Annotated in this window: 45 protein-coding genes and 2 pseudogenes (1 of these 47 cut by a window edge); 29 read left to right on the plus strand and 18 right to left on the minus strand. The window is 61.1% G+C overall.

What is annotated here, in order from left to right; genetic code table 11:
• The 5 genes in view from hisB to hisF are tightly spaced (at most 27 nt apart) and all read left to right on the plus strand, a layout consistent with a single transcriptional unit that may run on beyond the window.
• Positions 1-306 carry the 3' portion of an imidazoleglycerol-phosphate dehydratase HisB gene (gene hisB / locus WM94_RS06140; RefSeq protein ID WP_003255736.1) on the plus strand. The gene continues 288 nt to the left of window position 1, outside the view, so 306 of the gene's 594 nt are visible here — the last part of the coding sequence; its start codon lies off the left edge, out of view; it ends in the stop codon at positions 304-306.
• Positions 307-945, plus strand: a complete 639-nt coding sequence (hisH, locus tag WM94_RS06145; RefSeq protein WP_013970493.1) for an imidazole glycerol phosphate synthase subunit HisH — start codon at positions 307-309, stop codon at positions 943-945.
• Entirely contained in the window at positions 946-1,206 is a 261-nt protein-coding gene (locus tag WM94_RS06150; RefSeq protein WP_003257483.1) for a DUF2164 domain-containing protein, read from the plus strand.
• A 27-nt stretch (positions 1,207-1,233) separates the two neighbouring features.
• Positions 1,234-1,971 (plus strand): 1-(5-phosphoribosyl)-5-[(5-phosphoribosylamino)methylideneamino]imidazole-4-carboxamide isomerase, encoded by a 738-nt coding sequence (gene hisA, locus WM94_RS06155; RefSeq protein WP_061550704.1) that lies wholly within the window; start codon positions 1,234-1,236, stop codon positions 1,969-1,971.
• Between the two features lie 10 nt (positions 1,972-1,981).
• Positions 1,982-2,752 carry an imidazole glycerol phosphate synthase subunit HisF gene (gene hisF, locus WM94_RS06160; protein ID WP_013970495.1) on the plus strand — a complete coding sequence of 257 codons (771 nt, stop codon included), beginning with the start codon at positions 1,982-1,984 and terminating at the stop codon, positions 2,750-2,752.
• Between the two features lie 120 nt (positions 2,753-2,872).
• Here the strand turns inward: hisF and choV are convergent, their stop codons facing one another.
• The 3 genes from choV to WM94_RS06175 all read right to left on the minus strand — a co-directional run bounded on the left by choV (position 2,873) and on the right by WM94_RS06175 (position 5,925).
• The gene (gene choV, locus WM94_RS06165) at positions 2,873-4,051 is read right to left on the minus strand and encodes a choline ABC transporter ATP-binding protein (protein WP_003257485.1); all 1,179 of its coding nucleotides are present in this window, start codon (positions 4,049-4,051) and stop codon (positions 2,873-2,875) included.
• Positions 4,048-4,896: a choline ABC transporter permease subunit gene (gene choW / locus WM94_RS06170; protein WP_169774667.1), complete on the minus strand. Its 849-nt coding sequence runs from the start codon at positions 4,894-4,896 to the stop codon at positions 4,048-4,050. The genes choV and choW overlap by 4 nt, the downstream gene beginning before the upstream one ends.
• 81 nt (positions 4,897-4,977) lie before the next feature.
• On the minus strand, positions 4,978-5,925 hold the full coding sequence (locus tag WM94_RS06175; RefSeq protein WP_003257486.1) for a choline ABC transporter substrate-binding protein: 948 nt from the start codon (positions 5,923-5,925) through the stop codon (positions 4,978-4,980).
• Between the two features lie 453 nt (positions 5,926-6,378).
• On the opposite strand from WM94_RS06175, the gene WM94_RS06180 reads away from it, so the two are divergent.
• Both WM94_RS06180 and WM94_RS06185 read left to right on the plus strand, forming a co-directional pair.
• Entirely contained in the window at positions 6,379-7,755 is a 1,377-nt protein-coding gene (locus WM94_RS06180) for an L-serine ammonia-lyase (RefSeq protein ID WP_061550705.1), read from the plus strand.
• A 457-nt stretch (positions 7,756-8,212) separates the two neighbouring features.
• Positions 8,213-9,319 (plus strand): GlxA family transcriptional regulator, encoded by a 1,107-nt coding sequence (locus WM94_RS06185; RefSeq protein WP_015268639.1) that lies wholly within the window; start codon positions 8,213-8,215, stop codon positions 9,317-9,319.
• A 119-nt stretch (positions 9,320-9,438) separates the two neighbouring features.
• Here WM94_RS06185 and WM94_RS06190 read toward each other — a convergent pair whose 3' ends face one another.
• The 5 genes from WM94_RS06190 to choX all read right to left on the minus strand — a co-directional run bounded on the left by WM94_RS06190 (position 9,439) and on the right by choX (position 13,534).
• Positions 9,439-9,696, minus strand: a complete 258-nt coding sequence (locus WM94_RS06190) for a hypothetical protein (RefSeq protein ID WP_003257487.1) — start codon at positions 9,694-9,696, stop codon at positions 9,439-9,441.
• A 416-nt stretch (positions 9,697-10,112) separates the two neighbouring features.
• The gene (locus WM94_RS06195; protein ID WP_061550706.1) at positions 10,113-10,589 is read right to left on the minus strand and encodes a thioesterase family protein; all 477 of its coding nucleotides are present in this window, start codon (positions 10,587-10,589) and stop codon (positions 10,113-10,115) included.
• Positions 10,590-10,599: 10 nt separating this feature from the next.
• A complete protein-coding gene (locus WM94_RS06200; protein WP_015268641.1) occupies positions 10,600-11,565 on the minus strand; it encodes an L-carnitine dehydrogenase in 966 nt (321 codons plus the stop codon).
• An 18-nt stretch (positions 11,566-11,583) separates the two neighbouring features.
• Positions 11,584-12,468 (minus strand): 3-keto-5-aminohexanoate cleavage protein, encoded by an 885-nt coding sequence (locus WM94_RS06205; RefSeq protein ID WP_024088001.1) that lies wholly within the window; start codon positions 12,466-12,468, stop codon positions 11,584-11,586.
• A 121-nt stretch (positions 12,469-12,589) separates the two neighbouring features.
• Complete coding sequence (gene choX / locus WM94_RS06210; RefSeq protein ID WP_015268643.1) at positions 12,590-13,534, minus strand: choline ABC transporter substrate-binding protein; 945 nt, start codon at positions 13,532-13,534, stop codon at positions 12,590-12,592.
• Positions 13,535-13,681: 147 nt separating this feature from the next.
• Here choX and WM94_RS06215 point away from each other — a divergent pair, with 147 nt between their 5' ends.
• Entirely contained in the window at positions 13,682-14,626 is a 945-nt protein-coding gene (locus tag WM94_RS06215) for a GlxA family transcriptional regulator (RefSeq protein WP_061550707.1), read from the plus strand.
• Positions 14,627-14,729: 103 nt separating this feature from the next.
• Here WM94_RS06215 and WM94_RS06220 read toward each other — a convergent pair whose 3' ends face one another.
• The 4 genes from WM94_RS06220 to WM94_RS06235 all read right to left on the minus strand — a co-directional run bounded on the left by WM94_RS06220 (position 14,730) and on the right by WM94_RS06235 (position 17,084).
• On the minus strand, positions 14,730-14,981 hold the full coding sequence (locus WM94_RS06220) for a bacteriocin immunity protein (RefSeq protein WP_061550708.1): 252 nt from the start codon (positions 14,979-14,981) through the stop codon (positions 14,730-14,732).
• A 251-nt stretch (positions 14,982-15,232) separates the two neighbouring features.
• Complete coding sequence (locus WM94_RS06225) at positions 15,233-15,784, minus strand: hypothetical protein (RefSeq protein ID WP_061550709.1); 552 nt, start codon at positions 15,782-15,784, stop codon at positions 15,233-15,235.
• A 66-nt stretch (positions 15,785-15,850) separates the two neighbouring features.
• A complete protein-coding gene (locus WM94_RS06230; RefSeq protein WP_080958440.1) occupies positions 15,851-16,567 on the minus strand; it encodes a hypothetical protein in 717 nt (238 codons plus the stop codon).
• A gap of 115 nt (positions 16,568-16,682) precedes the next feature.
• On the minus strand, positions 16,683-17,084 hold the full coding sequence (locus tag WM94_RS06235) for a lysozyme inhibitor LprI family protein (RefSeq protein WP_061550710.1): 402 nt from the start codon (positions 17,082-17,084) through the stop codon (positions 16,683-16,685).
• A gap of 287 nt (positions 17,085-17,371) precedes the next feature.
• Here WM94_RS06235 and WM94_RS06240 point away from each other — a divergent pair, with 287 nt between their 5' ends.
• From WM94_RS06240 to WM94_RS28770, 7 genes are all read left to right on the plus strand, one after another.
• A complete protein-coding gene (locus WM94_RS06240; protein WP_003257506.1) occupies positions 17,372-18,349 on the plus strand; it encodes a dipeptidase in 978 nt (325 codons plus the stop codon).
• A 77-nt stretch (positions 18,350-18,426) separates the two neighbouring features.
• On the plus strand, positions 18,427-18,957 hold the full coding sequence (locus WM94_RS06245) for a DUF5943 domain-containing protein (protein ID WP_013970507.1): 531 nt from the start codon (positions 18,427-18,429) through the stop codon (positions 18,955-18,957).
• Positions 18,958-18,972: 15 nt separating this feature from the next.
• Positions 18,973-21,033, plus strand: coding sequence for a dimethylglycine demethylation protein DgcA (gene dgcA / locus WM94_RS06250; RefSeq protein WP_013970508.1), 2,061 nt, complete (start codon positions 18,973-18,975; stop codon positions 21,031-21,033).
• A 177-nt stretch (positions 21,034-21,210) separates the two neighbouring features.
• Positions 21,211-23,163 carry a dimethylglycine demethylation protein DgcB gene (gene dgcB / locus WM94_RS06255; RefSeq protein ID WP_061550711.1) on the plus strand — a complete coding sequence of 651 codons (1,953 nt, stop codon included), beginning with the start codon at positions 21,211-21,213 and terminating at the stop codon, positions 23,161-23,163.
• Positions 23,163-24,395 carry an electron transfer flavoprotein subunit alpha/FixB family protein gene (locus WM94_RS06260; protein ID WP_061550712.1) on the plus strand — a complete coding sequence of 411 codons (1,233 nt, stop codon included), beginning with the start codon at positions 23,163-23,165 and terminating at the stop codon, positions 24,393-24,395. Before dgcB ends, WM94_RS06260 begins: the two co-directional genes overlap by 1 nt.
• A 10-nt stretch (positions 24,396-24,405) precedes the next feature.
• A complete protein-coding gene (locus WM94_RS06265) occupies positions 24,406-25,176 on the plus strand; it encodes an electron transfer flavoprotein subunit beta (protein ID WP_003257512.1) in 771 nt (256 codons plus the stop codon).
• A gap of 678 nt (positions 25,177-25,854) precedes the next feature.
• On the plus strand, positions 25,855-26,733 hold the full coding sequence (locus WM94_RS28770) for an RHS repeat-associated core domain-containing protein (protein WP_082810505.1): 879 nt from the start codon (positions 25,855-25,857) through the stop codon (positions 26,731-26,733).
• A 43-nt stretch (positions 26,734-26,776) separates the two neighbouring features.
• On the opposite strand, the gene gbcA is transcribed toward WM94_RS28770, so the two are convergent.
• On the minus strand, positions 26,777-28,069 hold the full coding sequence (gene gbcA, locus WM94_RS06275) for a glycine-betaine demethylase subunit GbcA (RefSeq protein ID WP_061550714.1): 1,293 nt from the start codon (positions 28,067-28,069) through the stop codon (positions 26,777-26,779).
• A 294-nt stretch (positions 28,070-28,363) separates the two neighbouring features.
• On the opposite strand from gbcA, the gene gbcB reads away from it, so the two are divergent.
• From gbcB to WM94_RS31080, 6 genes and pseudogenes are all read left to right on the plus strand, one after another.
• Entirely contained in the window at positions 28,364-29,464 is a 1,101-nt protein-coding gene (gene gbcB / locus WM94_RS06280; RefSeq protein ID WP_015268654.1) for a glycine-betaine demethylase subunit GbcB, read from the plus strand.
• 118 nt (positions 29,465-29,582) lie between these two features.
• Entirely contained in the window at positions 29,583-30,332 is a 750-nt protein-coding gene (locus WM94_RS31070) for an RHS repeat-associated core domain-containing protein (protein WP_206605078.1), read from the plus strand.
• A 301-nt stretch (positions 30,333-30,633) separates the two neighbouring features.
• Positions 30,634-30,864, plus strand: coding sequence for a hypothetical protein (locus WM94_RS06285; RefSeq protein WP_003257514.1), 231 nt, complete (start codon positions 30,634-30,636; stop codon positions 30,862-30,864).
• On the plus strand, positions 30,861-31,163 hold the full coding sequence (locus WM94_RS06290) for a cell division protein ZapA (protein WP_003257516.1): 303 nt from the start codon (positions 30,861-30,863) through the stop codon (positions 31,161-31,163). The genes WM94_RS06285 and WM94_RS06290 overlap by 4 nt, the downstream gene beginning before the upstream one ends.
• A 223-nt stretch (positions 31,164-31,386) precedes the next feature.
• Positions 31,387-32,415 (plus strand): annotated as a pseudogene (locus tag WM94_RS31075) (cache domain-containing protein); the annotation flags it as partial.
• A gap of 135 nt (positions 32,416-32,550) precedes the next feature.
• A complete protein-coding gene (locus WM94_RS31080) occupies positions 32,551-33,279 on the plus strand; it encodes a methyl-accepting chemotaxis protein (RefSeq protein ID WP_371264017.1) in 729 nt (242 codons plus the stop codon).
• Between the two features lie 153 nt (positions 33,280-33,432).
• Here the strand turns inward: WM94_RS31080 and WM94_RS06300 are convergent, their stop codons facing one another.
• The gene (locus WM94_RS06300) at positions 33,433-34,473 is read right to left on the minus strand and encodes a low specificity L-threonine aldolase (RefSeq protein WP_061550715.1); all 1,041 of its coding nucleotides are present in this window, start codon (positions 34,471-34,473) and stop codon (positions 33,433-33,435) included.
• Between the two features lie 174 nt (positions 34,474-34,647).
• Positions 34,648-35,163, minus strand: a complete 516-nt coding sequence (locus WM94_RS06305; protein WP_137138433.1) for a hypothetical protein — start codon at positions 35,161-35,163, stop codon at positions 34,648-34,650.
• A gap of 276 nt (positions 35,164-35,439) precedes the next feature.
• On the opposite strand from WM94_RS06305, the gene WM94_RS06310 reads away from it, so the two are divergent.
• The 6 genes from WM94_RS06310 (at position 35,440) to purU (ending at position 43,008) form a co-directional block, all read left to right on the plus strand.
• Positions 35,440-36,693 (plus strand): serine hydroxymethyltransferase, encoded by a 1,254-nt coding sequence (locus tag WM94_RS06310; protein ID WP_013970518.1) that lies wholly within the window; start codon positions 35,440-35,442, stop codon positions 36,691-36,693.
• 15 nt (positions 36,694-36,708) lie between these two features.
• On the plus strand, positions 36,709-37,959 hold the full coding sequence (locus WM94_RS06315) for a sarcosine oxidase subunit beta family protein (protein WP_003255680.1): 1,251 nt from the start codon (positions 36,709-36,711) through the stop codon (positions 37,957-37,959).
• 14 nt (positions 37,960-37,973) lie between these two features.
• On the plus strand, positions 37,974-38,309 hold the full coding sequence (locus tag WM94_RS06320) for a sarcosine oxidase subunit delta (protein ID WP_013970519.1): 336 nt from the start codon (positions 37,974-37,976) through the stop codon (positions 38,307-38,309).
• Positions 38,306-41,323: a sarcosine oxidase subunit alpha gene (locus tag WM94_RS06325; protein WP_061550717.1), complete on the plus strand. Its 3,018-nt coding sequence runs from the start codon at positions 38,306-38,308 to the stop codon at positions 41,321-41,323. Before WM94_RS06320 ends, WM94_RS06325 begins: the two co-directional genes overlap by 4 nt.
• A gap of 182 nt (positions 41,324-41,505) precedes the next feature.
• A complete protein-coding gene (locus WM94_RS06330; RefSeq protein ID WP_013970521.1) occupies positions 41,506-42,138 on the plus strand; it encodes a sarcosine oxidase subunit gamma in 633 nt (210 codons plus the stop codon).
• 12 nt (positions 42,139-42,150) lie between these two features.
• Complete coding sequence (gene purU / locus WM94_RS06335; RefSeq protein WP_013970522.1) at positions 42,151-43,008, plus strand: formyltetrahydrofolate deformylase; 858 nt, start codon at positions 42,151-42,153, stop codon at positions 43,006-43,008.
• 6 nt (positions 43,009-43,014) lie between these two features.
• On the opposite strand, the gene WM94_RS06340 is transcribed toward purU, so the two are convergent.
• Entirely contained in the window at positions 43,015-43,347 is a 333-nt protein-coding gene (locus WM94_RS06340) for a hypothetical protein (RefSeq protein WP_061550718.1), read from the minus strand.
• Positions 43,348-43,618: 271 nt separating this feature from the next.
• On the opposite strand from WM94_RS06340, the gene fdhA reads away from it, so the two are divergent.
• Positions 43,619-44,818 carry a formaldehyde dehydrogenase, glutathione-independent gene (gene fdhA, locus WM94_RS06345; RefSeq protein ID WP_015268662.1) on the plus strand — a complete coding sequence of 400 codons (1,200 nt, stop codon included), beginning with the start codon at positions 43,619-43,621 and terminating at the stop codon, positions 44,816-44,818.
• 230 nt (positions 44,819-45,048) lie between these two features.
• Here fdhA and WM94_RS06350 read toward each other — a convergent pair whose 3' ends face one another.
• Positions 45,049-45,318: a DUF3077 domain-containing protein gene (locus WM94_RS06350; RefSeq protein ID WP_061550719.1), complete on the minus strand. Its 270-nt coding sequence runs from the start codon at positions 45,316-45,318 to the stop codon at positions 45,049-45,051.
• Positions 45,319-45,565, minus strand: a pseudogene (locus WM94_RS30700) (hypothetical protein). It lies immediately after the preceding gene.
• Between the two features lie 926 nt (positions 45,566-46,491).
• On the opposite strand from WM94_RS30700, the gene WM94_RS28785 reads away from it, so the two are divergent.
• On the plus strand, positions 46,492-47,367 hold the full coding sequence (locus WM94_RS28785) for an RHS repeat-associated core domain-containing protein (protein WP_082810509.1): 876 nt from the start codon (positions 46,492-46,494) through the stop codon (positions 47,365-47,367).
• The last annotated feature ends 609 nt before the right edge of the window (positions 47,368-47,976 follow it).

A 47,976-nucleotide genomic window follows, 5' to 3' on the forward strand; every position in this document is an offset into this window, starting at 1 on the left:
TATGTGCCGCTGGACGAAGCGCTGTCGCGCGTGGTCATCGACTTCTCCGGTCGCCCGGGCCTGCAGATGCATGTGCCGTACACCCGCGCCAGCGTCGGCGGCTTCGATGTCGACCTGTTCCAGGAGTTCTTCCAGGGCTTCGTCAACCACGCCCTGGTCACCCTGCACATCGACAACCTGCGTGGCCACAACACCCACCACCAGATCGAGACCGTGTTCAAGGCTTTCGGCCGCGCCCTGCGCATGGCCATTACCCTCGACGAGCGCATGGCCGGGCAGATGCCTTCCACCAAAGGGTGCCTGTAAATGCAGACGGTAGCCGTAATCGACTATGGCATGGGCAACCTGCACTCGGTGGCCAAGGCGCTCGAGCATGTAGGTGCCGGCAAGGTGCTGGTCACCAGTGATGCCACGGTCATCCGCGAAGCCGACCGCGTGGTATTCCCGGGCGTGGGCGCAATTCGCGACTGCATGGCAGAAATCCGCCGCCTGGGCTTCGACAGCCTGGTGCGTGAAGTCAGCCAGGACCGCCCGTTCCTCGGCATCTGCGTGGGTATGCAGGCACTGCTCGACCACAGCGAAGAAAACGACGGTGTCGACTGTATCGGCCTGTTCCCCGGCCAGGTTCGCTTCTTCGGCAAAGACCTGCAGGAAGACGGCGAGCACCTGAAGGTGCCGCACATGGGCTGGAACGAAGTCGGCCAGACCAACGACCACCCGCTGTGGCACGACATCCCCGATCGTGCGCGGTTCTACTTCGTGCACAGCTATTACATCAATGCCGGCAAGCCGGCTCAGGTGGTCGGTCGCGGCCATTACGGTGTCGATTTCGCCGCTGCACTGGCCGATGGCTCGCGCTTTGCCGTGCAGTTCCACCCGGAGAAGAGCCATACCCATGGCCTGCAGCTGCTGCAGAACTTCGTCGCCTGGGACGGGCGCTGGTAAATGAGCAGGTCGAAGACCAAGGCCCCGGTCATCACCCTGGCCCCTGAGCAGGAGCGCGAAGCGCTGCACACGCTCAAGCGCTTCCTCGAAGACCGTTTCGAGCTGGAGCTGGGGTCGTTCGAAGTGGCCGAAGTCCTCGAACTGTTCAGCAAAGAAATTGCACCCCTTTACTACAACAGGGCGATTGCCGATGTTCAGCTGCACCTCAAGGAGCGGTTCGAGAGCATCGAAAGCGATCTGTGGGCGCTCGAGAAGCCCTGAAACCCCAAGAACAGACAGGTTCCCAAGATGCTGATTATCCCCGCTATCGATCTGAAGGACGGTGCCTGCGTGCGCCTGCGCCAGGGCCGCATGGAAGACTCCACGGTATTTTCCGACGACCCGGTGAGCATGGCCGCCAAGTGGGTCGAGGGTGGCTGCCGCCGCCTGCACCTGGTCGACCTCAACGGTGCCTTCGAAGGCCAGCCGGTCAATGGTGAAGTGGTCACTGCCATTGCCAAGCGCTACCCGACTTTGCCGATCCAGATCGGCGGCGGTATTCGCTCGCTGGAAACCATCGAGCACTACGTCAAGGCCGGCGTCGGCTACGTGATCATCGGCACCAAGGCGGTCAAGCAGCCGGAGTTCGTTGCCGAAGCGTGCAAGGCCTTCCCAGGCAAGGTCATCGTCGGCCTGGACGCCAAGGACGGCTTTGTCGCCACCGACGGCTGGGCTGAAGTGAGCTCGGTTCAGGTCATCGACCTGGCCAAGCGTTTCGAGGCCGATGGCGTCTCGGCGATCGTCTACACCGACATCGCCAAGGACGGCATGATGCAGGGCTGCAACGTGCCGTTCACCAAGGCGCTGGCAGAAGCCACTTCGATCCCGGTGATCGCCTCGGGCGGCATCCACAACCTGGGCGACATCAAGGCCCTGCTGGACGCCAAGGCCCCGGGCATCATCGGCGCCATCACCGGCCGTGCCATCTACGAAGGCACCCTCGATGTCGCCGAGGCCCAGGCCTTCTGCGACAACTACCAAGGCTGAGGACTGAACCATGGCACTGGCCAAGCGCATCATCCCTTGCCTGGACGTGGACAACGGCCGGGTGGTCAAGGGCGTCAAGTTCGAGAACATCCGTGATGCCGGCGACCCGGTGGAAATCGCCCGTCGCTACGACGAGCAAGGTGCCGACGAAATCACCTTCCTCGACATCACTGCCAGCGTCGACGGCCGCGACACTACCCTGCATACCGTCGAGCGCATGGCCAGCCAGGTGTTCATCCCGCTGACCGTGGGCGGTGGCGTGCGCACCGTGCAGGACATCCGCAACCTGCTCAATGCCGGTGCCGACAAGGTCTCGATCAACACGGCCGCGGTGTTCAACCCAGAGTTCGTCGGCGAGGCAGCGGACCGTTTCGGTTCGCAGTGCATCGTCGTCGCCATTGATGCCAAGAAGGTGTCCGGGCCGGGCGAAGAACCACGCTGGGAAATCTTCACCCACGGCGGGCGTAAGCCGACCGGGCTGGATGCCGTTGAATGGGCGAAGAAGATGGAAGGCCTGGGTGCTGGCGAGATCCTGCTGACCAGCATGGATCAGGACGGCATGAAGAACGGCTTCGACCTGGGTGTTACCCGTGCGATCAGTGATGCGCTGGGTATTCCGGTGATTGCCTCGGGCGGTGTGGGTAACCTGCAGCACTTGGCTGACGGCATTCTGGAAGGGCATGCCAGTGCGGTGCTGGCTGCCAGTATCTTCCACTTTGGTGAGTACACGGTGCCGGAAGCCAAGGCCTACATGGCTTCGCGCGGGATCGTCGTTCGCTGACCCATTGTTGGGAGGGCTTTGCCCTCCTTTCGCGACACAAGGCCGCTCCTACAGGGATATGCGTTCCCCTGTAGGAGCGGCCTTGTGTCGCGAAAGGGCCGCAAAGCGGCCCCAATGGCATCAGCCGTGGTTCTTGCCGAGCAATGCGTGATAAAGCTCGGTATCCCCAAGTATCCCCACCACCTTGTCGTTATCCTGCAACACCAGCTTGTTGCCGGTCTGATAACGAATCTGCAGCGCCTCGCGCATGCCGATATCGGCATTTACCAACGTTGGGCGGCGGCCCAGCAGCTCCACATCCTGCCCTGGTGCCCAGTTTTGCAGGTCAAGCCCGTTCTGCCCCTGGCGTGCGCGCTTGATCGAGCCGCCTTCGCCAAGGTCCAGCCACGAGTCGATGCCGGGGTCCAGGCACACCGAACCGTTCACCCGCTTGCAGTTGTCCAGGCTGCGCATCAGGCTGCGCCCGCACAGCACGTTCAGTGGGTTGGTATGGGCGACAAAGGTACGCACATACTCGTCGGCCGGGTTGAGCACGATCTCTTCCGGCTTGCTGTACTGGATGATCCGCCCGTCCTTCATGATGGCGATGCGGCTACCCAGTTTCAGTGCCTCGTCCAGGTCGTGGCTGACGAACACGATGGTCTTGCTAAGCTTGGCCTGCAGGCCAAGCAACTCGTCCTGCAGGCCCTGGCGGATCAGCGGGTCCAGTGCCGAGAACGGTTCGTCCATCAGCAGGATGTCGGCATCCATCGCCAGCGCCCGGGCCAGGCCCACGCGCTGCTGCATGCCGCCAGACAGTTCGTCCGGCTTCTTGTTGCGCCACTGGGTCAGGCCCACCAGTTCGAGCTTCTCGTCTACCAGCTTGCGCCGTTCCTTCTCGGGGCGGCCCTGCATTTCCAGGCCAAAGCTGATGTTCTCGCGCACCGTCAGCCAGGGCATCAGGGCGAATTTCTGGAACACCATGGCAATGCGCTTGGTGCGCATCATCTTCAGTTCGGCCGGGGTGCAGTGGGCAATATCGATGTGCTTGCCTTCGTGCTCGACGAACAGCTTGCCGCGGCTGACGGTGTTCAGGCCGTTGATGCAGCGCAGCAAACTCGACTTGCCCGAGCCGGACAGGCCCATCAGCACGCAGATCTCGCCCTTCTGGATATCCAGGTTGGCCTTCTCGACACCCACAACCAGGCCGGTCTGCTTGAGAATCTGCTCGCGGGTCTGGCCTTGGTCGAGCAGCGCCAGCGCTTCGCGCGGCTTGTTGGAGAAGATGACGTCGACGTCTTCGAAACGAATGATGCTCATGCTTCACCCCTTACCGGCAGGTCCGGTTGCTTGCAGATACGGTCGAGCATGATCGCCAGCAGCACGATCGCCAGGCCCGCTTCGAAGCCCAGGGAAATATCGGCGGTGTTCAGTGCGTTGACCACAGGTTTGCCCAGGCCGTCAGCGCCGACCAGGGCGGCGATCACCACCATCGATAGCGACAGCATGATGCACTGGGTAACGCCGGCGGCGATGCTTGGCATCGCGTGCGGCAGTTCGATACGGGTGAGCAGCTGGCGCCGTGAGCAGCCAAAGGCCTTGCCGGCATCCATCAGCTCCTGCGGGACGTCGCAGATGCCCAGATAGGTGAGACGGATCGGCGCGGCGATGGCGAACACCACTGTCGAGATCAGCCCCGGCACCACACCCAGGCCGAACAGGGTCAGGGTGGGGATCAGGTAGACGAAGGTAGGTACCGTCTGCATCAGGTCGAGTACCGGGCGCATGGCGGTATAGAACATCGGTTTGTGCGCGGCGACGATGCCCAGTGGCACGCCGATGGCCACGCAAACCACCGTGGCGAAGGTGACTTGCGCCAGGGTTTCCATGGTTTCCTGCCAGTAACCCAGGTTGAGGATCAGCAGGAACGACAGGGCGACGAATGCGGTCAGCGCCCACTTGCGCTGGATGAAATGCGCCAGGGCGGCGAACAGAGCGATGAGCACGAACGGATTGAAGAAAGTCAGGGCACTGGTTACGCCATGGATCATGAACTCCAGGCCTTGCGCGATGGCGTCGAAGTAATTCGCGCCGTTCTGGGTCAGCCACTCGACGAACGATGCGATGTACTGGCCCAGGGGTATTTTCTGATCGATAAGCATGATAGCGAGCTTCCACCTGCATAGATTGAACTCAACCCGGGGCAGGCACGGTCCTGCCCCGAGGTAGCGCTATTGCGTATTTCGTTATTGCGTCAGCTTGGCCTTGGCCGCCTCAAGGCCGGGTTTGCCATCCACGGTGGTTACGCCGGCCAGCCAGGCATCCAGTTTGCCAGGGTTGTCCTTGAGCCACTTCTTGGCAGCCGCCTCGGGTTTCATCTTGTCGTCCAGGACATAGCCCATCATGGTGCTTTCATCCTTGAGCTCGAACGACAGGTTCTTCAACAGCTGGCCAACGTTGCTGCATTCCTGCACATAGCCCTTGCGGGTGTTGGTCAATACGGTCGCCTTGCCGAAGTCGGGGCCGAAGAATTCGTCTCCGCCGGTCAGGTACTGCATCTTGAAGCGGGTGTTCATCGGGTGCGGTTCCCAGCCGAGGAACACGATGGCCTCGCCGCGTTTCTGCGCGCGGTCGACCTGCGACAGCATGCCGGCCTCGCTGGACTGAACGATCTTGAATCCGGCGTCCTTCAGGCCGAAGGCGTTCTTGTCGATCATGCTCTGGATGGTGCGGTTGCCATCGTTGCCGGGCTCGATGCCGTAGATCTTGCCGTCCAGTTCCTGCTTGAACTTGGGAATGTCGCTGAAATCCTTCAGGCCCTTGTCATACAGCGCCTGGGGCACTGCCAGGGTGTACTTGGCGTTTTCCAGGTTGGCGCGCACGGTTTCCACGGTGCCGGCGTCGCGATACTGCTTGATGTCGTTCTCCATGGTCGGCATCCAGTTGCCGAGAAACACGTCCAGGTCCTTGCCGGTGGCCAGCGACTTGTAGGTCACCGGTACCGAGATCATGGTGGTGTGGGTCTTGTAACCCAGTGCTTCGAGCACAACGCTGGTGGTCGCGGTAGTGACCGTGATGTCGGTCCAGCCGACATCCGAGAACCGTACCGTCTGGCATTGCTCGGGTTCGGCGGCCTGGGCCAGCAAAGGCGCGGACAGCAACGCAACCAGCAACAGCGAGGGTGAACCTTTCATGGATGGACTCCTGTGATTTTGTCTTCGGGTTCGCGTGGGTCGCCGGGCTTTCTCAGGGTCCGGTCGACCAGGCCTGCAGAGGGCAGGATGCGTGGCCGTGCTTTACGAGTCGCTTTCGATAATCCTCCAGCGCCGGGCAATCGCCTACTGGTGGGGTCGTAACCAGTACGGAACGGGTCGTATCCAGTATGGGCGATGTCGTTTATGGATTTTTCCACCCCCTCAGCCGCATTTTTACGTCACCAGGCCGCCGTAAAGCGGCGTGGCAACGGCAGCTCCCCGGTTGAAAACAGCGCGGCGCTGCTGGACAAAAGTACGTCGGTTGCAGACGGCGAGGGGGTTGGTAAAAGCCCGATGATGCGTGCATTCAAGGCGGCCCGCTGCTTCAGCCTAGCAGTTGCCCCGCCCTGCGCATGGCGCGCAGAGACAAGCCCAGCAAGAGGTGATTCGACAATGGCCATCAGCGTGTTCGACCTGTTCAAGATCGGTGTCGGGCCCTCCAGCTCCCACACCGTAGGCCCCATGCGTGCTGGCGCCCTGTTCGTCCAGGGCCTGCGCGAACGCGGCGAGCTGGAACATGTGAAGCGGATCGAAGTGCGCCTGTATGGCTCGCTGTCGGCCACAGGTGTGGGGCACGGCACCGACAATGCCACCATCATGGGCTTGATGGGTGAATGGCCTGACGCCATCGACCCGACCCAGATCGTGCCGCGTATAGCCGACCTGCGCGAAACCAACACCCTGCAGCTGGACAGCCGCCTGCCCATCGAATTCGTCTGGGCCCGCGACATGCTGTTGCTGGACGAGAATTTGCCGTACCACCCCAACGCCATGACCCTGGTTGCCGAAGGCGAACAGGGCGAGCTGCACCGCGACACCTACTACTCGGTGGGTGGCGGCTTCGTGGTCGATGCCGCCCAGGCCGCCAGCGGCGTGCTGGATGCTGACCAGACGGTGCTGCCTTACGATTTCAATAGCGCTGCCGAACTGCTGCGCCTGTGCAAGCAAAACGACCTCAGCGTGTCGCAATTGATGATGGCCAACGAGAAGGTCTGGCGCAGCGAGGAAGAGATCCGCTCCGGCCTGCACAAGCTCTGGGAAGCCATGCAGGAATGCGTCAACAACGGCCTCAAGTACGAAGGCACGCTGCCCGGCGGATTGAACGTGCGCCGCCGCGCCGCCAAGCTGCACCGCAGCCTGCAGGAAATCGGCAAACCCAACGTGATCGGCTCGACCATGAGCGCCATGGAGTGGGTCAACCTGTTCGCCTTGGCGGTCAATGAAGAAAACGCTGCCGGCGGGCGTATGGTTACCGCACCGACCAACGGTGCGGCGGGCATCATCCCGGCGGTGTTGCACTACTACATGCGCTTCAGCGATGCGGTGGACGAGTCCAGCGTGGTCGACTTCTTCCTCGGTGCTGCCGCGGTGGGCATCCTGTGCAAGAAGAACGCCTCGATCTCTGGTGCCGAAGTGGGTTGCCAAGGGGAAGTCGGTTCGGCTTGCGCCATGGCAGCGGCGGGTCTTGCCGAAGTGCTGGGCGCGACCCCGCCACAGGTGGAGAACGCTGCCGAGATCGCCCTGGAGCACAACCTGGGCCTGACCTGCGACCCGGTTGGCGGATTGGTGCAGGTGCCGTGCATCGAGCGCAACGCGATTGCTGCGGTCAAGGCCATCAACGCAGTGCAGATGGCCCTGCGTGGTGACGGCGAGCACTTCATTTCCCTCGACCAGGTGATCCGCACCATGCGCGATACCGGGGCCGACATGCACGACAAGTATAAAGAGACTTCGCGCGGTGGTTTGGCGGTCAGCGCGATCGAGTGCTGATAGCTTGACCGGACCTCAAGGGCCTCTTCGCGGGTGAAACCGTGAAGAGGCCCTTGAGTTTGACGCAGGTGCAGCACAGCCCCCCCAATGCATCCTTATGGTGCAGTGCGACGCATACCAATCGTCGGGTGTCGTAATCAGTTCGGGCATTGTCGGTGACACTCAAGAGTGTCGTTTCTGGGCATCCTACACTGCGCGTGTCACCAAATTGCTCAGCCATTCCACGCGCACCGCCTAGCACGCCCGTTCTACGATGATTGACCAACTCGATCAAAGCACCTGATTTGCCTAACAAAGGCGTCGTTTTCAGGTTTTTTTGGATGGCCGTTCAACTTCAGGCACGGCGTTTGCGTAGAGATTGGTACCAAGGCCCCCACACATGAAACCGGGGCCATACATAACAAGAAATCAGTGCTCGCCTGAGGCACCCCCTGCATTTGTGTGAGGAGAAATCGCGATGACGTCGTACACCTCCGGGAACCCAACCCAGAACCGCACAGCCCCCCAGTCCATCGGGTTTCTCCTATTGGACAATTTCACCCTGATTTCCCTGGCGTCGGCCGTCGAGCCGCTGCGCATGGCCAACCAGCTGTCCGGCCGCGAGCTGTACCGCTGGCACACCCTCACCGCCGATGGTGGACAGGTGTGGGCCAGCGATGGCTTGCAGATAACCCCTGACGCCGCGATGCACAGTGCGCCTCCCATCGATACCGTGATTGTTTGCGGCGGCGTGGGCATCCAGCGCAGTGTCACCCGCGAGCATGTCACCTGGTTGCAAACCCAGGCCCGCCAGTCGCGCCGCCTGGGCGCGGTATGCACCGGCAGCTGGGCCTTGGCCTGTGCCGGGTTGCTGGATGGTTTCGATTGCAGTGTGCACTGGGAGTGCCTGGCCGCGATGCAAGAGGCTTTCCCGCGCGTCAACATGAGCACCCGCCTGTTCACCCTCGACCGTAACCGCTTCACCAGCTCCGGTGGTACTGCGCCGCTGGACATGATGCTGCACCTGATCAGCCGCGACCACGGCCGTGAACTGTCGGCGGCGATCTCCGAAATGTTCGTCTACGAGCGCATCCGCAACGAGCAGGATCACCAGCGCGTGCCGCTCAAGCACATGCTTGGCACCAACCAGCCGAAGCTGCAGGAAATCGTTGCGCTGATGGAGGCCAACCTCGAAGAGCCGATCGACCTGGACGAACTGGCGGTATACGTGTCGGTATCGCGCCGGCAGCTCGAGCGCCTGTTCCAGAAGTACTTGCACTGTTCGCCGTCGCGTTACTACCTGAAGCTGCGCCTGATCCGCGCCCGGCAGCTGCTGAAGCAGACGCCGATGTCGATCATCGAAGTGGCGTCGGTGTGCGGCTTCGTGTCTACCCCGCACTTCTCCAAATGCTACCGCGAGTATTTCGGCATTCCGCCGCGTGACGAGCGCGTGGGCTCCAACACCGCGCAGCAGGTGGCGATGATGCCGATCCCACAGGCCATGACCCTGTCGCCGCACAGCGGGCCGATGGCGGCCCTGAGCCAGGCGCGCAACGAGTCGACCTTTGCCAGTGTAAGGCTCTGAAACAGCACTGGCCTCTTCGCGGGTAAACCCGCTCCCACAGGTACTGCACTGCTTTTGAATTCAGTGCAGTACCTGTGGGAGCGGGTTTACCCGCGAAGAGGCCAGTACAGGAAAACGAATCAGCCGCGCTTGTTGAACTGCGCCAACGCCGGCAACAGCTGTTTGTCGATGGCCTGGCGCACCGCCGGCAGGATCGTCGCACTACCGGTATACATCTGCTCCACCATCCCCTTCAGCGCCCGTGCATTGGGCTCGGTCAGCCCACGCACCACCGCTTCGCACGCCTGCTCGGCAGTAGCGCCGGCCGGAATCTCGAACCCGCGCGCGCGCAGGTGGCCTGCCAGATCGTCCTGGTCAATCAAATCCGCATGCATCATGGCTGTTGTCCCTTTTATCGCTAAGAGAGTGCTGCTGTGATTTACGACCGATTCTGTGACGCCAGCGACATGCCCGCAACAACAGAATGGCGCCATGGCTGCTTTGGCTAAGAACAGGTCGTTTACGGCTAAATCCAGTGTTCGGGAAGTGCGCAAACTCAAGCCATCTGCCGCAACGGAGGGTTTGGTCACCCTCGTTCGTGTACAGTGGATGTTGCTCGCTCTTGGCCCCGGATGCTCACGGCTTTCCGGGGTTATTTTTTTGCCCGGAGCAACACCGCCACCGCTGTTGGCTCACTATCTTGCTCAATACTTGCAGGCATGCCTCTGTGGGAGCGGGTTCACCCGCGAATGCGTCGGTAGCTTCACCATCGCATTCGCGGGTGAACCCGCTCCCACAGGGTACGCAGTTTTGTTCAGGATCGGGTGTTCAAACCAATCACCCGGCCGACGAACTCAGCCGGGGGCACATCCTGCTGCTCATCCACCAACCCTTGCAGCAACTCGACACTACGCTCACTGAACGGCGCCGACTTCGGCCCCGCCAGGTCGACATGCAGCAGCATCTGCTCACTGGCCGCCAGCGCTTCGGCGAACCCTGCCCGGTGCAGGCTGTGGTAGACATGCAGGCGCTTGCGATCAAAGCCGATGATCTGCGTCTGCACCCATACCTCGGTGCCCAGCTTTACTTCGTGCAGGTAGTTGATGTGCGCCTCCAGGGTGAACAGCGAGTTACCGCTCTGGCCGCGGCTGTCGGCATCCAGGCCGATGCGCTCCATCAGCGCGTCGGTGGCGTAGCTGAAGATCAGCAGGTAGTAGGCATCGCGCAGGTGCCCGTTGTAGTCGACCCAGTCCTCCTGGACCGGGGTGCGGTAGGTGATCAGTGCGGGCATCGCGGTCTCCTCAGTCGCCGAAAGCCATACCGTGGCTGGCTTTGCTGGTCTTTACCGCTTCCAGCACTGCCAACAGGGTGTCATCACGATAGCGCTCCAGCGCGGCGATGCTGCGATCCGCCAGTTGCTCGGAGGTCCCTTCGACCACATCGTCGATCAACTTGTCGGTGAGTTCCGGCGCCGGCAGGTAGGTCCAGGGCAGTTTCAACGCCGGGCCGAACTGGGCCATGAAGTGACGCATGCCCGCATCACCACCGGCCAGCGTGTAGGTGAGGAACGTGCCCATGAACGACCAGCGCAAGCCGGCACCGAAACGGATGGCATCGTCTATCTCGCCGGTACTGGCCACGCCGTCGTTGACCAAGTGCAGTGCTTCGCGCCACAGCGCTTCGAGCAGGCGGTCGGCGATGAACCCGGGCACTTCCTTGCGTACGTGTAGCGGGCGCATGCCCAGGGCGGTGTAGATGGTCCGGGCCGCTTCGATGGCCTCGGGGGCGGTGCGGTTGCCACCGACGATTTCCACCAGCGGCAGCAGGTACACCGGATTGAACGGGTGGCCGACCACGCAGCGCTCGGGGTGGGTGGCCGACTCGTAGAACTCGCTGGGCAGCAGGCCCGAGGTGCTGGAACCGATGATCGCGTCGGGTTTGGCGGCGGCGCTGATCTTTGCGTGCAGGTCGAGCTTCAGGTCCAGGCGCTCAGGGGCGCTTTCCTGGATGAAATCGGCGTCGCGGACACATTCCTCGATGGTGGCGACGAACTTCAGTCGGTCTTGTGATGCGCCTGGTGCCAGGCCTTGTTTTTCCAGTGCCGGCCAGGCGTTGGCGATGCGCTTGCGCAAGGCCTGCTCGGCGCCTGGCGCCGGGTCCCAGGCGACCACGTCCAGCCCGTGGGCCAGGGCGCGCGCGACCCAGCCGCTGCCGATCACGCCACTACCCAGCGCGGCGAAGGTCTTGATCTCGGTGATGAAGGTCATGTTGAGCTCCTGAAGGTGTCAGCGGCGTTTGAGGTTCATCTTTTCCCGGCCTTCGGCCGGGGTCAGCACACGGGCGCCAAGGCGCGAAATGATTTCCACCGCGCGCTCGACCAACTGGCCGTTGCTGGCCAGCACGCCACGGTCCAGGTAAAGGTTGTCCTCCAGGCCCACCCGCACGTTGCCGCCCAGCAGCACCGCCTGTGCGGCCATCGGCATCTGCATGCGACCGATACCGAACCCGGCCCAGGTGACGTTTGGCGGCAAGTTGTCGACCATCGCCTTCATGGTGGTGGTATCGGCCGGAGCGCCCCACGGGATACCCAGGCACAGCTGGAACAGCGGGTCTTCGAGCAGGCCTTCCTTCATCATCTGCTTGGCGAACCACAGGTGGCCGGTGTCGAAGATTTCCAGTTCGGCTTTTACCCCCAGCTCGGTAATTCGCTTGGCACCGGCGCGCAGTTGTGCCGGGGTGGAGACGTAGATCGAGTTGCCGTCGCCGAAGTTGAGGGTGCCGCAGTCGAGGGTGCAGATTTCCGGCAGCAGCGCTTCGACATGGGCCAGACGCTCCAGTGGGCCGATCAGGTCGGTACCCGCGCCGAACTCCAGTGGTGTTTCACCCGGGCCGATTTCCAGGTCACCACCCATGCCCGCGGTAAGGTTGACGATGATGTCCACGTCGGCTTCGCGGATGCGCTCCATGACTTCGCGATACAGCGCCACGTCACGGCTGAAGCGGCCGGTTTGCGGGTCGCGCACATGGCAGTGGACCACGGTGGCGCCGGCTTTGGCGGCCTCTACGGCAGACTCGGCGATCTGCTTGGGGGTGACTGGAACAAGGTGGCTTTTAGAGGCGGTGTCGCCGGCGCCGGTGAGGGCGCAGGTGATGATGACGTCGTGGTTCATGGCGGGGTTCCTTGTGGTGTCTGGTGGCCTTTTCGCGGGTAAACCCGCTCCCACAGGGGACGATGTTGCCCCTGGCATGTGCATGACTTGTGGGAGCGGGTTTACCCGCGAATGGGCCGGATCAGTTGGCAGTGAGCTTGAGGTTGTCAGCAGCCGGCTTGCCATCGAAGGTGGTCACACCCTCCAGCCAGCGGGCCTTGTCCTCGGGGTGGTCCTTGAGCCACTGGCGGGCCGACTCCAGCGCATCCTTGTGGTCGAGCAGCGGCTGCATCATGCGGCTCTCGTCCTCGGCACTGAAATTCAGGTTGGCCAGCAGGCGGTGGGCGTTGGGGCAGCGTTCGGCGTAGTCCGGCGCGGTCACCGTCCACACTGTCGCGCGGCCTTCGTCAGGGCCCAGGGCGTCCTGGCTGTCGCCCAGGTAGACCATGTCGATATTCACGTTCATCGGGTGCGGTGCCCAGCCAAAGAACACCACGGCTTCGTTGCGCCGCACCGCGCGGTCGACGGCGGCGAGCATGCCGGCCTCGCTGGACTCGACCAGCTGGAACTTGCCCAGGCCGAACTGGTTCTTGGCGATCATCGCTTTGATCTGGGTGTTGGCGCCGGAACCCGGTTCGATGCCGTAGATTTTCCCGCCCAGTTCCTTTTCGAACTTGTGGATGTCGGCGAAGGTCTTCAGGCCCTTGTCGGCCAGGTACTTGGGCACCGCCAGGGTGGCGCGGGCGTCTTCCAGGCTCGGCTTGTCGAGCACCTTGACCTGTTTGGCGTCGACGAACGGTGTGATGGTCTGGGTCATGATAGGGTTCCAGTAACCCAGGAACATGTCCAGGCGCTTGTCGCGGATGCCGGCGAAGATGATCTGCTGTGAAGCGCTGGTCTGCTTGGTCTGGTAGCCAAGGCCATCGAGCAGCACCTGCGCCATGGCGCTGGTGGCGATGACGTCGGTCCAGTTGACCACGCCCAGACGGACGTTCTTGCAAGCCGCGGGCTCGGCGGCGAATAGTGGGGAAGTGGCGATGCTGCTCAGGGCAAGGGTCAACAGGCTGCGGCGGATCAAGCTGTGCATGGTGGCTCTCCATCGGCAGTGCATATTGTTATTGGGGTTCGACCTCTCTGGGTCGTATGAAGAAGCTACGCTGCTGTCAGGGTGGAAAATCGCACCCTGGCGACCAACATTTGCACGGAGGCGACCACCTTTGCCGTGGAGCATGCAATGCCGCAAATCATTCACTTCCTGTTGTTGCCCGGGTTCTCGGCCATCGGTTTCATCAGTGCCCTGGAACCACTGCGGGTGGCCAACCGCTTCAAGGGCCCGTTGTATCGCTGGCAGGTATTGAGCCTGGACGGCGGGGCGGTGCTGGCCAGCAATGGCATGTCGGTGAACGCCGATGCAGCGCTGGCGGCGGACGAGCCTGGTGGCATCCTGCTGATCGTCGCCGGTTTCGAGCCATTGGCTTGTTATGGGCCGGCGCTGCAGCAGGCGCTACGCCGCCTGGACCATGAGGGGGTGGTTCTGGGTGGCATCGATACCGGCGCGGTGGTGCTGGCCGAGGCCGGCCTGCTCGACGGCCACCGCGCCACCGTGCACTGGGAGGCGCTGGAGGCGTTCAAGGAGCGCTATCCACGCTTGCAGGTGACCCAGGAGCTGTTCGAGATCGATCGGCGTCGCATCACCTGCGCAGGCGGTACCGCGTCGATCGACCTGATGCTCGACCTGATCGGCCAGGCCCATGGCAGCGAGCTGGCGGTGCAGGTGTCCGAGCAGTTCGTGCTCGGGCGCATTCGCCAGCGCCAGGACCACCAGCGCATGCAGATCGCGAGCCGTTACGGCATCAGCAACAAGAAGCTCGTGAAGGTGATCGGAGAAATGGAGCGAAATATCGAGCAGCCGCTCAACACCCAGGTGCTGGCCGATGCAGTGCAGGTGACCCGGCGGCAACTGGAGCGCCTGTTCCGCTTGCATCTGGACGACACGCCCAGTGGCTTCTATCTGCGATTGCGACTGGACAAGGCTCGGCAGCTATTGCGCCAGACCGACATGAGTGTGCTGGAGGTGGCGGTGGCGTGCGGGTTCGAGTCGGCGTCGTATTTCACACGCAGCTACCGGGCACGGTTCGAGCGGTGTCCGCGGGAGGATCGGTTGGCCCGGGTGGTGTGACTGGTCCTCGTGAGCCATCGAGGTTCAACTCTCGCCTCCTTGGAAACTTGTTTGGTTAGACGAGGTGGGAGCCCCGATCAGTTTTTTGATCGGGGGACACATATTAAGGTTGAGCAAACCCTGGTTTGCCGTTTGCAGCACGCCAAGCCTTCACCTCGGCCACAGTTTGCTCAGGGCTATCTTTCCCTTCCTCTGGGTAAAAAAGAAGATCTGATCCAGCGGGGTGCTCTGACAGTTTCTCAAACTTCTCCACAGCGCTACGGTGAGCTTCGTCGCTAGGGTAGTCAACTAGGTAAATTTTGTTCACAAACTCCAAAAATTCTATTTCTTTAATATTGTTAATCGAATCATTCATCTTTGATCACCTTGGTGATTCAACGTCCCAGACATGTATCAGGAGCATCCGCTGCCTAAGGGGCTGAGCATGGCGCAATCGGTAGGAGGTATCGAGCGAATCGGCCAAGTTGTCTACCGAGCAGAAGCCAAACAGGGTGAAAAAGTAACTGAAATCCTTTGCGCGGCCCATGCTCTGGGCCATGCGTTCTGGCGACCAATATTTGCACGGTGGCGACCACCCTCGGCCGTGGAGCGTGCAATGCCGCCTGGTTAGAACTGATCGAGGTCAGAAAGCGCCTGGAGGCGGTTTTCGACCTGTACTCGTCGGGCCTCGAAAGCCCGGGCGTCGAGTTTCGCGCCCATGTGGTCCAGTTGCAGGGTAAGGCGCGTACGTGGGGCATCCGGGTCGGTCGAACAGCACAGGTTGAAGACGATCGCCAGCGGGCTGCCGCTGTCATCCAGGTCAAACTCGATGCGCAGGTGGGAGCTGGCCGAGGTGCTGCGCAGCAGGGCGAGGTCTGGCTGTTTCAAGCCATTAAGTATGTCGTTGGCAACCCGCTCGAACTTGAGGTTGCGACGTTGGGGCGCTGGAATCCAGCCGTTGAAGACGTCTTGAAACACAGCATCCGTGGGTACGCAGTTGATGCTTTTCGTTGTCCGCTCGATCAGTTCGACACCGCTGTTTTCCAGGCCCTGCAGAAAACGGTTGAACCAGCGCTGGCCATCCTGTTGGCGATCGTGAACCTGGTTGGCTTCCAGTTGCGCCAGGCGCAAGCAGGCATGAAGGTCTTCCCAGGGTTGGGTGGCAGGTTTGGTGGGCATGCTTCTGGCCCTCGCCGTAGGCGTAGGAAGGGGAACCTGGCGCCGCATGGCGGCGCCAGGCGCAGGTCAGATGTCCAGCGCCAGGATGTCGAACGCCTGGCTGGCCAGCTTCATCCTGACGGCTTCGCGCATGGCGTCGAAGTGGCGAACACTGAACGAGCCCTGCTGCGAGGCCCGGTATACCCTGGTGTTCGACTTGTCGATGATGCGGCCAGCGGAACCTGCGGTTTTCTCGGCCTTGTCATAGCTCAGCTGAACGCTGGTCATGTGCATGATCGGCAGGCCTTGCGGTGTCATCTCGCAAGCCGAAATCTGAATGGTGCTGGATTTGCCCGAAACGCTCACGCTGCTTTCTTCGAGCAGTTGCTGCGCCTTGGGTGTTTGCACGATCACTTCGAAGGAACGTTTTACACAGCGGCTCAGGCGGTGGCTGGCGCCGATCTGGACGGTGACGATCTGCGGCACCAGGGTGGCCAGCGTGTGGGTGTCCTTGTCGATTGCTTCCTCGACATGGGCGGCGCCGGTCAGCGTCCAGCCGAACTTGCCCAGGCCGTCGTTGTAGAAGTTGTACCACTCGCGCTGCTGGGTTTCCTTGTCGAACTTCTTGTTTGCCGACAGGTTCATCAAGCGCATGCCATCGAGCACGTCTTCGGCAACGCTGGCAGGTACATCCGGGGCAAAGATGCAGACGGTGTTGGCAACCATGACGGCGCGTTCTTCGCCTTCTTTCTTCAGGGCGGCAATGGCGCTGTTCATGTCGGTCTTGCTGATAGTAGAGGTCATGTCTTGGTTTCCGATCGAGTTCATCATCGGCACCTCGGGTGAGGCGCCGGGGACGCACTTTGGTTCGGATCGTCAAGACAGATAAGCCGAAAGCCTTTCCTGCCGAGGAACTCCCTTACTGCTGGCCGATGGACTGCAGGTACTCCGAGCGGTCATCGCTGCGTTGTGCCACGCAGGTGTTCCACGCTGCTTCGAACGCCTTGCTGCCCGGTTTCTCGGCATAGGTTTCGACCTTGCAGTCGGCATCGCGCAGTTGCGTCCACAGTTTCTCGGCCGCCTCCATACGCCCGGCCAAGGCGTCTGCCTTGTCGTCTTCGTCGGCGTACTGGTCGCGAATGCGCTGTATCAGGTCGTCATAGGCCGACTTAAGTTCACGTTCGGCCGTCTGCTTGTTGAACGCCGCGCAAGCGAATGTCTGCTGGTCGGTCTCGACGTTGTCGCACGGGGTGCTTTCTTCCTCGCCGGCCTGGGCGCCCGATACGACAGCCAGCAGTACCAGCCATGCCATTGATTTCATCCGTTTTCTCCTCAACAAGGCTGACGAATCGGCTGGATTCTCGCTCAGCCGCCGACAAGACGATAGCTCCCTGAAGAAATGTTCATGAAACGGCCGGAAATGTCGTTATCGAGACTGTCTCTCATCGCCAGACGGCGCGCCAGAGGGCGCGATGTCGCGCATTGACGCTTTCGGCAAACCCCCTGTCGTTTTTGCATCGGGGCGCCTTTGGGCACAGGCATATGCTGGCCCCAAAGCGCCGGCAATAAGGTTTGGCGCAAACCCATTCAATAAAAGGGGACAGCCTGATGAGCCCAGCCGAACTTCACGCCGACAGCATCGTCATCGACGGCCTGATCATTGCCAAGTGGAACCGCGAGCTGTTCGAAGACATGCGCAAAGGCGGGCTGACTGCGGCCAACTGCACGGTGTCGGTCTGGGAAGGCTTCAAGGCTACCGTCGACAACATCGCCGCCAGCCAGAAGCTGATCCGCGATAACAGCGACCTGGTGATGCCGGTACGCACCACCGCCGACATCCGCAAGGCCAAGGAACTGGGCAAGACCGGCATTCTCTTCGGCTTCCAGAACGCCCACGCCTTCGAAGACCAGATCGCCTACGTCGACGTGTTCAAGCAGCTGGGCGTGGGTATCGTGCAGATGTGCTACAACACCCAGAACCTGGTCGGTACCGGTTGCTACGAGCGTGATGGCGGCCTGTCGGGCTTCGGCCGCGAGATCGTTGCCGAAATGAACCGCGTCGGCATCATGTGCGACCTGTCCCACGTGGGCTCCAAGACCTCCGAAGAAGTCATCCTCGAGTCGAAAAAGCCGGTCTGCTATTCGCACTGCCTGCCTTCGGGCCTGAAAGAGCACCCGCGCAACAAGTCGGACGAAGAGCTGAAGTTCATCGCCGACCACGGCGGTTTCGTCGGCGTGACCATGTTCGCGCCGTTCCTGGCCAAGGGCATCGACTCGACCATCGACGACTACGCCGAAGCCATCGAGTACACCATGAACATCGTCGGTGAAGACGCCATCGGTATCGGTACCGACTTCACCCAGGGCCACGGCCAGGACTTCTTCGAATACCTGACCCACGACAAGGGTTACGCCCGTCGCCTGACCAACTTCGGCAAGATCATCAACCCACTGGGCATCCGCACTGTGGGCGAATTCCCCAACCTCACCGAAACCTTGCTCAAGCGCGGCCACTCCGAGCGCGTGGTGCGCAAGATCATGGGTGAGAACTGGGTCAACGTCCTCAAGGACGTGTGGGGCGAATAAGCCGCTCTCCAAGCCTGAAAGCCCCTGCCAGCAACGCCGGGGCATCCCGATAAAAAATTTTATGGAGTTGAGTTTCCATGGCCAAGATCGCCCCGCAATTGCCAATCGAAGTAGACAGCGAGACCGGTGTCTGGACCAGCGACGCCTTGCCGATGCTGTATGTGCCGCGCCATTTCTTCGTCAACAACCACATGGGCATCGAAGAAGTCCTGGGCGCCGACAAGTACGCCGAGATTCTCTACAAGGCCGGCTACAAGTCCGCCTGGCACTGGTGTGAAAAAGAGGCCGAGTGCCATGGCCTGGAAGGCGTGGCGGTGTTCGAGCACTACATGAAGCGTCTGAGCCAGCGTGGCTGGGGCCTGTTCGAAATCCAGGACATCGACCTCGACAAAGGCACCTGCAGCGTCAAGCTCAAGCACTCCGCATTCGTGTACGTCTATGGCAAGTGCGGCCGCAAGGTCGATTACATGTTCACCGGCTGGTTCGCCGGCGCCATGGACCAGATTCTCGCTGCCCGCGGCAGCTCGATCCGCACCGTGGCCGAACAGGTCTATGGCGGGTCGGAAGAAGGCCACGAAGATGGCCTGTTCGTTACAAAGCCGTTGTAAGCCGGAGATAGCGTCATGGCATTCGAAGCAATGTTCCAGCCGATCCAGATCGGCAAACTGACCATCCGCAACCGTGTGCTCAGCACCGCGCACGCTGAGGTCTACGCCACTGACGGCGGCATGACTACCGACCGCTACGTGAAGTACTACGAAGAAAAGGCCAAGGGCGGTATCGGCCTGGCGATCTGCGGCGGCTCGTCGGTAGTGGCAATCGACAGCCCGCAGGAGTGGTGGTCGTCGGTCAACCTGTCGACCGACCGCATCATTCCGCACTTCCAGAACCTGGCCGACGCCATGCACAAGCATGGCGCCAAGATCATGATCCAGATTACCCACATGGGCCGTCGCTCGCGCTGGGACGGCTTCAACTGGCCGACCCTGATGTCGCCGTCGGGTATCCGTGAACCCGTGCACCGCGCCACCTGCAAGACCATCGAGGTGGAAGAGATCTGGCGCGTGATCGGCAACTATGCGCAAGCTGCCCGCCGTGCGAAGGAAGGCGGCCTGGACGGCGTGGAACTGTCGGCCGTGCACCAGCACATGATCGACCAGTTCTGGAGCCCACGGGTCAACAAGCGTACTGACGAATGGGGCGGCACCTTCGAAGGGCGCATGAAGTTCGGCCTGGAAGTACTGAAGGCCGTGCGCGCCGAAGTCGGTGACGACTTCTGCGTGGGCATGCGTATCTGTGGCGACGAATTCCACCCCGATGGCCTCAGCCACGAGGACATGAAGCAGATCGCTGCCTACTACGACGCCACCGGCATGCTCGACTTCATCGGCGTGGTCGGCTCGGGTTGCGACACCCACAACACCCTGGCCAACGTCATCCCGAACATGAGCTACCCGCCGGAGCCGTTCCTGCACCTGGCGGCCGGCATCAAGGAAGTGGTCAAGGTACCGGTGCTGCACGCGCAGAACATCAAGGACCCGAACCAGGCTACCCGTATCCTCGAAGGTGGCTACGTGGACATGGTCGGCATGACCCGTGCGCACATGGCCGACCCGCACCTGATCGCCAAGATCAAGATGGGCCAGATCGACCAGATCAAGCAGTGCGTCGGTGCCAACTACTGCATCGACCGCCAGTACCAGGGCCTGGATGTGCTGTGCATCCAGAACGCCGCGACCTCCCGTGAATACATGGGCGTGCCGCACATCATCGAGAAGACCACCGGCGCCAAGCGCAAGGTGGTGGTGGTTGGTGCCGGCCCGGCCGGCATGGAAGCGGCCCGTGTGGCTGCCGAACGTGGCCACGATGTGACCCTGTTCGAGAAGAAGGAGCAGATTGGCGGGCAGATCACCATCGCCGCCAAGGCCCCGCAGCGTGACCAGATCGCCGGTATCACCCGTTGGTACCAGCTGGAGCTGGCACGCCTGAAGGTCGACCTGCGCCTGGGCACCGCCGCCGACGTGGCTGCCATCCAGGACCTGCGCCCGGACATCATCGTGCTGGCGGTAGGTGGGCATTCCTTCCTGGAGCAGAACGAGCACTGGGGCGCCGCCGAAGGGCTGGTAGTCAGCAGCTGGGACGTGCTCGACGGCAAGGTTGCGCCGGGCAAGAACGTGCTGGTGTACGACACCATCTGCGAGTTCACTGGCATGTCGGTGGCAGACTTCATCGCCGACAAGGGCAGCCAGGTCGAGATCGTCACCGACGATATCAAGCCAGGCGTGGCCATGGGCGGTACTACCTTCCCGACCTACTACCGCAGCATGTATCCGAAAGAAGTGATCATGACCGGCGACATGATGCTGGAAAAGGTCTACCGCGAAGGCGACAAGCTGGTGGCGGTGCTGGAAAACGAATACACCGGCGCCAAGGAAGAGCGCGTGGTCGACCAGGTGGTGGTGGAGAACGGCGTGCGTCCTGACGAGCAGCTGTACTACGCACTGAAGGAAGGTTCGCGCAACAAAGGCCAGATCGACGTGGAGGCGCTGTTCGCCATCAAGCCACAGCCGATCCTCAGCCAGCCGGGCGAAGGCTACCTGCTGTACCGCATCGGCGACTGCGTGGCCCAGCGCAACGTGCATGCGGCGATCTACGACGCCTTGCGCCTGTGCAAGGACTTCTGATCGAGAAAAATCGTCGCCACCGGGCGCGGTCCCTGTGGGAGCGGGTTCACCCGCGAAAGCGTCAGCACAAGCAACAGAGTTGTCTGATCTGACGCATTCGCGGGTAAACCCGCTCCTACAAGGGGCCAATCCCATCTTCAGAGTGGCGCAAGAATCCAGCTGTTGTGGGAGCCTCCCATGTTGAACACCCTTCTACCAATCCTGCTGTTCGCTGCCCTTGGCCTGGCAGTGCTCGGCGCCCTGCGCCGGGTGCGCATGTGGCGGCGTGGCCGGCCGTCCAAGGTCAACCTGATCGGCGGCCTGCTGGCCATGCCGCGCCGCTACCTGGTGGACCTGCACCATGTGGTCGAGCGCGACAAGTACATGTCCAAGACCCACGTGGCCACCGCTGGCGGCTTCGTGCTGTCGGCCGTACTGGCGATCCTGGTGCACGGCTTCGGCCTGCAGAGCAAGATCCTCGGCTACGCGTTGCTGGTGGCCACGGTGATCATGTTCAGCGGCGCCATCTTCGTCTTCAAGCGCCGCCTCAACCCGCCTCCGCGCCTGTCCAAGGGCCCGTGGATGCGCCTGCCGAAGAGCTTGCTGGCGTTTGCCGTTAGCTTCTTCATCGCCACCTTGCCGGTTGCCGGCATCCTGCCGGCCAACACCGGTGGCTGGGTGATGGTGGGCATTCTCGGTCTGGGCGTGCTGTGGGGCGTGTCGGAGCTGTTCTTCGGCATGACCTGGGGCGGCCCGATGAAACACGCCTTCGCCGGTGCCCTGCACCTGGCCTGGCACCGCCGCGCCGAACGCTTTGGCGGCGGCCGTTCCACCGGCCTCAAGCCGCTGGACCTGGAAGACCCGAACGCGCCGCTGGGCGTGGAAAAGCCGGTGGACTTCACCTGGAACCAGCTGCTGGGCTTCGACGCCTGCGTGCAATGTGGTAAATGCGAAGCCATGTGCCCGGCCTTTGCCGCCGGCCAGCCGCTGAACCCGAAAAAGCTCATCCAGGACATGGTCATCGGCCTGGCCGGTGGCACCGACGCGCAGTTCGCCGGCAGCCCATACCCGGGCAAACCGATCGGTGAGCATGGCGGCCACCCGCACCAGCCGATCGTCAATGGCCTGGTCGACGCCGAAACGCTATGGTCGTGCACCACTTGCCGTGCCTGCGTCGAGGAGTGCCCGATGATGATCGAGCACGTCGATGCCATCGTCGACATGCGTCGTCACCTCACCCTGGAAAAAGGCGCCACCCCGAACAAGGGCGCCGAAGTGCTGGACAACCTGATCGCTACCGACAACCCGGGCGGCTTCGCCCCTGGCGGGCGCATGAACTGGGCCGCCGACCTCAACCTGCAACTGCTGTCGGAGGTGAAAACCACCGAGGTGCTGTTCTGGGTCGGTGACGGTGCCTTCGACATGCGCAACCAGCGCACCCTGCGCTCGTTCGTCAAAGTGCTCAAGGCGTCGGGTGTGGACTTTGCCGTGCTCGGCCTGGAAGAGCGCGACAGCGGCGACGTGGCGCGCCGTCTGGGCGATGAAGCGACCTTCCAGCAACTGGCCAAACGCAATATCCAGACCCTGGCCAAGTACAAGTTCCAGCGCATCGTCACCTGCGACCCGCACAGCTTCCATGTGCTGAAGAACGAGTACGGCGCCCTGGGCGGCGACTACCAGGTGCAGCACCACAGCACCTACATCGCCGAACTGATCGCGGCCAACAAGCTCAACCTCGGCCAGCACAAGGGCGGCAGCGTCACCTACCACGACCCGTGCTACCTGGGCCGTTACAACGGTGAGTACGAAGCTCCGCGTGCCGTGCTCAAGGCCCTGGGTATCGAAGTGCGCGAGATGCAGCGCTCGGGCTTCCGTTCCCGTTGCTGCGGCGGTGGTGGCGGTGCGCCGATCACCGACATCCCTGGCAAGCAGCGTATCCCGGACATGCGCATGGACGACATCCGCGAGACCGAGGCCGAGCTGGTAGCTGTGGGTTGCCCACAGTGCACCGCCATGCTCGAAGGTGTGGTCGAACCGCGCCCGCAGATCAAGGACCTGGCCGAACTGGTTGCCGACGTGCTGATCGAAGAGGACGCGCCCTCTGCCCCAAAGCCGCAAACGGCCAAACGTGAACCTGCGGAGGTGCACTGATGAGCGACATTATCCGCCGCGACCCACGCGCCGAGTGGATCGCCCGTAACCGTCTGCACCCGCTGCATGCAGCGATGCAGACGCAGCAGACCAGCTGGATGGGGCCCAACGGCCTCATCCGCAAGAACCCCCACGCGATTGCCGCAGGCTTCATCGGCCCGGCCGGCATCAAGCGCATCGACCGCAGCGGCGCCCAGCAGGGCACCGCCGTGGGCGGGCGACGCACGGCGGCGGCCGAGGTCAAGCTGCCGCTGCACCAGGTGCCGGCGCCGGCGTTCTACATCGCCGTGGTGCCGGACATGGTCGGTGGCCGCCTGAGCAGCCACGACCGCGACCTGCTCGGCCTGGCCCACAGCCTGGCCGGCAGCGACGGTGCGGTGCTGGCAGTGGTGTTTGGCGAGCACAAGGAAAGCAACTTTTCCACAGCCGGGGTCGACCGCCTGCTGGTCATCGAAGGCGAGGCTTTCGAAGGTTATGCTCCGGAGCAACTGGTACAAGGCCTGCGGGCTGTGGATAACCAGTTCACCCCGCGCCACTGGCTGCTGCCCGACAGCCGCACCGGTGGTGGCGAACTGGGCCGGCGCCTGGGCGCGGCACTGGGCGAGCGCCCGGCAACGCGGGTATGGCAGGTCAAGGACGGCCATTGCATCGGCCGTGCCGGTGCCGGCCAGCAAGACCTGCAGCGCGCCGTACCACGCTTGATCCTGGCGGCGGCCGAGTGCGCCGAGCCGGTCAGCGAAACCCGTCACGAAGCGCTGCCGGTGGAGTTGTCCACAAGCGTGGCGCGCAGCCTGTCGCGCATCGAAGACCTCGGCTCGGTGGCCGTGGACCCGGCCACCATTGCCATGGCTGAAGCCGAGTTCATCGTCTCGGGCGGCAACGGGGTCAAAGACTGGGACCTGTATCACAAGGCCACCGCGGCCCTTGGCGCCACTGAAGGCGCCTCGCGGGTGGCGGTGGACGACGGCTTCATGCCGCGCAACCGCCAGGTGGGTGCCACCGGTACCTGGGTTACCGCGCGGGTATACGTGGCTGTGGGTATCTCGGGCGCGATCCAGCACCTTCAGGGCATCGGCGCCTGCGACAAGGTGGTGGCGATCAACATGGACCCGGGCTGCGACATGATCAAACGGGCCGACCTGTCGGTAATTGGCGACAGTTCGGCGATTCTCCAGGCACTGATCGAGGCTGTGGACAACTACCGCAGCGGCGGCCAGCGCGACGCGGCATAAGGGCACAAGCATGAGTACGAAAGTGATCAGCCTGGTTTCCATCGGTGCCCACCCCAGCTCCGGCCGCGCTCGCCGCGCCGAGCAGGATGCGCGCGCCGTGGAGCTGGGTTTGCAGCTGGCTGGGGATAACTTGCAGGTGGTGCATGCCGGCGACCCACGGGAGGAGGCGCTGCGCGCCTACCTGGGGATGGGCCTGGACCATCTGGATGTACTGGAGCAGCCGGCCGGTGCCGACGTGCTGGGCGTGCTCGGGGATTACCTGCGCGATGCCGGGGCACAGCTGGTGCTGACCGGCAGCCAGGCCGAGACCGGAGAAGGGTCGGGCATGTTGCCGTTCCTGTTGGCCGAAAAGCTCGGCTGGCCGCTGATCGTGGGGTTGGCTGAAGTGGAGTCGATCGACAACGGCACCGCCCAGGTATTGCAGGCGCTGCCTCGTGGTCAGCGGCGTCGGTTGAAGGTGCGCCTGCCGTTGCTGGCGACTGTGGATAACGCTGCGCCCAAGCCGCGCCAGAGCGCTTTCGGGCCGGCGCGTCGGGGTGTGTTGGCGGCACGCAACGTGGCTATCGTCGAGGACGAACTGCTGGCCGAAGCCGAACTGCAGCCAGCCCGCCCACGGCCCAAGCGGCTTAAGGTGATCAAGGCCAAGAGCGGTGCCGACCGGATGAAGGCAGCGACGGCCAAGGCCAGTGGCGGCGGTGGCAAGGTGTTGAAGGACGTTTCTCCACAGGAAGGCGCCGAGGCCATTCTCAAGCTGCTGGTGGAAGAGGGCGTGCTGCGCTAGAGCCTCACGCGGTCCCGGTGTAGGAGCGGCCTTGTGTCGCGATGGGCTGCGCAGCAGCCCCAGCAATCTTGACTCGTAGTCGAGATCCTGGGGCCGCGCTGCGGCCCATCGCGACACAAGGCCGCTCCTACATTCCATACACAGCCTCGATCGGTCGCTTTTGCCCACCAAATCTGTTCGCCAAGGTGTGGATAAAGTGTTGGCGCATGGCCGCAGCCCTTGTATGACGTGGCCTCCAAGCTTTTGATCAAAAAGCGATCAATCTTATCCCTGCCTTCGCATGCCAAGCACGGCAGCACCCTCCTGATTTTGCCCACAATCGCTGTTAGCCGGTCTGTGGATAATCTGTTCGGTATCTCCTGTAAGCGGCGTAGTAAAAGGCTTTGACAGATTTGTTCAAAAATTGATCAACCCCGCCTGAATCCTACGCGATGCCTGAAAATCAAGCCTTTAAGGCACTTATCAACAGGGCGATTGCAGAAAATTCATCGGTTGCCCACAAACTCTGTTGGTGTCTCTGTGGACAAGGTGTATGAAGTCCGCTGTAGCCCAATAGAAATGCGGCTTTGGCTGATGTGATCAAATAATGACCAGGTGCCTGACTGACATTTTTGTCAGTACACAGACACACGATTAATAGTTACCGTGCCCGCAAGAGCGCAAAATTGTGGATAAGTCATGGCGACATTCTTGTTGAATACTGATCAGCAGCATTCTGTATTGGGTCGGTCTCCCTTCGACCCGCAGGCCTATTCACCCTACGGTTTCATGCAAGCTGGCTTAGAACCAGTTCTGGGTTTTTGTGGCCTACCTCGGAGTTCTTTGACAGGTCAATACTTGTGCGGAAATGGACATCGCTCCTATAGCCCGGTCCTTATGCGTTTTTTGAGCGCTGACAGATGCAGCCCGTTCGACGAAGGTGGATTGAATACCTACGCCTACTGCAGCGGTGATCCAATCAACAGGATCGATCTGGACGGACAGAGTTGGCGGACTTTCTTTGGGGCGGGGTCAAGTGCAGTTACCGCCATCGGCGCGATTGTGAGAACTGCAAGAAACGAGGCATTACGGCTTCAACACCGGCACCGCACTTCTCGAGGCCTGCCCTCCACCTACGCCGAACCGTCGCTGTCGAGCCGCATTGGCAACACTGCGTTTGCTGCAACTGGTGCAGCAGGAGTTGTAGCCAACGTGCTGTCGAGTGCCGAGAGCGGTTGGGCAGAAGGTTCATTGATACCACTCAGCACTAAATTCGGCTTGGCCAATACCGGAGGTAACATTGCGGGGGGCGTTACGTCCAATTTTAATGCTGCGCGGGAGACCTGGGCATTGATGGGACAGCCAGGCATACCGTCGAGCAGCGTCGTATTTGGTACGTTCGTGGAGGTGATTGGCCTCAGGATGGCGGGCGAGGCGGTGAGATTCGTTGGTCGCAAGAGCTGGGAGCTGGCAGACAGAATCGCCCATACGGCTCAGGGCGCTTATCAAGCTTGGCGACAGTGGGGGAGGGGCACGACTCGGTCTGAAACCGAAATGCGTGATGTGCGCAGGCCCTGACGCCTCCTGGCACGTGTGATAACGCGCCAGGAGGTGGGGCGAGTTACTGCTCCTGAACCTCTTTCAGATACGGCGCCGGCTCCGCTCCCAGGTTGTTCAGCAGCCGCTGGCTGTACCAGTCAATGAAGTTGACCACGCCAAACTCGTAGGTCTTCGAGTATGGCCCAGGCTGGTACGCAGTGGAGTTGATACCACGCTGGTTCTCTTCGGCCAGGCGGCGGTCCTGATCGTTGGTCGCGTCCCAGACCTTGCGCATCTGCTCAGGGTCGTAGTCCACGCCTTCCACGGCATCCTTGTGCACCAGCCACTTGGTGGTGACCATGGTTTCCTGAGCGCTGATCGGCCACACGGTGAACACGATCATGTGGTCGCCCATGCAGTGGTTCCAGGAGTGTGGCAGGTGCAGGATGCGCATCGAGCCCAGGTCCGGGTTCTTGATGCGGCCCATCAGCTTCTTGCACGCCTGCTTGCCATCCATGGTCATCGACACGGTCCCCTTGAGCAGCGGCATGCGCACGATACGGTTACGCAGGCCATGGCTCTTGTGCAGGTACGGGATCTTCTCGGCTTCCCAGGCAGCGGCGGAGGCGGCTACGTGGTCCTTGAAGGCCTGGTCGGCGCGAGGGTCGTTGGTGTCATCCCACTCCAGCAGGGTTTTCAGCAGCTCAGGGTGCGACCCATTGCAGTGGTAGCACTCGCGGTTGTTTTCCAGCACCAGTTTCCAGTTGGCCTTTTCCATCAAGGTGGTTTGTACCGCCACCTTGGTGTTCTCCATGTCGTACGGTTCCATGTAGTGGTCCAGGGTGGCCAGGAACTCGTCGATGGCGGGCGGGTTTTCCGCCAGGCTGATGAAGATGTAGCCGCCAGCGACCTTCACGTTCACCGGCTTCAGGCCATACTGGTTCATGTCGAAGTCGGCGCCCATTTCAGTGCCGGCGAACAGCAAGCGGCCGTCCAGCTCGTAGGTCCACTGGTGGTAAGGGCAGACCAGCTTGGCCACCTTGCCTTTTTCGCTGGTGCACAGACGCGAGCCGCGGTGGCGGCAGACGTTATGGAAGGCATGCACCTTACCCTCGGCACCACGGATCACGATGATCGGGTTCTTGCCGATCTGCAGGGTCAGGAAGTTGCCCTTTGTCGGGATCTCGCTTACCAGCCCCGCGATCAGCCACTCCTTGTGGAAGATCTCCTGCATGTCGATCTGGAACAGACGCTCGTCGGTGTAAAAAGGCTGGGGCAGCGAGTAGGTGCGCTCGCGGGTCTGCAGCATCTCGGCGGTGGCCTTGCGTGCAGGTTCCAGTGGATCGCCCAGGCTCAGGGTTGCGGTGACGTCCATCGTGTATTCCTCGGGGCCGTGTGCGGCCGGCAAAAGGTGGCTAATCGTTGTTGTGGTGCCGCAAGGCTGCTCATCAGAAACAGCTAGTTGTTTTGCCGTGGAGTGTGCGTCCGAAGGCGTCATGAACCGTATCCATGGGCGACATGGCCGATTTGAATTACGACGCGCCAGCCCTTGCAGTGCGGGGCTGGTCGCGATAAGCACGCCGATGTCGCTGGCAGGAATGTACGTCGTCTTCAGCTTGCGCATTATCCAAGCCATAAAACGGCCAATAGTCGGCTGCTGGAGATGAACATGTCCGATACCTTCCTCAATCCGGTCACTACCCAGACCTGGGCCAACGGCCGCCACATCGTGCGCTGCGTCAAGGTCATCCAGGAGACCTGGGACGTGCGCACCTTCTGCTTCATGGCCGATCAACCGATCATGTTCTTCTTCAAGCCGGGGCAGTTCGTCACCCTGGAGCTGGAGATCGAAGGGAAGCCGGTGATGCGCTCCTACACCATCTCCAGTTCACCCTCGGTGCCGTACAGCTTCTCGATCACGGTCAAGCGCGTACCGGGCGGCCTGGTGTCCAACTTCCTCCACGACACCATGCACGAAGGCGCCGAGCTGCCGGTGCACGGCCCGGTGGGGCTGTTCAACGCCATCGATTTCCCGGCGCAGAAGGTGCTGTACCTCTCGGGCGGTGTCGGGATCACCCCGGTCATGTCGATGGCGCGCTGGTTCTACGACACCAACGGCAATGTCGACATGGTGTTCGTGCACAGCGCCCGTTCGCCGAAGGACATCATCTACCACCGCGAGTTGGAGCAGATGGCCTCGCGCATCCCCAATTTCAGCCTGCACATCATTTGTGAAAAGCATGGCCTGGGTGAGCCGTGGGCGGGTTATCGCGGTTACCTCAACCAGCGCCTGATGGAGCTGATCGCGCCGGACTACATGGACCGTGTGGTGTTCTGCTGCGGCCCGACGCCATACATGACTGCGGTCAAGCGCATGCTCGAAGCGGTCGGCTTCGACATGAAGAACTATCACGAGGAATCGTTCGGTGCGACGCCGCCTGAGGCCAAGGCCGATGCGGTGGAGCATGCCGAGCAGGCTGCCGACGCGCCGGAACTGGATGCGGCCGACCTCAACCTGGTGGAGTTCATCGGCAGCGAGAAGAGCATCCGCATCGCCCCGGGCGAGACCGTGCACGCGGCGGCGGCCAAGGTTGGCCTGATGATCCCGAAAGCCTGCGGTATGGGCATTTGCGGCACCTGCAAGGTGCTCAAGCTGGGCGGCGAAGTGGAGATGGAGCACAACGGCGGCATTACCGAAGAGGACGAAGCCGAGGGCTACATCCTGTCGTGCTGCAGTGTGCCGAAAGGAGATGTGCGGATCGATTACTGATCCGGTGTTCCCAGGGCCGCAAAGCGGCCCTGTTGTGTTTCACAACTGGTATTTCCGACAGTTCCAGATTACCCGAGGTACCAAATAGAATTGCCTCAGTCCTCTTTGAGTATTGAGCATGAACCGTTGCCATTTGCTAGTTGTGGATATGAGCGGTTCAGTGTTTTACGGCAGCCACTGCAGAACACACGGCGCATATGACCCCTATGGTGCACATCCAGGCAATGCTGCTTGGGTACTCGCATTTAATGGCGAGCGCCGAGATAACCTCACAGGCTTTTATCTGCTCGGCAATGGCAGAAGAGCATATAGCTCCGCATCAAGGCGATTCTTGTCTGCAGACCAGCTAAGCCCATTTTCCAAGGGGGGTATCAATGCTTATGCCTATTGCTTGGGAGATCCGGTTAACAGGCAAGATCCGAGCGGAGCATTCAGCATTCTCTCGTTTCTCAAAAGCGCGATATGGCTAGGCTCGCGGATTAAAGCAGCTTGGGCTCGTCCAGCTAGATTGAAGGTGTTGGCTGAAGCGGCTAAGTGGACGGCCGGTATCGGAGGCAGCCTGGCTTTTTACGGAGTACCTGGTGGTAAAGAGTTGGCGACTGCTGGGAGTATTGTGAAGGTCGGGTTAAAAGGACTTTCGGTCGGCAGGTCGCTGAAGAAACAGGTTGAGAATAGTTCTGGGCCTCTCATGATGGATTTGGCTGGGGCTGATTTTTCGCCCTTCGTTGGCCCTACCACCGCCAGCGAGTCTCCAAGCCCCTTGGAGCTTGCTGAACAGATCAGGGCTGTATCTCGTCCAACCCATTCAAGTCCAAGGCAAGGCGTGACAATTCTGCAATCACCGCACGGGCCTGTCGCGCCCCGGTAGCACTCTGCACCGACAGGTCAATGATGTTCGCCAGGTTGCGTCCACTTTCCGCGCCACTTCTTCCACAGCGCTGATCATCTCTATGAGGGTGCTGGCCGCCTGTTCGATTTCGTTGTTCTGCTGCTGGCCGCGGGCGCTTTCGTCTGTCCTTTTCCTGACCGGCGGTTGACCCAGGTCGGAACAAGGGGCCGGCTACCCTGTCAATCTGCGGGTTAGACACTTTGTGAATCCGATATTTAATGGCGATGGGCCGCACTTTTCTTTATCGTGTGCGCCCCTCGCAACAACCTGAGATAGACCCATGCTGGAAGCTTCCCTGAATCAAATCGAGCAACTGGTCAGCGACCTGATGCAGAAGAACGCTCAACTCACCGAGCAGAACGCCGCCCTCGGTCAGGAACTGGCCCAGGCCAAGGAAGAGAACGAAACCCTGCAGCTGTCGCTGATGGAGCAGGAAGAGAAGAACGGCAGCACTGCTGCACGCCTGCAGGCCCTGCTCGAGCGCGCCAACGCCGGCGTCGTAGGCGCATGACACTTCGAGCGCAGCCGATCAATGTCGTGTCGATCCTCGGCAACGACTATTCGATCAAGGCGCCTGAAGGCCAGGAAGCGACCCTGGCCCAGGCGGTGCAGATGCTCAACACCGCCCTGGCCCAGACCAAGCGTCAGTACCCGACCCTGATCGGCGACAAGCTGCTGGTGCTGGCCGCGCTGAACCTGTGTTCGCGGCAGATCGAGCTGCAGGATGAGCACCGCAAGACGCTGGAGCGTACCCAGGCGCAGATCGATGCCACGGTGGATGCCATCGTGCGGACCATAGCCGAACAATAAGGCCTTACATCGTCCTCTGTGGGAGCGGATTCACCCGCGAATGCGTCAGTGTATTCAGCATCGCATTCGCGGGTAAACCCGCTCCCACAGGGTATCTGATTGCTTCAGGTCACTGGATTAACTGGATACGCAAGTGTATACACTTTCCGCAAAACAATAATTATGCGGGGAGTAGGGCATGCGTATCTGGCGTAAAAGCATCCAGTGGCAGTTGATCTCCAGCATGGGCGCAGCCCTGCTGGCGAGCATCCTGGTGGTGGTCATCATTTTCACGGTGGCGCTAAACCGTCTCACCGAACGCTATCTGGTCGATACCGCGCTGCCCGCCAGCATCGAGGCCATCCGCAACGACATCGAGCGCATGCTCGGACAGCCGCTGGTGGCGGCGGCGGATATTGCCGGCAACACCCTGCTGCGCGACTGGCTTGCCGCCGGTGAAGACCCCGCCCATGCCGCTCCATTCATCGAATACCTGACCGCCGCCAAGCAGCGCAACCAGGCCTTCACCACCTTGTTCGTCTCGACCGACACCGGCCACTACTACAACGAGAATGGCCTGGACCGTACCCTCAGCCGAAGCAATCCCAAGGACAAATGGTTCTACGGCTACATCGACAGCGGTGCCGAACGCCTGATCAACATCGACATCGACGGTGCCACCGGCGAGCTCGCGCTGTTCATCGATTATCGCGTGGAAAAGAATGGCCAACTGGTCGGTGTGGCCGGTATGGGCCTGCGCATGACCGAACTGTCGAAGCTGATCCATGACTTCAAATTTGGCGAGCACGGCAAGGTGTTCCTGGTGCGTAACGATGGCCTGATCCAGGTTCATCCGGACGCTGCCTTCAGCGGCAAACGCCAGCTCACCGAACAGCTCGGCGCGGATGCCGCCAAGGTGCTGATGACCGGCGGCGAAGGCCTGCGCAGCAGCCGCTTCAGCCGTGACGGCGAAAGCTACCTGGCGCTCGGCCTGCCCCTGCGCGACCTCAACTGGACCCTGGTGGCCGAGGTGCCGGAGGAGGAAATCTACGCGCCAATGCACCAGGCGGTATGGCTGACCAGCCTGATCGGTGGTGCCGTGGCCCTGGTGTCGCTGTTGCTGGTGGTGCTGCTGGCGCGTGGCCTGGTGCGGCCGATCCGCCGCGTCACAGCGGCGTTGGTGCAGATTGGCAGTGGCGCGGGTGACCTGAGCCATCGGCTGGACGATTCACGCCAGGACGAACTGGGTGACCTGGCGCGTGGCTTCAACCGCTTCCTCGACAGCCAGCGCCGGTTGATCGGCGAGGTATTGCACACTTCCGAGCGGCTGCACCTGGCGGTCGAGCAGGTGACACAGGTGGTGGACAACACCGCCGAGCGTTCCGGGCGCCAGCAGGAAATGACCGAAATGGTCGCTACCGCCGTGCACGAAATGGGTTTGACCGTGCAGGACATTGCCCGCAATGCCGGTGATGCTGCCCAGGCCTCGCAATCGGCGAGGGACGAAGCCCTGCAGGCGCGTGAAGTGGTGCAGCGCTCGATCCGTGGTATCGAGGGGATGTCGGGTGATATCGGCAAGGCTGCCGAGGCAGTCAGCCAACTTGCCGATGAAGTAGCCTCGATCGACGAAGTTCTTGCGGTTATTCGTAGTATTTCCGAGCAAACCAACCTGCTGGCGCTGAATGCCGCCATCGAGGCGGCCAGGGCAGGGGAGATGGGCCGTGGATTTGCCGTGGTGGCCGATGAGGTGCGTACCTTGGCCCGGCGCACGCAGCTGTCCACCGACGAAGTGCAGCAGATGATCCAGCGCTTGAAGCAGGGCGCGGGTTCGGCTGTGAGTTCGATGCAGGCTGGGCAGCAGGCGACGGGTAGCGGGGTGGAGTCTAGCCAGCGCACCGGAGCGTCATTGGGGGCGATCACTGACCAGGTCGAGCACATCAGCGACATGAACCATCAGGTAGCTACTGCGACCGAAGAGCAGTCGGCGGTGACCGAGGAGATCAATCGTACGGTGCAGGGGATTTCCGACCTGGCGCGGGAGACCGCGGCGGAGGTGCAGGGCTGTCGCGAAGAGTGCCAGGCGCTGCGTGGCTTGGCGGATGACCTAGCGCGGCAGATGGGTGGGTTCAGGCTTTAGATCAGTGTTGGCTTCTTCGCGGGTAAACCCGCTCCCACAGGTTCATCATTGCTCTTGAGGGCAGAGCTGTACCTGTAGCTCCCACAGGCTCACCTCAGGCCTTGAAACCTGCGCGATCCCTGTGGGAGCGGGTTTACCCGCGAATGCGGCCTGTCAGGCGCTGATGATGGCGCGGATATCCGCCGCCAGCTCGCGCACCCGCTCTTCCTCGGTATCCCACGAGCACATGAACCGCGCCCCGCCACTGCCAATGAAGGTATAGAACCGCCACCCCTTGGCGCGCAGTGCCTCGATCGCGTGCTCCGGCATCTGCAGGAACACCCCGTTGGCCTCAACCGGGAACATCAGATCCACTCCCGGCAAGTCACTCACCAGCGAGGCGAGCAACTGCGCGCAATGGTTGGCATGCGCGCCATGGCGCAACCAGGCGCCATCTTCCAGCAGGCCCACCCAAGGCGCCGACAGGAAGCGCATCTTCGATGCCAGTTGCCCGGCCTGCTTGCAGCGGTAGTCGAAGTCCTCGGCCAGCTGACGGTTGAAGAACAGGATCGCCTCGCCCACTGCCATGCCGTTCTTGGTGCCGCCAAAACACAGCACATCGACGCCGGCCTTCCAGGTCAGCTCTGCCGGGGTGCAGCCCAGGAACGAGCAGGCATTGCTGAAGCGGGCACCGTCCATGTGCAGGTTCAGTCCCAGCTCCTTGCAGGTGGCGCTGATCGCCTTCAGCTCATCGGGGCGATAGACGGTGCCCACCTCGGTGGCCTGGGTAATGGTCACCACCCGTGGCTTGGGGTAGTGGATGTCCTGGCGCTTCAGCGCCACTTCGCGGATCGACTGTGGTGTCAGCTTGCCGTTGACGCTGGGCGCGGTCAGCAGCTTGGAGCCGTTGGAGAAGAACTCCGGCGCACCGCACTCGTCGGTTTCGACGTGGGCGGTCTCGGAGCAGATCACGCTGTGGTAGCTCTGGCACAGCGAGGCCAGGGCCAGGGAGTTGGCGGCGGTGCCGTTGAAGGCGAAGAACACCTCGCAGTCGGTTTCGAACAGCTTGCGGAAGTATTCCGCGGCGCGTTCGGTCCACTGGTCGTCGCCGTAGGCGCGGTCGTGGCCATGGTTGGCCTTTTCCATCGCTGCCCAGGCTTCGGGGCAGATGCCGGAATAGTTGTCGCTGGCGAATTGTTGGCTCTTATCTGTCATGACACTGTCCTGTGAACGACGCAGAACAGCACTCTAAACCATCATTTGGTCGGTTGCCTATACAAGCTCGGTGGTTCGAATGGGCGGCCTGAGCATGCGCCAAGCAGAGTGGTGCATGCCAGTAAGGGAGCGGGGCGGTGGCATAGCGTAGCCCCACTTCTCTACAACTTAACCTCAACGCTCAATCAAGTGGATTTCCCAGTAGATGTCTTCAATGATGCCGGCGACTTCATAGTAAGTAGCATCAATATAGCGAAAATCAATTTTGTAGTTCTTGCCATTGAATTTTAAGTTTCCATTGTTGGCTAATGCGGCGTAGCCGAGATCACTCTGATCTTCAGAGAAATTTCCGATAAGGTCGCCGTTTGTGTAGAGCTGAACGTGAGCATATATTTTTTCAGTAACATTTTTTCGGCGTGAGTGGCTTGATCTCTCGGCTTTCCTGGCTTGCTGGCATTGCGTGTAGATTTTTTCTGAAGGTTCGGACGTCTTTAATTCGGCGCCAGTGATGCGTACCAATTGCTGCTTATCAGATAAATCTGATTCAAATAAACTGAGTTTTGCAGTTGATCGCCGCAAATCAAAAGACTTGATATCAAGAATATCTCCGGCGCGCAAATGCACCAGTGAGCCATAGGCTTGAGGCTCCAGTGGGAATGTAAAAAGTCCGAAGTTGGCTTTAATTTCCATAGCGTTGCTCCTCATGCTTCGGCAGAAATTGGCGCCGCCGCTGACAAGATCTTCAAGCTCCCAGATCAATCTCGGCAACTGGTAGAAATGCCAGGCCTGGCTGTACCTGGTCAACGCTCAACTCAACCAGGTGCAGCTGCCTCGAACACGACAATGTCGTAAACGCGCCATTGCAAGGCGTGCGCAGGCATCTGACCCGCCCCGGCCAGTCATAACATCGCCACAAAGGGCCACAGTGCCCCACGACAAAAAACGATCGCTGCCGGGAGATACACGATGTTCAGCAAGCAAGACCAGATCCAGGGTTACGACGATGCACTGCTGGCGGCGATGAATGCCGAAGAACAGCGCCAGGAAGACCACATCGAGCTGATCGCCTCGGAAAACTATACCTCCAAGCGCGTGATGCAGGCCCAAGGCAGCGGCCTGACCAACAAGTACGCCGAAGGCTACCCGGGCAAGCGCTACTACGGTGGCTGCGAGCACGTGGACAAGGTCGAGGCCCTGGCCATCGAGCGCGCCAAGCAGCTGTTCGGTGCCGACTACGCCAACGTCCAGCCGCACTCCGGCTCCTCGGCCAACGCTGCGGTCTACCTGGCCCTGCTGCAGGCTGGTGACACCATCCTCGGCATGAGCCTGGCCCACGGCGGCCACCTGACCCACGGTGCCAAGGTGTCGTCTTCGGGCAAACTGTACAACGCTGTGCAATACGGCATCGACACCAACACCGGCCTGATCGACTACGACGAAGTCGAGCGCCTGGCTGTCGAGCACAAGCCAAAAATGATCGTTGCCGGTTTCTCGGCCTACTCCAAGACCCTCGATTTCCCACGCTTCCGCGCCATCGCGGACAAGGTCGGCGCACTGCTGTTCGTCGACATGGCCCACGTAGCCGGCCTGGTTGCCGCTGGCCTGTACCCGAACCCGATTCCGTTCGCCGATGTGGTTACCACCACCACTCACAAGACCCTGCGCGGCCCACGCGGCGGCCTGATCCTGGCCAAGTCGAACGAAGAGATCGAGAAGAAGCTGAACGCCGCGGTGTTCCCTGGCGCCCAGGGCGGCCCGCTGATGCACGTGATCGCCGCCAAGGCCGTTTGCTTCAAGGAAGCGCTGGAGCCTGAATTCAAGGCCTACCAGCAACAAGTGATCGAAAACGCCCAGGCCATGGCCCAGGTGTTCATCGACCGCGGCTACGACGTGGTTTCCGGTGGCACCGACAACCACCTGTTCCTGGTAAGCCTGATCCGCCAGGGCCTCACCGGCAAAGATGCCGACGCTGCCCTGGGCCGCGCGCACATCACCGTCAACAAGAACGCCGTGCCGAATGACCCGCAGTCGCCATTCGTCACCTCGGGCCTGCGCATTGGCACCCCGGCCGTCACCACCCGCGGCTTCAAGGTCGCTCAGTGCGTGGCCCTGGCCGGCTGGATCTGCGACATCCTCGACAACCTCGGTGACGCAGACGTCGAAGCCGATGTGGCGAAGAACGTCGCGGCCCTGTGCGCAGATTTCCCTGTTTACCGCTGAGTGGAGTCACACACCATGCAACGTTACTCGGGCTTCGGCCTTTTCAAGCACTCCCTCAGCCACCACGAGAACTGGCAGCGCATGTGGCGCACGCCAACCCCTAAAAAGGTCTACGACGTGGTTATCGTTGGCGGTGGCGGCCATGGCCTGGCCACGGCCTACTACCTGGCCAAGGAGCACGGCATCACCAACGTCGCCGTGATCGAGAAGGGCTACCTGGGCGGCGGCAACACCGCCCGTAACACCACCATCGTGCGTTCCAACTACCTGTGGGACGAGTCGGCGCACCTGTACGAGCACGCCATGAAGCTGTGGGAGGGCCTGTCCCAGGACCTCAACTACAACGTGATGTTCTCCCAGCGCGGCGTGTACAACCTGTGCCACACCCTGCAGGACATGCGTGACTCCGAGCGCCGGGTCAGCGCCAACCGCCTGAACGGCGTGGATGGCGAGCTGCTCAACACCGCCCAGGTCGCGGCCGAGATCCCGTACCTGGATTGCTCGAAGAACACCCGCTACCCGATCCTCGGTGCCACCGTGCAGCGCCGTGGCGGCGTGGCCCGTCACGACGCCGTGGCCTGGGGCTTCGCCCGTGCCGCCGACGCCCTGGGCGTGGACCTGATCCAGCAGACCGAAGTGATCGGCTTCCGCAAGGAAAACGGCGCGGTCATCGGTGTGGAAACCAACAAAGGCTTCATCGGCGCCAAGCGCGTCGGCGTGGTCACCGCCGGTAACTCCGGGCACATGGCCAAGCTGGCCGGCTTCCGCCTGCCGCTGGAATCGCACCCGCTGCAAGCACTGGTATCCGAGCCGATCAAGCCGATCATCGACAGCGTGATCATGTCCAACGCCGTGCACGGCTACATCAGCCAGTCCGACAAGGGCGACCTGGTGATCGGTGCCGGTATCGACGGCTGGGTCGGCTACGGCCAGCGCGGTTCGTACCCGGTGATCGAGCACACCCTGCAGGCCATCGTCGAGATGTTCCCCAACCTCTCGCGCGTGCGCATGAACCGCCAGTGGGGCGGCATCGTCGATACCTCGCCGGACGCTTGCCCGATCATCACCAAGACCCCGGTCAAGAACATGTTCTTCAACTGCGGTTGGGGTACTGGCGGCTTCAAGGCGACCCCGGGTTCGGGCAACGTCTTCGCCGCGAGCCTGGCCAAGGGCGAAATGCACCCACTGGCCGCGCCGTTCTCCATGGACCGTTTCTACAACGGCGCACTGATCGACGAACACGGCGCCGCCGCCGTCGCCCACTAACCGGAGACACCGTCATGTTGCATATTTTCTGTCCCCACTGCGGCGAGCTGCGCTCCGAAGAAGAGTTCCACGCCTCTGGCCAGGCGCACATCGCCCGCCCGCTGGACCCTAACGCCTGCTCCGACGAGGAGTGGGGTACCTACATGTTCTACCGTGACAACCCACGCGGTATTCACCACGAACTGTGGGACCACGTTGCCGGCTGCCGCCAGTATTTCAACGTCACCCGCGACACCGTGACCTACGAAATTCTGGAAACCTACAAGATTGGCGAGAAGCCGCAAGTGACCGCCAGCGGCAAGCAGAACAGCGCCGCGTCGACCGTCAAAGGCCAAGGGGAAAAAGTATGAGCCAGACCTATCGCCTCGCCAGCGGCGGCCGTATCGACCGCAGCAAGGTCCTGAACTTCACTTTCAACGGCAAGACCTACCAAGGTTATGCCGGTGACAGCCTGGCCGCCGCATTGCTGGCCAACGGCGTCGACATCGTCGGCCGCAGCTTCAAGTATTCGCGCCCACGCGGCATCATCGCCGCTGGTACCGAAGAGCCGAACGCCATCCTGCAGATCGGCTCCAGCGAAGCCACCCAGATCCCCAACGTGCGTGCCACCCAGCAGGCGCTGTACGCAGGTCTTGTAGCTACCAGCACCAACGGCTGGCCGAACGTCAACAATGACGTCATGGGCATCCTGGGCAAGGTTGGCGGCAGCATGATGCCGCCGGGCTTCTACTACAAAACCTTCATGTACCCGAAATCGTTCTGGATGACTTACGAGAAGTACATCCGCAAAGCCGCAGGCCTTGGCCGCGCGCCACTGCAGAACGACCCGGACAGCTACGACTACATGAACCAGCACTGCGACGTGCTGATCGTCGGTGCCGGCCCTGCCGGCCTGGCCGCTGCCCTGGCCGCTGGCCGCAGCGGTGCCCGCGTGATCCTGGCTGACGAGCAGGAAGAGTTCGGCGGCAGTCTGCTCGACACCCGCGAAACCCTCGACGGCAAGCCTGCTGCCGATTGGGTCAGCGCCGTGGTCAAAGAGCTGGAAAGCCTGCCGGAAGTGACCCTGCTGCCACGTGCCACGGTCAACGGCTACCACGACCATAACTTCCTGACCATCCACGAGCGCCTCACCGACCACCTCGGCGACCGCGCCCCGATCGGCCAGGTACGCCACCGCGTGCACCGCGTCCGCGCCAAGCGCGTGGTGCTGGCTGCCGGCGCCCACGAGCGCCCGCTGGTGTACGGCAACAACGACCTGCCGGGCAACATGCTGGCCGGTGCCGTGTCCACCTACGTACGCCGCTACGGCGTGGCCCCGGGCCGCAAGCTGGTGCTGTCGACCAACAACGACCACGCCTACCGCGCCGCGCTGGACTGGCACGACGCCGGCCTGCAAGTGGTCGCCATTGCCGACGCCCGCCACAACCCACGTGGCTCGCTAGTTGAAGAAGCACGTGCCAAAGGCATCCGCATCCTCACCTCCAGCGCCGTGATCGAGGCCAAGGGCAGCAAGCACGTCACCGGCGCCCGTGTGGCCGCCATCGATGTGCAGGCACACAAGGTCACCAGCCCTGGCGAAACTCTCGAGTGCGACCTGATCGCCACCTCCGGCGGCTACAGCCCGATCGTGCACCTGGCTTCGCACCTGGGCGGTCGCCCGGTATGGCGTGAAGACATCCTCGGCTTCGTGCCGGGCGATGCTCCGCAGAAACGCGAATGCGTGGGTGGCATCAACGGCGTCTACGCCCTGGGCGACGTGATCGCCGATGGCTTCGAAGGCGGCGTTCGCGCAGCCACCGAAGCGGGCTTCAAGGCCACCGTCGGCAGCCTGCCGAAAACCGTTGCGCGCAAGGAAGAGGCCACCGTGGCACTGTTCCAGGTGCCGCACGACAAGGGCACTGCCCGCGCACCCAAGCAGTTCGTCGACCAGCAGAACGACGTCACCGCGGCTGCAATCGAACTGGCCACCCGCGAAGGCTTCGAGTCGGTCGAGCACGTAAAACGCTACACCGCGCTGGGCTTTGGTACCGACCAGGGCAAACTGGGCAACATCAACGGCCTGGCCATCGCCGCCCGTTCGATCGGCATTACCATCCCGGAAATGGGCACCACCATGTTCCGCCCCAACTACACGCCGGTTACCTTCGGTGCAGTAGCGGGCCGTCACTGTGGTCACCTGTTCGAGCCCGTACGCTTCACCGCCCTGCATGCCTGGCACGTGAAGAACGGCGCCGAGTTCGAAGACGTCGGCCAGTGGAAACGCCCGTGGTACTTCCCGAAAGCCGGTGAAGACATCCACGCCGCCGTGACCCGTGAATGCAAGGCCGTGCGCGACAGCGTGGGCCTGCTGGACGCCTCGACCCTGGGCAAGATCGACATCCAGGGCCCGGATGCGCGTGAGTTCCTCAACCGCATCTACACCAACGCCTGGACCAAGCTCGACGTGGGCAAGGCCCGCTATGGCCTGATGTGCAAGGAAGACGGCATGGTCTTCGACGACGGCGTGACTGCCTGCGTCGGCGACAACCACTTCATCATGACCACCACCACTGGCGGCGCCGCCCGTGTGCTGCAGTGGATGGAGCTGTACCACCAGACCGAGTGGCCGGAACTGAAGGTGTACTTCACCTCGGTCACCGACCACTGGGCCACCATGACCCTGTCCGGCCCCAACAGCCGCAAGCTGCTGAGTGAGCTGACCGACATCGACATGGACAAGGAAGCCTTCCCGTTCATGACCTGGAAGGAAGGCAACGTCGGCGGCGTACCGGCCCGGGTGTTCCGTATCTCGTTCACCGGCGAGCTGTCGTACGAAGTCAACGTGCAGGCCAACTACGCCATGGGCGTGCTGGAGCAGATCATCGAGGCAGGCAAGAAGTACAACCTGACCCCGTACGGTACCGAGACCATGCACGTACTGCGTGCCGAGAAGGGCTTCATCATTGTTGGCCAGGATACCGACGGCTCGATGACCCCGGACGACCTGAACATGAGCTGGTGCGTAGGCCGCAACAAGCCGTACTCGTGGATCGGCCTGCGTGGCATGAACCGCGAAGACTGCGTGCGCGAGAACCGTAAGCAACTGGTAGGCCTGAAGCCGGTCGACCCGAACCAGTGGCTGCCGGAAGGCGCCCAGCTGGTATTCGACCCGAAACAGCCGATCCCGATGGATATGGTTGGCCACGTCACCTCCAGCTACGCGTCCAACTCCCTGGGCTACTCGTTCGCCATGGGTGTGGTCAAAGGCGGCCTCAAGCGCATGGGCGAGCGCGTCTACTCGCCGCAGGCGGATGGCAGCGTGATCGAGGCGGAGATCGTGTCTTCGGTGTTCTTCGATCCGAAGGGTGAGCGGCAGAACGTTTGAGGCTTCACCGGTAGCTCTGATTGGAATGCGACCTCTGTGGGAGCGGGTTCACCCGCGAATGCGATGGTGGATTCACCGCCCTCTTCGCGGGTAAACCCGCTCCCACACTGGGTCTCCTCAGTCTGTGACTACAGGTTCTACCTCAGGTCTTCGCGATCAACAGAATTCAAGGCAGGTAAGAAATGAGCGCTATCAACGTCTTCCAGCAAAACCCCGGCGCCGAGGCCAAGGCCCAGTCGCCACTGCACCACGCCGACCTGGCCAGCCTGGTTGGCAAAGGCCGCAAGAACGCAGGCGTGACCCTGCGTGAACGCAAGTTCCTCGGCCACCTGACCATCCGTGGCGATGGCCACGACCCGGAATTCGCTGCCGGTGTGCACAAGGCCCTGGGCCTGGAGCTGCCAGTGGCCCTGACCGTGGTCGCCAACAACGAAATGTCGCTGCAATGGATGGGCCCCGACGAGTGGTTGCTGATCGTCCCCGGCGGCCAGGAGTTTGCCGTTGAGCAAAAGCTGCGCGCAGCCCTCGAAGGCCAGCACATCCAGGTGGTCAATGTCAGCGGCGGCCAGAGCCTGCTGGAACTGCGCGGCCCGAACGTGCGCGAAGTGCTGATGAAATCCACCAGCTATGATGTTCATCCGAACAACTTCCCGGTGGGCAAGGCAGTCGGCACTGTCTTCGCCAAGTCGCAACTGGTGATCCGCCGCACCGCCGAAGATACCTGGGAGCTGGTGATTCGCCGCAGCTTCGCCGACTACTGGTGGCTGTGGCTGCAGGACGCTTCGGCCGAGTACGGCCTGAGCATCGAGGCTTAAGGAGAACAGAACATGAGTCGGGCACCGGATACCTGGATTCTCACCGCCGACTGCCCGAGCATGCTCGGCACCGTCGACGTGGTGACGCGTTACCTCTTCGAGCAGCGCTGCTACGTGACGGAGCACCACTCCTTCGATGACCGGCTGTCGGGGCGTTTCTTCATTCGCGTGGAGTTCCGCCAGCCGGATGATTTCGATGAAGCCGGCTTCCGGGCCGGCCTTGCCGAGCGCAGCGAGGCGTTCGGCATGACCTTCGAGCTGACCGCACCTAACCATCGCCCCAAGGTGGTGATCATGGTGTCCAAGGCCGACCACTGCCTTAACGACCTGCTGTATCGCCAGCGTATCGGTCAGCTGGCCATGGACGTGGTCGCGGTGGTATCCAACCACCCTGATCTCGAACCCCTGGCACACTGGCACAAGATTCCTTACTACCACTTTGCCCTCGACCCCAAGGACAAGCCCGGGCAAGAGCGCAAGGTACTTCAGGTGATCGAGGAAACCGGCGCCGAACTGGTGATTCTTGCGCGCTACATGCAGGTGCTGTCGCCAGAGCTGTGCCGGCGCCTGGATGGTTGGGCGATCAACATTCACCACTCCTTGCTGCCAGGGTTCAAAGGCGCCAAGCCTTATCACCAGGCGTACAACAAGGGCGTGAAGATGGTTGGCGCTACCGCGCACTACATCAACAACGACCTGGACGAAGGCCCGATCATCGCCCAGGGTGTGGAGGTGGTCGACCACAGTCATTACCCCGAAGACCTGATTGCCAAAGGGCGCGACATCGAGTGCCTGACCCTGGCGCGAGCGGTGGGGTATCACATCGAGCGACGAGTGTTCCTCAATGCGAACAGGACTGTGGTGCTCTGACCGCGTCTAGCTTTTATCGCGGGCATGGGCTTTCAGGGTTTCGCGGATGGCTGTAACGAACCTCTGGCGCATGTCCGCACCCAGTTTGTTACCTGGAATTGGATCGCCGTCGCGGTCCACCCAGCCTGCTTTGAACTCGTGAAGATCCATGCCTTCGGCTTCTTCGTCGAAGTCGTAGCCTGGACCATAAGCCGCGTAATAGAAGATCTTGTCGGCGTCCAGAAAGTACCGCTGTTTGCCGAACAATGCTGCTTCGATGTCTGGGTCGAAGCCCTGCTGCCTGGCAGCCTCGACCCAGTATGGCCAGAAGGCGTCCTCGGGGCGCTCAGTATCCGTCATGGTGGTTCTCCAGTTTGATAGACGATGGGTTACTGCATCCCTATCGAATCACTCGGTCGCCAACGTATTGCGGTAGATATTCATCGCCCCGGGCATGTGCGCGACCACCACCTGGCCGATTGCCGTTCAGAGGTATTTGCCTGTCGTTTCCAGTCAGCGCATCCGTCCCCATCAGGCCCACAATTCCCTGCATTCCAGTAACACATGCCGCCCACGGATGGCGGCGCGTTCAACCACCGCTGCATAAATATAAATCAAGCGAGGTAAGAGCATGTCTGGCAATCGTGGAGTGGTATATCTCGGCGCCGGCAAGGTCGAGGTGCAGAAGATCGACTACCCGAAAATGCAGGACCCACGCGGCAAGAAGATCGAGCACGGCGTGATCCTGAAGGTGGTCTCCACCAACATCTGCGGCTCCGACCAGCACATGGTCCGTGGCCGCACCACTGCCCAGGTCGGCTTGGTCCTGGGCCACGAAATCACCGGCGAGATCGTCGAGAAGGGCCGTGACGTCGAGCGCATGCAGATTGGCGACCTGGTCTCGGTGCCATTCAACGTCGCCTGTGGCCGCTGCCGCTCCTGCAAGGAAATGCACACCGGTGTCTGCCTCACCGTCAACCCTGCCCGCGCTGGCGGTGCCTATGGTTACGTCGACATGGGCGACTGGACCGGCGGCCAGGCCGAGTACGTGCTGGTGCCGTACGCCGACTTCAACCTGCTGAAACTGCCCGAGCGCGACAAGGCCATGGAAAAGATCCGTGACCTGACCTGCCTGTCTGACATCCTGCCTACTGGTTACCACGGTGCCGTGACTGCCGGCGTTGGCCCAGGCAGCACCGTCTACGTTGCCGGTGCCGGCCCGGTCGGTTTGGCTGCCGCTGCCTCGGCACGTCTGCTGGGCGCTGCTTGCGTCATCGTTGGCGACCTCAACCCAGCCCGCCTGGCTCACGCCAAGTCCCAGGGTTTCGAAGTGGTCGACCTGTCCAAGGACACCCCGCTGCACGAGCAGATCGTCGATATCCTCGGCGAGCCTGAAGTGGACTGCGCCATCGACGCCGTTGGCTTCGAGGCCCGCGGCCATGGCCACGAAGGTGCCAAGCATGAAGCGCCAGCTACCGTGCTGAACTCGCTGATGCAGGTTACCCGCGTTGCCGGCAACATCGGTATCCCGGGCCTGTACGTGACCGAAGACCCGGGTGCGGTGGATGCTGCCGCCAAGATCGGTGCGCTGAGCATCCGCTTCGGCCTGGGCTGGGCCAAGTCGCACAGCTTCCACACCGGCCAGACTCCGACCATGAAGTACAACCGCCAGCTGATGCAGGCGATCATGTGGGACCGTATCAACATTGCCGAAGTGGTGGGTGTGCAGGTGATCAACCTCGACCAGGCGCCGGAAGGTTATGGCGAGTTCGATGCGGGTGTGCCGAAGAAGTTCGTTATTGACCCGCACAAGATGTGGGGGGCGGCGTAATCAGCGCCGATTAACGAGAGCCCCTCGAATCGAGGGGCTTTTTTGTGGCTGTTGCGCTGATCTCAAGCCTGCACTGCCCTGTAGGAGCGGCCTTGTGTCGCGAAAGGGCTGCGCAGCAGCCCCGGCAATTTGTGCATTTGCGCCAAAACCCTGGGGCTGCTTGGCAGCCCATTCGCGACACAAGGCCGCTCCTACAGCTGACCGCGTTAACCGGCCAAGCTATACAAGGCTCAGCGCATCATCCCCAACTCGGCATCATCCATCAGCGCCTTGGCCAACGCGCTCAGGTAATGTGAAGCCCAAAGCAACTGCGGCTTGTTGTCCATCAGTCCGTCAATGGTCATATCCCGCACATATCCCATCAGCTCGGAAGCCTGGTCACGGGCATCCTGGCAAGGAATACCAGGGGCGATACAGAACAGCGCGTGGGTCTTGTTCTCCCCCTGATAAAACATGGTCTTGCCGACGGTGGTGTTGGGTTCTCTTTCGTCTGTTGTCAATCAAGCCTCAGTGCACATCCATGCCTCGGCCGGCATCTGCACCTGTACCAACGCAGCCTCAAGCAGCCCCGCAGCGCTTCCAGCTCATGCACCGAAGCCATCATCAGCATCGCAACCGGCGCTTCGGCCGCAGCCCAATCGCCTGCTGCGCCACAACCTAGGCGCACTGGGTGTACTCCGTGGCCTGGAGGATGGTGTCCTCAAGGGAATGGAAATTGTGGGGTGGATCAGAAACGGTTTTCAGCATGGTGTAACCCTCTGTCGGTTGTGCCGGCACCCTCTGCTGTCAAACAAATGGGTGGCAGCTGTACGCGGGTTGACAGACCGGTCGACAGAGTGAACCCGGCGCAAACAAGGTGCCCCACGCACAGCCACCATTGAGGTAAGCCATAACGTATCTGTCGGTATCGGCCTGTCAAAGCCGATCGCTGATTGGCAGCGACAGCCCGAGACTAGGATGCAATCCAGAGAACTGCAATGGCTTGGAGGGGGTGGTGAGTATGTTTGGGAAATGGACTACAAGGAAGAGGTTAAATCTTAAAAAATCTGAGAAAGGCTTGGTTCGAAGGAATGGGATAGAATTAATTTCATCACGAAAGGATATTCATATTAAACATCCAGAGCCGCTTGTAAAAGGCGGCTTTGGAGTGTTCTGGCTCATATTTAATAATCATCGGCCATGAGGTCGTCAATACTACCGCGCCGGGCTATGCGTGCATGTGTACGGGTTTCTCGTTGGCCATGTCTGATTAACCTTAAAAAATTGACAGGGCCTCCAAGATTCTGTATGCGGCCTATATCATTCAAGTGTTCTGGTCGTGGTAAGTTTAGGCTTTGAGCAAAGGTTTCGGGTACGCCTGGAAGTATGCCTGCTCTAGCGGCGCCTATTGTTGCATTGCTTTCGAAAATCTTTGTTAGGTAGCGGTCAATAATCGGCGCGGCCTCGTGGTGCTTGGCGGTACGATGGCGGAGTCGCGGAAGTATAAATTATACTAACTTCATCTATGTTGATTCTGCTACTGGCAAATTTGACAGTTGCTTTTCTGGAGCGACATGGCTCTCCGGCCCTTCTCTGAGGAAATGTCCGATTGCGCTGTGAGTAGCGCCATCAACTGATATTTTTGCTAGTAGACGGCATAACCTGATTGGGCGAGTGTATGGATAGAGGTGATCATGCTGCTGGAGGTGATATCTATGCCTATTAAACCTGTGCCTGAACAAGGAATGTCTGAGAAATATGATGCCAAGTTGGAACTGGCCTTCGCTCAGTATTTCTATCAAGGTGATAATCTACATGCAAAAATCCAAAGCTATAAATGCCAATCGATTTATAGGTTCGAGCACGGCGTGCTTGCCCAGCGTGAAATTCATGACGGTCGATACGAGATAGGACTGCTTTATCATGATGAAAAACTATCTGTTTCGCGTGTGCCGAAATATGGAGCGAAATTTGGAGTCGCCTACGCGCCCTATGGTTGTGGATCCTTAGAAAATTTAAAGGATGCTTTGCTCGGGTTCAGTGGTGAGCGATTTGATGAAGTCGCAGTTCGTTACTTATTAGGTAATGGATATCGTGCGTATAGTCCCAGTCTGATGCGATTTACCAGTCCGGATAACTTGAGCCCATTTGGTAGAGGGGGAGCGAATTCGTACGTGTACTGCATTGGTGACCCTGTAAACTTTACCGATCCGACAGGTCATGGGCGGATTTTCAACTTTTTTAGGAGTCTTCTTTGGTCCTCTAAAAGCCCTGGCGGAAAGCAGGCAGACCAAAACGTCCGGATTGGTTATCATGGTACAAGTAAGGCCGCAGCAAAGAAAATTTTGAAGGAAGGTTTTAAAAGCCCAACTGGCACATTGTTTGTGACCGATACGTACGAGAATGCGCTCAACTATGCAGGTTTAAAGAAAAAAGGTGCTGTGTTAGCGGTAAGTACAGTTGATTTTGCAGTGGTTAAGAAAGAATCCTCACGGGGAGTGGTACGGAGCAAAGGTATAAATGAACTGAGGATTCCTGGGGCGGCGCACCACGTACTTACGTTCAAGTGAGTTTCAAGTCCAGGCGAACCCACAGATTTTAGCAGGTTTATAACTTTGGAAGAGCAAATGGCGCGCGATATCAAGGCGCTCCGGCAAAGGATGGGGGACATCTGACTGTGCGGTGTCATCTCTTCCTTCACTGTGGGCAAAGCCGGCGCCTTTGGTTCAGCCTTCAGTCTGAAATTTTTGGACGTGTAGTGCAGGCCCTATCACCAGCGGCCGGCAGTTTTATCAGGTAGCGGGTGATTAGGGGCCGACTCCTTTGAGTATCTGGATATCTGCTTTAAAAGTGAAACCATCGGAGTTGATCAGTCCCGAGTTGTTGGCGGGTCTCTTCTGCTCTCCTTCCAATACGCTCAAAATAATTGCTGTATTCCTGAAATATCTCGGTGCCCGTCGCGACGTAACGTCGGTGTCTGCTGAAGGTTTGAATATGCCCGTCGGCGATCATCACTAGGCGTACTCCATGGTCTGGAGGATGCCGCCTTTAAGGATTCTCCGATCAAGTCAGCACAGGCCATCTGACCTGTGCTGAAATAGCCCTCCGTCCAACTGCCCTCTACAAGCCCGCCATCCCATGAGCCAGATGAGCTTTTCCGATTTCGAGTACGCCGGTAA

Origin of the sequence: Pseudomonas sp. ABFPK (assembly GCF_001586765.1) — a bacterium.
In the GTDB taxonomy this organism is placed as follows: domain Bacteria; phylum Pseudomonadota; class Gammaproteobacteria; order Pseudomonadales; family Pseudomonadaceae; genus Aquipseudomonas; species Aquipseudomonas asiatica.

What these genes read in the sequence shown, in the direction of transcription:
- choX (WP_015268643.1), bottom strand. Translation starts at nt 13,534, where the DNA reads ATGCACAGCTTGATCCGCCGCAGCCTGTTGACCCTTGCCCTGAGCAGC.
- WM94_RS06175 (WP_003257486.1), bottom strand. Translation starts at nt 5,925, where the DNA reads ATGAAAGGTTCACCCTCGCTGTTGCTGGTTGCGTTGCTGTCCGCGCCT.
- gbcB (WP_015268654.1), top strand. Translation starts at nt 28,364, where the DNA reads ATGTCCGATACCTTCCTCAATCCGGTCACTACCCAGACCTGGGCCAAC.
- WM94_RS06290 (WP_003257516.1), top strand. Translation starts at nt 30,861, where the DNA reads ATGACACTTCGAGCGCAGCCGATCAATGTCGTGTCGATCCTCGGCAAC.
- choV (WP_003257485.1), bottom strand. Translation starts at nt 4,051, where the DNA reads ATGAGCATCATTCGTTTCGAAGACGTCGACGTCATCTTCTCCAACAAG.
- gbcA (WP_061550714.1), bottom strand. Translation starts at nt 28,069, where the DNA reads ATGGACGTCACCGCAACCCTGAGCCTGGGCGATCCACTGGAACCTGCA.
- WM94_RS06285 (WP_003257514.1), top strand. Translation starts at nt 30,634, where the DNA reads ATGCTGGAAGCTTCCCTGAATCAAATCGAGCAACTGGTCAGCGACCTG.
- WM94_RS06330 (WP_013970521.1), top strand. Translation starts at nt 41,506, where the DNA reads ATGAGCGCTATCAACGTCTTCCAGCAAAACCCCGGCGCCGAGGCCAAG.
- WM94_RS06340 (WP_061550718.1), bottom strand. Translation starts at nt 43,347, where the DNA reads ATGACGGATACTGAGCGCCCCGAGGACGCCTTCTGGCCATACTGGGTC.
- WM94_RS06245 (WP_013970507.1), top strand. Translation starts at nt 18,427, where the DNA reads ATGGCCAAGATCGCCCCGCAATTGCCAATCGAAGTAGACAGCGAGACC.
- WM94_RS06320 (WP_013970519.1), top strand. Translation starts at nt 37,974, where the DNA reads ATGTTGCATATTTTCTGTCCCCACTGCGGCGAGCTGCGCTCCGAAGAA.
- hisF (WP_013970495.1), top strand. Translation starts at nt 1,982, where the DNA reads ATGGCACTGGCCAAGCGCATCATCCCTTGCCTGGACGTGGACAACGGC.
- purU (WP_013970522.1), top strand. Translation starts at nt 42,151, where the DNA reads ATGAGTCGGGCACCGGATACCTGGATTCTCACCGCCGACTGCCCGAGC.
- WM94_RS06220 (WP_061550708.1), bottom strand. Translation starts at nt 14,981, where the DNA reads ATGAATGATTCGATTAACAATATTAAAGAAATAGAATTTTTGGAGTTT.
- WM94_RS06205 (WP_024088001.1), bottom strand. Translation starts at nt 12,468, where the DNA reads ATGAACCACGACGTCATCATCACCTGCGCCCTCACCGGCGCCGGCGAC.
- WM94_RS06150 (WP_003257483.1), top strand. Translation starts at nt 946, where the DNA reads ATGAGCAGGTCGAAGACCAAGGCCCCGGTCATCACCCTGGCCCCTGAG.
- WM94_RS06200 (WP_015268641.1), bottom strand. Translation starts at nt 11,565, where the DNA reads ATGACCTTCATCACCGAGATCAAGACCTTCGCCGCGCTGGGTAGTGGC.
- WM94_RS06260 (WP_061550712.1), top strand. Translation starts at nt 23,163, where the DNA reads ATGAGCGACATTATCCGCCGCGACCCACGCGCCGAGTGGATCGCCCGT.
- WM94_RS28770 (WP_082810505.1), top strand. Translation starts at nt 25,855, where the DNA reads ATGGCGACATTCTTGTTGAATACTGATCAGCAGCATTCTGTATTGGGT.
- dgcB (WP_061550711.1), top strand. Translation starts at nt 21,211, where the DNA reads ATGTTGAACACCCTTCTACCAATCCTGCTGTTCGCTGCCCTTGGCCTG.
- dgcA (WP_013970508.1), top strand. Translation starts at nt 18,973, where the DNA reads ATGGCATTCGAAGCAATGTTCCAGCCGATCCAGATCGGCAAACTGACC.
- WM94_RS06240 (WP_003257506.1), top strand. Translation starts at nt 17,372, where the DNA reads ATGAGCCCAGCCGAACTTCACGCCGACAGCATCGTCATCGACGGCCTG.
- WM94_RS06185 (WP_015268639.1), top strand. Translation starts at nt 8,213, where the DNA reads ATGACGTCGTACACCTCCGGGAACCCAACCCAGAACCGCACAGCCCCC.
- hisA (WP_061550704.1), top strand. Translation starts at nt 1,234, where the DNA reads ATGCTGATTATCCCCGCTATCGATCTGAAGGACGGTGCCTGCGTGCGC.
- WM94_RS06215 (WP_061550707.1), top strand. Translation starts at nt 13,682, where the DNA reads ATGCCGCAAATCATTCACTTCCTGTTGTTGCCCGGGTTCTCGGCCATC.
- WM94_RS06300 (WP_061550715.1), bottom strand. Translation starts at nt 34,473, where the DNA reads ATGACAGATAAGAGCCAACAATTCGCCAGCGACAACTATTCCGGCATC.
- WM94_RS06310 (WP_013970518.1), top strand. Translation starts at nt 35,440, where the DNA reads ATGTTCAGCAAGCAAGACCAGATCCAGGGTTACGACGATGCACTGCTG.
- hisH (WP_013970493.1), top strand. Translation starts at nt 307, where the DNA reads ATGCAGACGGTAGCCGTAATCGACTATGGCATGGGCAACCTGCACTCG.
- WM94_RS06235 (WP_061550710.1), bottom strand. Translation starts at nt 17,084, where the DNA reads ATGAAATCAATGGCATGGCTGGTACTGCTGGCTGTCGTATCGGGCGCC.
- WM94_RS31070 (WP_206605078.1), top strand. Translation starts at nt 29,583, where the DNA reads ATGAACCGTTGCCATTTGCTAGTTGTGGATATGAGCGGTTCAGTGTTT.
- WM94_RS06180 (WP_061550705.1), top strand. Translation starts at nt 6,379, where the DNA reads ATGGCCATCAGCGTGTTCGACCTGTTCAAGATCGGTGTCGGGCCCTCC.
- fdhA (WP_015268662.1), top strand. Translation starts at nt 43,619, where the DNA reads ATGTCTGGCAATCGTGGAGTGGTATATCTCGGCGCCGGCAAGGTCGAG.
- WM94_RS06230 (WP_080958440.1), bottom strand. Translation starts at nt 16,567, where the DNA reads ATGACCTCTACTATCAGCAAGACCGACATGAACAGCGCCATTGCCGCC.
- WM94_RS06315 (WP_003255680.1), top strand. Translation starts at nt 36,709, where the DNA reads ATGCAACGTTACTCGGGCTTCGGCCTTTTCAAGCACTCCCTCAGCCAC.
- WM94_RS28785 (WP_082810509.1), top strand. Translation starts at nt 46,492, where the DNA reads ATGCTGCTGGAGGTGATATCTATGCCTATTAAACCTGTGCCTGAACAA.
- WM94_RS06195 (WP_061550706.1), bottom strand. Translation starts at nt 10,589, where the DNA reads ATGCCCGCACTGATCACCTACCGCACCCCGGTCCAGGAGGACTGGGTC.
- WM94_RS06265 (WP_003257512.1), top strand. Translation starts at nt 24,406, where the DNA reads ATGAGTACGAAAGTGATCAGCCTGGTTTCCATCGGTGCCCACCCCAGC.
- WM94_RS31080 (WP_371264017.1), top strand. Translation starts at nt 32,551, where the DNA reads ATGGTCGCTACCGCCGTGCACGAAATGGGTTTGACCGTGCAGGACATT.
- WM94_RS06190 (WP_003257487.1), bottom strand. Translation starts at nt 9,696, where the DNA reads ATGATGCATGCGGATTTGATTGACCAGGACGATCTGGCAGGCCACCTG.
- WM94_RS06225 (WP_061550709.1), bottom strand. Translation starts at nt 15,784, where the DNA reads ATGCCCACCAAACCTGCCACCCAACCCTGGGAAGACCTTCATGCCTGC.
- WM94_RS06325 (WP_061550717.1), top strand. Translation starts at nt 38,306, where the DNA reads ATGAGCCAGACCTATCGCCTCGCCAGCGGCGGCCGTATCGACCGCAGC.
- WM94_RS06305 (WP_137138433.1), bottom strand. Translation starts at nt 35,163, where the DNA reads ATGGAAATTAAAGCCAACTTCGGACTTTTTACATTCCCACTGGAGCCT.